This window comes from Bacillus kwashiorkori (assembly GCF_001375515.1).
Lineage (GTDB): Bacteria > Bacillota > Bacilli > Bacillales > Caldibacillaceae > Bacillus_BK > Bacillus_BK kwashiorkori.
Genome location: NZ_CTDX01000009.1, coordinates 57,672 through 115,342, shown reverse-complemented (window position 1 = coordinate 115,342; position 57,671 = coordinate 57,672). Strand labels below are relative to the sequence as shown.

At 35.9% G+C, this 57,671-nt stretch carries 43 protein-coding genes and 1 pseudogene (2 of these 44 cut by a window edge); 11 read left to right on the top strand and 33 right to left on the bottom strand.

Annotation, left to right across the window (positions count from 1 at the left end):
* The 9 genes from BN1242_RS02390 to BN1242_RS02350 form a co-directional block, all read right to left on the bottom strand.
* Nucleotides 1-1,156, bottom strand: the 5' portion of a protein-coding gene (locus tag BN1242_RS02390) for an acyl-CoA synthetase (RefSeq protein WP_238985071.1). The gene continues 341 nt to the left of window position 1, outside the view; 1,156 of the gene's 1,497 nt are visible here — the first part of the coding sequence; its start codon is at nucleotides 1,154-1,156; its stop codon lies beyond the left edge, outside the window.
* A 329-nt stretch (nucleotides 1,157-1,485) separates the two neighbouring features.
* Nucleotides 1,486-2,226 carry a 3-oxoacyl-ACP reductase FabG gene (gene fabG / locus BN1242_RS02385; protein WP_062350793.1) on the bottom strand — a complete coding sequence of 247 codons (741 nt, stop codon included), beginning with the start codon at nucleotides 2,224-2,226 and terminating at the stop codon, nucleotides 1,486-1,488.
* A 60-nt stretch (nucleotides 2,227-2,286) separates the two neighbouring features.
* Nucleotides 2,287-3,192, bottom strand: coding sequence for an intracellular short-chain-length polyhydroxyalkanoate depolymerase (gene phaZ / locus BN1242_RS02380; protein ID WP_062350790.1), 906 nt, complete (start codon nucleotides 3,190-3,192; stop codon nucleotides 2,287-2,289).
* A gap of 84 nt (nucleotides 3,193-3,276) precedes the next feature.
* Nucleotides 3,277-4,287, bottom strand: coding sequence for a 3-oxoacyl-ACP synthase (locus tag BN1242_RS02375; RefSeq protein WP_062350787.1), 1,011 nt, complete (start codon nucleotides 4,285-4,287; stop codon nucleotides 3,277-3,279).
* Between the two features lie 119 nt (nucleotides 4,288-4,406).
* Complete coding sequence (locus BN1242_RS02370) at nucleotides 4,407-5,456, bottom strand: branched-chain amino acid ABC transporter permease (RefSeq protein WP_077216077.1); 1,050 nt, start codon at nucleotides 5,454-5,456, stop codon at nucleotides 4,407-4,409.
* 4 nt (nucleotides 5,457-5,460) lie between these two features.
* Nucleotides 5,461-6,321, bottom strand: a complete 861-nt coding sequence (locus BN1242_RS02365; RefSeq protein WP_062350784.1) for a branched-chain amino acid ABC transporter permease — start codon at nucleotides 6,319-6,321, stop codon at nucleotides 5,461-5,463.
* A 261-nt stretch (nucleotides 6,322-6,582) separates the two neighbouring features.
* Entirely contained in the window at nucleotides 6,583-7,290 is a 708-nt protein-coding gene (locus BN1242_RS02360) for an ABC transporter ATP-binding protein (RefSeq protein WP_062350782.1), read from the bottom strand.
* 188 nt (nucleotides 7,291-7,478) lie between these two features.
* Nucleotides 7,479-8,246: an ABC transporter ATP-binding protein gene (locus tag BN1242_RS02355; RefSeq protein WP_062350779.1), complete on the bottom strand. Its 768-nt coding sequence runs from the start codon at nucleotides 8,244-8,246 to the stop codon at nucleotides 7,479-7,481.
* A gap of 110 nt (nucleotides 8,247-8,356) precedes the next feature.
* Entirely contained in the window at nucleotides 8,357-9,565 is a 1,209-nt protein-coding gene (locus BN1242_RS02350) for a substrate-binding domain-containing protein (RefSeq protein WP_062350777.1), read from the bottom strand.
* A gap of 403 nt (nucleotides 9,566-9,968) precedes the next feature.
* On the opposite strand from BN1242_RS02350, the gene BN1242_RS02345 reads away from it, so the two are divergent.
* From BN1242_RS02345 to BN1242_RS02330, 4 genes are all read left to right on the top strand, one after another.
* A complete protein-coding gene (locus BN1242_RS02345; RefSeq protein ID WP_062350774.1) occupies nucleotides 9,969-13,223 on the top strand; it encodes an AfsR/SARP family transcriptional regulator in 3,255 nt (1,084 codons plus the stop codon).
* 375 nt (nucleotides 13,224-13,598) lie between these two features.
* The gene (locus BN1242_RS02340; protein ID WP_062350771.1) at nucleotides 13,599-15,389 is read left to right on the top strand and encodes a S9 family peptidase; all 1,791 of its coding nucleotides are present in this window, start codon (nucleotides 13,599-13,601) and stop codon (nucleotides 15,387-15,389) included.
* A gap of 814 nt (nucleotides 15,390-16,203) precedes the next feature.
* Nucleotides 16,204-16,734: an RNA polymerase sigma factor gene (locus BN1242_RS02335; protein WP_420805996.1), complete on the top strand. Its 531-nt coding sequence runs from the start codon at nucleotides 16,204-16,206 to the stop codon at nucleotides 16,732-16,734.
* Nucleotides 16,709-17,716 carry a hypothetical protein gene (locus BN1242_RS02330; protein WP_062350765.1) on the top strand — a complete coding sequence of 336 codons (1,008 nt, stop codon included), beginning with the start codon at nucleotides 16,709-16,711 and terminating at the stop codon, nucleotides 17,714-17,716. Before BN1242_RS02335 ends, BN1242_RS02330 begins: the two co-directional genes overlap by 26 nt.
* A gap of 295 nt (nucleotides 17,717-18,011) precedes the next feature.
* On the opposite strand, the gene BN1242_RS02325 is transcribed toward BN1242_RS02330, so the two are convergent.
* From BN1242_RS02325 to BN1242_RS02305, 5 genes are all read right to left on the bottom strand, one after another.
* Nucleotides 18,012-19,202, bottom strand: coding sequence for a toxic anion resistance protein (locus tag BN1242_RS02325; RefSeq protein ID WP_062350762.1), 1,191 nt, complete (start codon nucleotides 19,200-19,202; stop codon nucleotides 18,012-18,014).
* A gap of 154 nt (nucleotides 19,203-19,356) precedes the next feature.
* Complete coding sequence (locus BN1242_RS02320; RefSeq protein WP_062350760.1) at nucleotides 19,357-19,998, bottom strand: 5-bromo-4-chloroindolyl phosphate hydrolysis family protein; 642 nt, start codon at nucleotides 19,996-19,998, stop codon at nucleotides 19,357-19,359.
* A gap of 333 nt (nucleotides 19,999-20,331) precedes the next feature.
* Nucleotides 20,332-21,003 (bottom strand): uracil-DNA glycosylase, encoded by a 672-nt coding sequence (locus tag BN1242_RS02315; protein ID WP_062350757.1) that lies wholly within the window; start codon nucleotides 21,001-21,003, stop codon nucleotides 20,332-20,334.
* A gap of 228 nt (nucleotides 21,004-21,231) precedes the next feature.
* A complete protein-coding gene (locus BN1242_RS02310) occupies nucleotides 21,232-22,182 on the bottom strand; it encodes an ABC transporter ATP-binding protein (protein ID WP_062350754.1) in 951 nt (316 codons plus the stop codon).
* Nucleotides 22,179-22,859, bottom strand: a complete 681-nt coding sequence (locus BN1242_RS02305) for an ABC transporter permease subunit (RefSeq protein WP_062350751.1) — start codon at nucleotides 22,857-22,859, stop codon at nucleotides 22,179-22,181. Before BN1242_RS02305 ends, BN1242_RS02310 begins: the two co-directional genes overlap by 4 nt.
* A 180-nt stretch (nucleotides 22,860-23,039) precedes the next feature.
* On the opposite strand from BN1242_RS02305, the gene BN1242_RS13600 reads away from it, so the two are divergent.
* Together BN1242_RS13600 and lanM are read left to right on the top strand one after the other, a co-directional pair.
* Nucleotides 23,040-23,189 (top strand): hypothetical protein, encoded by a 150-nt coding sequence (locus BN1242_RS13600; protein ID WP_158661039.1) that lies wholly within the window; start codon nucleotides 23,040-23,042, stop codon nucleotides 23,187-23,189.
* A 58-nt stretch (nucleotides 23,190-23,247) separates the two neighbouring features.
* Nucleotides 23,248-26,226: a type 2 lanthipeptide synthetase LanM gene (gene lanM, locus BN1242_RS02300; RefSeq protein ID WP_238985074.1), complete on the top strand. Its 2,979-nt coding sequence runs from the start codon at nucleotides 23,248-23,250 to the stop codon at nucleotides 26,224-26,226.
* A 190-nt stretch (nucleotides 26,227-26,416) separates the two neighbouring features.
* Here lanM and BN1242_RS02295 read toward each other — a convergent pair whose 3' ends face one another.
* Complete coding sequence (locus tag BN1242_RS02295) at nucleotides 26,417-26,623, bottom strand: response regulator transcription factor (RefSeq protein ID WP_062350745.1); 207 nt, start codon at nucleotides 26,621-26,623, stop codon at nucleotides 26,417-26,419.
* Nucleotides 26,624-27,106: 483 nt separating this feature from the next.
* On the opposite strand from BN1242_RS02295, the gene BN1242_RS02290 reads away from it, so the two are divergent.
* From BN1242_RS02290 to BN1242_RS13800, 4 genes are all read left to right on the top strand, one after another.
* Nucleotides 27,107-27,334: an AMEP412 family response elicitor gene (locus tag BN1242_RS02290; protein WP_062350742.1), complete on the top strand. Its 228-nt coding sequence runs from the start codon at nucleotides 27,107-27,109 to the stop codon at nucleotides 27,332-27,334.
* Nucleotides 27,335-27,485: 151 nt separating this feature from the next.
* A complete protein-coding gene (locus BN1242_RS02285; protein ID WP_062350735.1) occupies nucleotides 27,486-28,214 on the top strand; it encodes an ABC transporter ATP-binding protein in 729 nt (242 codons plus the stop codon).
* 1 nt (nucleotide 28,215) lies between these two features.
* Nucleotides 28,216-29,769 (top strand): elicitor-associated permease-like protein, encoded by a 1,554-nt coding sequence (locus BN1242_RS02280; RefSeq protein WP_062350733.1) that lies wholly within the window; start codon nucleotides 28,216-28,218, stop codon nucleotides 29,767-29,769.
* 124 nt (nucleotides 29,770-29,893) lie between these two features.
* Nucleotides 29,894-30,025: a hypothetical protein gene (locus tag BN1242_RS13800; RefSeq protein WP_275259437.1), complete on the top strand. Its 132-nt coding sequence runs from the start codon at nucleotides 29,894-29,896 to the stop codon at nucleotides 30,023-30,025.
* A 369-nt stretch (nucleotides 30,026-30,394) separates the two neighbouring features.
* On the opposite strand, the gene BN1242_RS02275 is transcribed toward BN1242_RS13800, so the two are convergent.
* From BN1242_RS02275 to BN1242_RS02220, 14 genes and pseudogenes are all read right to left on the bottom strand, one after another.
* Nucleotides 30,395-31,168 carry a sulfite exporter TauE/SafE family protein gene (locus tag BN1242_RS02275; RefSeq protein WP_062350729.1) on the bottom strand — a complete coding sequence of 258 codons (774 nt, stop codon included), beginning with the start codon at nucleotides 31,166-31,168 and terminating at the stop codon, nucleotides 30,395-30,397.
* A gap of 158 nt (nucleotides 31,169-31,326) precedes the next feature.
* On the bottom strand, nucleotides 31,327-31,980 hold the full coding sequence (locus BN1242_RS02270) for a response regulator (RefSeq protein WP_062350726.1): 654 nt from the start codon (nucleotides 31,978-31,980) through the stop codon (nucleotides 31,327-31,329).
* A complete protein-coding gene (locus BN1242_RS02265; protein ID WP_062350723.1) occupies nucleotides 31,973-33,007 on the bottom strand; it encodes a PAS domain-containing sensor histidine kinase in 1,035 nt (344 codons plus the stop codon). Before BN1242_RS02265 ends, BN1242_RS02270 begins: the two co-directional genes overlap by 8 nt.
* Nucleotides 33,008-33,292: 285 nt before the next feature.
* Nucleotides 33,293-34,696 (bottom strand): MBL fold metallo-hydrolase, encoded by a 1,404-nt coding sequence (locus BN1242_RS02260; protein WP_062350720.1) that lies wholly within the window; start codon nucleotides 34,694-34,696, stop codon nucleotides 33,293-33,295.
* A 141-nt stretch (nucleotides 34,697-34,837) separates the two neighbouring features.
* Entirely contained in the window at nucleotides 34,838-35,392 is a 555-nt protein-coding gene (locus BN1242_RS02255; RefSeq protein ID WP_062350717.1) for a hypothetical protein, read from the bottom strand.
* Nucleotides 35,393-35,587: 195 nt separating this feature from the next.
* Nucleotides 35,588-36,781 carry an FAD/NAD(P)-binding oxidoreductase gene (locus tag BN1242_RS02250; protein ID WP_062350715.1) on the bottom strand — a complete coding sequence of 398 codons (1,194 nt, stop codon included), beginning with the start codon at nucleotides 36,779-36,781 and terminating at the stop codon, nucleotides 35,588-35,590.
* Between the two features lie 429 nt (nucleotides 36,782-37,210).
* Nucleotides 37,211-37,996 carry an enoyl-CoA hydratase/isomerase family protein gene (locus tag BN1242_RS02245; RefSeq protein WP_062350713.1) on the bottom strand — a complete coding sequence of 262 codons (786 nt, stop codon included), beginning with the start codon at nucleotides 37,994-37,996 and terminating at the stop codon, nucleotides 37,211-37,213.
* Between the two features lie 107 nt (nucleotides 37,997-38,103).
* The gene (locus tag BN1242_RS02240) at nucleotides 38,104-40,911 is read right to left on the bottom strand and encodes a GGDEF domain-containing phosphodiesterase (protein WP_062350710.1); all 2,808 of its coding nucleotides are present in this window, start codon (nucleotides 40,909-40,911) and stop codon (nucleotides 38,104-38,106) included.
* A 1,373-nt stretch (nucleotides 40,912-42,284) separates the two neighbouring features.
* Nucleotides 42,285-43,061, bottom strand: coding sequence for a 3-hydroxybutyrate dehydrogenase (locus BN1242_RS02235; protein ID WP_062350708.1), 777 nt, complete (start codon nucleotides 43,059-43,061; stop codon nucleotides 42,285-42,287).
* Between the two features lie 318 nt (nucleotides 43,062-43,379).
* Nucleotides 43,380-45,107, bottom strand: coding sequence for a methyl-accepting chemotaxis protein (locus tag BN1242_RS02230; RefSeq protein WP_062350705.1), 1,728 nt, complete (start codon nucleotides 45,105-45,107; stop codon nucleotides 43,380-43,382).
* Between the two features lie 294 nt (nucleotides 45,108-45,401).
* A complete protein-coding gene (locus BN1242_RS02225) occupies nucleotides 45,402-46,001 on the bottom strand; it encodes a transposase (RefSeq protein WP_062350703.1) in 600 nt (199 codons plus the stop codon).
* 145 nt (nucleotides 46,002-46,146) lie between these two features.
* A pseudogene (locus BN1242_RS13325) lies at nucleotides 46,147-46,284 on the bottom strand (GrpB family protein); the annotation flags it as partial.
* 917 nt (nucleotides 46,285-47,201) lie between these two features.
* Nucleotides 47,202-47,339, bottom strand: a complete 138-nt coding sequence (locus BN1242_RS13595) for a hypothetical protein (protein ID WP_158661038.1) — start codon at nucleotides 47,337-47,339, stop codon at nucleotides 47,202-47,204.
* 326 nt (nucleotides 47,340-47,665) lie between these two features.
* Nucleotides 47,666-51,367 carry a bifunctional 2',3'-cyclic-nucleotide 2'-phosphodiesterase/3'-nucleotidase gene (locus BN1242_RS02220; protein WP_077216080.1) on the bottom strand — a complete coding sequence of 1,234 codons (3,702 nt, stop codon included), beginning with the start codon at nucleotides 51,365-51,367 and terminating at the stop codon, nucleotides 47,666-47,668.
* 624 nt (nucleotides 51,368-51,991) lie between these two features.
* Between BN1242_RS02220 and BN1242_RS02215 the strand changes: the two genes are divergently transcribed.
* Nucleotides 51,992-52,558, top strand: coding sequence for a glycerol-3-phosphate responsive antiterminator (locus BN1242_RS02215; RefSeq protein WP_062350698.1), 567 nt, complete (start codon nucleotides 51,992-51,994; stop codon nucleotides 52,556-52,558).
* Nucleotides 52,559-53,344: 786 nt separating this feature from the next.
* On the opposite strand, the gene BN1242_RS02210 is transcribed toward BN1242_RS02215, so the two are convergent.
* The 4 genes from BN1242_RS02210 to BN1242_RS02195 all read right to left on the bottom strand — a co-directional run.
* Nucleotides 53,345-54,154 carry an HAD-IIA family hydrolase gene (locus BN1242_RS02210; protein WP_062350696.1) on the bottom strand — a complete coding sequence of 270 codons (810 nt, stop codon included), beginning with the start codon at nucleotides 54,152-54,154 and terminating at the stop codon, nucleotides 53,345-53,347.
* 504 nt (nucleotides 54,155-54,658) lie between these two features.
* Nucleotides 54,659-56,359 carry an ABC transporter permease gene (locus tag BN1242_RS02205; protein WP_062350692.1) on the bottom strand — a complete coding sequence of 567 codons (1,701 nt, stop codon included), beginning with the start codon at nucleotides 56,357-56,359 and terminating at the stop codon, nucleotides 54,659-54,661.
* On the bottom strand, nucleotides 56,356-57,474 hold the full coding sequence (locus BN1242_RS02200) for an ABC transporter ATP-binding protein (RefSeq protein ID WP_062350689.1): 1,119 nt from the start codon (nucleotides 57,472-57,474) through the stop codon (nucleotides 56,356-56,358). The genes BN1242_RS02205 and BN1242_RS02200 overlap by 4 nt, the downstream gene beginning before the upstream one ends.
* Nucleotides 57,475-57,495: 21 nt before the next feature.
* A protein-coding gene (locus BN1242_RS02195; RefSeq protein WP_062350686.1) for an extracellular solute-binding protein crosses the window boundary here: on the bottom strand, nucleotides 57,496-57,671 show its end. Its footprint extends 865 nt past the window's final position; 176 of the gene's 1,041 nt are visible here — the last part of the coding sequence; its start codon lies beyond the right edge, outside the window; it ends in the stop codon at nucleotides 57,496-57,498.

Here is a 57,671-nt window from a genome sequence, read left to right as displayed (position 1 = left end):
CTTCCTCATCTTTCCGAGCTAAATCTCCAGTATGAAGCCAACCGTCTTGCAACGTCTCTTTCGTTGCTTCCGGATTATTCCAATATTCTTTAAAAACATGACCCCCTCTAATTAGCAGTTCCCCTACTTCATTTATCCCCGCTTCTGAGCCATCGAATTTCATTATTTTTACGTCATTTAACATCATTGGCTTGCCAACGGAACCACGTTTAATTAGTGCAGCATCAGGTGTAATAACAAAATTATTAGGTCCAGCTTCGGTTAACCCGTACCCTTCTTTAAATGGAAGTTTTTTTCGAGCGAAATGATCATAAATACTTAGTGGGCAAGGGGCACCACCAGAAAGAAACACTTTCATATTGGAAAAATCTAAGCTCTCAAACTCTTTCGTTTGTTGCATCATATGGTACATCGTCGGAACAAATAAAGCAATGCTACATTTGTATTCTACTAAATAGCGGAGTGCTGCCCCAGGATCGAATTTATTGCCAACAACTACCGTTCCGCCATTAAATAAAATGGGAAAGGAAAGTGCATTAATACCCCCAGTATGAAACAGGGGCATATACGTTAATGTTATTTCTTCATTAGAGAGCCCCCAGCTAATAATCGTATTAATGGCGTTCCAAAAAATCGCTTGATATGTCAATACTACTCCCTTTGGTCTGCCGGTAGTGCCACCTGTATAAATAATGAGCCACGGTTCGTTTTTCATCATCGGGTTATCATCTGTTAGATTCGTTTTACACCTTTTCACCGTCTCATTGTCACAACTCCAGTTGGCATCGGTTAGTTGCACTTTATTTTTTACCGGAAGCCGTTTTGCCATCTGTTGGAATTTTTCATTGTATAACAATACTATTGGTGAACAGTCTTGTAAAATATATGTCAACTCATATTCAGACAATCTATAGTTTAACGGCACAAAAATGGCACCGATACTCCCACAAGCAAACATTATTTCAAAAATATCAATTTGATTTTCGACAAGTACGGCCACTCTTTCCCCTTTTTTTATGGGAATACTTTTTAAATATGTCACCCACAATGCGACACTTTCTTCCAACTGCTTATATGTTAAAGAACGATTATATTCAATATCAACTAATGCTATTTTTTCAGGATAAATACTTGCTCGCTTACCGATCCAATCCACTCTCGTCGCTCCCTTCATTCCTATTAAGCTAATTGTAAAAATAATAGTTACAAAGCAGTTACATAATCTATCCTGAACGTGTTAACTAATGGAGGAGAAGACTATAGAAAAGAAATGTGCGGTACAGGAGGACGTACAGAAAAGAACAAAAGGCAAATAAGAAAACATTACCTCTTCTCATTTGCCTTTTTATCATCAGCTTTTTGGTTAACGCCATTCATACGTAATCGTTAATTCATAAATTACACTTAATTGTTATTTTCTGTCCATTCTTGATTAAACCGTAATGAGGTTCGCACTTTTAACCGCTTTAAAATACGCTCATAATCTTACATCATGATTCCCCCATCAACATGCAATACTGCACCGTTCACATAATCTGCTTCATCTGAAGCGAGGAATAGATAGGCATTCGCGATATCCTCTGGTTTTCCTAGCCTTTGAACGGGTATCATCGATTTGATCGATTCAATTACTTTTTCTGGAACAGTTGTAACCATACTCATTTCAGTAAAGCCTGGTACAACGGCATTGGCTCGAATACCTTTACGTCCTAGTTCCTTTGCCCATGTTTTTGTCATACCAATAATTGCAGCCTTTGCAGCGGCATAGTTCGTTTGTCCAACATTACCATATACACCAGTGACAGACGAGGTGCTAATAATTTTTCCACCGCCAGCCGCTACCATATGCGGTACGACCGCTTGTGTACAATGAAAGACACCAGTTAAATTTACTTGGATGACATCTTGAAAATCTTTCTCAGACATTTTGGTAAGCATGGCATCACGGGTAATCCCAGCGTTATTAACGAGTATATCAATCTTTCCAAACGTTTCAATTACTTTTCCCACTAATCGATCTACTTGTTCACGATTGGATATATCCACTTGGATAAAAGATACTTGGGCACCGGCGTTTTGCAGCTCACTTTCCGCGTTCCTCCCTTGTGCTTCATTAAAATCGGCAATCACGACTATTGCTCCTTCTTCACTAAATCGTTTCGCTGCAGCAAAGCCAATACCTTGTGCACCACCAGTAATAATAGCAACTTTGTCTTTTAATCTCATATAACCTTCCCCCTATTGTATAATAGGCAACCTGCTCGAAAAACCGAGCATTTTCCTAGCTTACCCGCTAACTGTCACTGTTAAAAATTGGTTTACTTCTTGAATTAGCTGTGGCAAGTCATCAATTAATGGTGAATGTCCACAATCTTTCAGTTCCACAAACTTTGCATTATCTCCTAAATCGGTAATAATTTCTTCTGTCATTTGTGCTGTTACAACGTAATCCCGGTCTCCACGTAGTATAAGAACAGGAATAGTAATATCCTTTGCTTGATTTGTTCCGTCTGTCACACCATTATGGTATGGGCTAATATTAAACGTATTGAGCGCTTGATATACGTCCGCTAAATTTCTTTGTGTTAGCATATCATCAATGTACTGTTCATAGTGATTTAGTTCTGGCTGATTTTTTGTATATATAACCATATTCCACATCGTCCGTAAAAAGTCACGATTGCCAGTATCGTAAGCTGTTTGGACAGGAATTGTTTTCCCAGTATCCTGTTCCACTTCTTCGATTGTTTTTAACCGTTTAGTGAAATCGGGACTACCGTCTTCTTTTGCTGCAAAAAATGGGTAACCACGTGTGGAAGCAGAAGCAAGTAAAATAAGCTTTTCACAGTAACCTGGATAATCGGCTACAAATTGCATACCAACCGCCCCACCGGTTGACCACCCCATCATTGCGAAATCCTTCAAACCTAATTCATCCACAAACAACTTAACATCGTCGGAAAAATCTTTTATACCGCGAATTCGTTTATGATAAGTAGAACTACCGAACCCACGTAAATCAACACCGTAAATTTTATAATTCGAATCAAATTGCTCCATGAACACATCCCAATGTTTCGATGAAGTCATATTTCCGTGAACTAGTAGTAAGACTTGGTCACCACCTTCTCTCTCACGGTATGCTAACGTTTCACCATTTGGTAAAGCAATTTTTTTCATTGTTACGTTCATCCCAATCCCCTCCAAATAAAAATTAAAAGAATGGTGATATTATTAAATTGTTTGTTAAACTAACGTTGTTTTCAACCAATTTTCCTACTGACAACCCCAGCGAATCGTTGTGGCACCCCAAGCATATCCAATACCAGCACTTACAAGTACAACGATATCACCGTTTTTCAATTTACCTGCTTGTTCGGCAAGCTGTAATGATAAAATTTGGTCGATTTGACCGATATGACCGTAATCCTCCAAATAAATAGATTTTTCTTCAGAAAGACCTAATTCCTTTAAAACGTAGTCGTGAGCAGACTTCTTCATATGAAGCATCGCAACGTAATCGATATCGGTCTCACTGTAACCGCTTTTATAAAGGGAAGTCCGAATAACCTTTAGGAAGTTTTCCATCGACTTTTGCTCCAGCCTCCGCTTCATTCCTTCCGGGTCTAAAACATCTAGTCGCAACAAGCCTTGCTCAAGCGCTTCAAAGGTAATTGGATTTTTTGTCCCGCCTGCGGTAACTACGACATCTTCGGAAAACGAACCGTCCGTCATTAACTCTGATTCTAGGACAATATTTTTCTTTAATCCTTTTTGTAAAAGGATTGCCCCGCCACCCGCTCCTAAGTTGAACATAAAACGGGTTCGGCTATTTTTATAATCAATGAAATCCCCATTGCGGTATCCACCGGCAAGCAGTACAGTATTAATATTTTCATCTGCAAGCATCATACTTTTTGCTACCTTTAACGCCATAATCGTCGTACCACAACGAAGTGCAACATCAAATGCCCAGGCGTGATACGCACCAATTTCTTCCTGCAACTTAATTGCCGCCGTCCAAAGGGGATATTCTTTATGTTCTTCTCCAATGTAAATAACTAAGTCAATCTCCTTTGGATCTATATCTGCTTTTTCAATGGCTTGTTTTGCCGCATAAATACCCATTTGACACGTATGATCATCTGGACCAGGAAGCGGTTTTTTCCTTATTCCCATTTTTGTTTCGACAATTTCCTCTGGAATCCCTGCTAATCGCGCAATTTCTTTACCACTGATGTAATTTTCCGGTATATATATTCCTGTACTTAAAATTCCAATATCCAATTCATCACTTCCCCTCGTTGTTCTATAGCACATTTCATGCGAATCCCTTAATCCTTCCACTAGGTCAACAATAGTTCGACCTATATAGAGTTCTGGAAATCCATTTTTAAAGTGACATTTTAGCTAGCTGCATCCGTTTTTTCCATTCCCTTTGTTACGTTTGCATTCTTCGTTTGCTTCCTATTTCCAAAAGCATTACGAATTGTTCCAACAATACCTGCTGGGAAAAATAGGACAACTAAAATGTAGAGAATGCCGAATAAAATGATCCAACGTTCAAAAATTGGATGGACGGAAGATAGTCCAGAAAGCCAATGGTGGGCAAATTCAATAATCCCTGAGCCGATAATTGGACCGAGTAATGTACCGACACCACCAATAATCGTCATTAATAACGCATCTAATGTAGTGTCCATCGTAAAAACACTCGTATTGACGAATCTTAACGACAAAACATATAATGATCCAGCAAGTGATGCAGTAACACCTGCTACAATGCTGGCAATTATTTTATAATAAAGCGGAATAAATCCTAAAGACTCCACCCGTTGTTCATTTTCTCGAATGGCCATTAATACACGACCAAGTGGAGAATTAGTAAATCTTTTTAATAGGAAAAAAATGAGTACCATTAACGCAAGACAAACGAAATAAAAAATAAATCGATCTCGTAAAATTTCTGGGATTCGGAAAGTAAACCCATCGTTCCCAAAAGTTAAAGTACGCCATTTTTCAGCTGCCACGAGAAAAAGACTGGCAAACGCCAACGTTAGCATTGCATAAAAATGACTTTTCAATCTTAACGTTAACAGTCCGACAATAAAGCTAACTATCGCGGATATGATAATACCTACAATGATAGATACAATTAGCCAGAGGAAGGTAGGACTAAATTTTTGCATGATGATTCCAGTAGAATAGGCACCTATACCGAAGAACATCGCATGACCGAATGAAACGATCCCGGTGTAGCCTAGTAAAATGTCATAACTCATTGCAAAAATCGCAAAAATGAATATTTGTGTCAGTAAGATTAATAGACTCCGTGTATCATTAACGAACGGAAAAATCACGAGCACTAATGCAAACAGAAGGACAATGTAATTTTCAACGTCTGTTTTTTTCCCTAATACTGTCTGTGTTCTTTGAAATACCCCAAGTTTTGCCATTCTCTCACCCCTTTACTTTAAAAAGTCCTTGTGGTCGGAAAATTAGTACGACGGTCATTAATAACATATTGACAGCAAGGGAAAGTTCTGGAACATAGTAAGCCATAAACGATCCCGACAAGCCGACTAATATAGCCGCAAATAAGGAGCCTGGAAAACTGCCCATCCCGCCGATTACAACGACAATAAATGCTAAAATTGCAAATTCTAATCCCATTTCTGCATAAATGACACCAGAATATGGGGCTAATAATGCACCGCCAAGTGCTGCCATCGCTGACCCTAAAATAAAAACGAATAAAAATACTTTTTGAATATTAATGCCAAGCGCTTGCACCATTTCTTTATTAATAACACCAGCACGAACAATAAGTCCTAGTTTTGTTTTCTTCAATAGTAAATAGACGAGCGTAAAAACGAGTAACCCGATAACGATGATAAATAATCGGTATTTAATAATAATAATGTCACCAAATTCCCAACTGCCGGATAAATAGCTCGGTGCTTTAGCAATTAGTTGGTTCGGTCCCCATACGACTTTTAAAAGCTCAGATAAGACAAGCATTAGTCCGAGAGTGATTAATATTTGTCGGACATGGTTACCATAAACCGGTTTGATTATGAATTTTTCAGTAAAAACTCCTAAAATTGCCCCTGCTAACATAGCACCGAGAATAGCAATTAGGAAATTATTCGTTAATCCAAATAACCAAACACTCGTATACGCACCCCACGCAAAAAATCCCCCGTGAGCAAAATTTAAAACGCTCATAAGTCCGAATATCAATGTTAATCCTGCAGCAAGTAAAAAAATCAGCATCCCCGTTGCAAAACCATTTATGATAAGATTAATGATTGAACCCATCTATTTTCCTCCTTTCATAAAAAATGTGATTGTAAGAATAGTAGCTGGAAAGTGATAATTGTGTTTTTTGATGTTGGACTATATTACAATGTTTTAGATTTTTTCATAAAGAAAAGTTGACTCAGACGTAAGTTCGTCATTTGATCAAACATTATCGCCCATTTTGAATAATAAAAAGGTTGTAATACAAAAGAAGAATTTACTCCCTTTTTCAGGCAGGAAATACCACTCATTCCTTATAAAACTCTTCTAAACTTAGTCTTAGGCAATACCTAAATACTTTTTCTTTAATTGGTCGTTCGTGACTAGTTCTTCCATCGCACCAGCTGCGGCCGTTCGTCCGTCATCTATAATGTAAAATCTGTCACCGATTGCGCTCGCCATTAGAAAATTTTGTTCTACGAGAACAATTGTCGTTTCCTCTTTCATTCTTTGGATTGATTCCATCACCTTTTCTACAACAATTGGTGCGAGACCTTTACTCGGTTCATCAATAAGTAGTAAATCATTTTCATTTACATACGCCCTAGCGATCGATAACATTTGTTTTTGTCCGCCACTCAATAGGCCGCCTTGCTTTTTCCAAAACTTTTTTAAATCAGGAAATAAATTTAATACCCAGTCGAGCCGTTTTAATGTTTTTTCATCTTGTTTTTGCATGGCTACTTTTAAATTTTCTTCAACTGTTAGTTCGTTAAAAATACCTTGATCCTCAGGGACAAACCCGATACCGCGTTTAGCAATTTTGTATGTTGGTAATGCATGGATTGGTTCATTTTTAAATATTACTTTTCCTTTCGCTGGCGGGTTTAAGCCAATAATACTGCGCAATGTCGTTGTTTTTCCAGCACCATTACGTCCAAGTAATACGGTTACTTCGCCTTTTTTTACTTCAAAGGAAATATCTTGCAAAATATGGTACTGGCCAATATATGTTTGCATTCCTTCAACCTTTAATAATAATTCCATCTAACTCCTCCTTTTTGCAAAGATACAAATGGTGATGGGCCTTTTTCGTACGCTCAGTTTGAGATCGTATATCCAGTTTTTGTGTCAGTTATCGTTTGTGTATTCGAGTTTTGTTTCTAATTTACAATGAATGACTTCATTTGACTTTTTTCGGATGGGGTAGCATAATTTGTTTTTTTACACTCTATTCAACTAGTTGATGTATCATACAAGCTTCCTAAGTATGCGGATTGCACCGTATCATTATCCATAATTTCCTGCGGCGATCCATCTGCCAGTAATGTGCCGTTGAACAGGACGATAACCCGATCAGACAGGTCAAGAATTAAATCCATTTTATGTTCAATGAGAACGATTGTTTTGTTGCCATCTTCCTTAATATTGCGGATAACTTCGAGAATTTGTGGCACATCTTCCAATGACATTCCAGCTGTCGGCTCATCTAATAATAAAATATCTGTTTCAAGGGCGAGCAACATGGCAATCTCCAATTTCCGTTGCTCTCCGTGAGTTAAATGTTTTGCAAGGGCAAATGGCTTATGGTCTAGTAAGACAAGTTGTAATAAAGATTGCGCCTTTTTTATCGCATCGGCGTATTTGAAAAAGTGTTGAAACATTTGATAGCGAATCCCAAGCTGTGATTGAACGGCTAGCCGAACATTTTCCAATACCGTTAAATTAGGAAATACATTCGTTAATTGAAAGGAACGGCCGATACCTTTTCGTGTCCGCTTAGCAGGCGATAGTTTCGTAATATTTTCCCCTTTAAAAAACACCTCTCCACTCGTCGCCGGTAATTGCCCGCTTAACAAATTGAAGAAAGTCGTTTTCCCTGCACCATTAGGGCCTATAATAGATGTAAATTGTCGTTCGTATAATTCTAGACTTACATGATCAACTGCCGTATGACCACCAAACTTAATCGTTAACTCCTCAGTCGCTAATATCGGTTCCATCCAATCCCTCCTTCTAAATATGACTAATTTCAATAATCGTGAATCCTATCAAACATTTGTCGCCCCCACCACTTTAGCGCTTTAAAGCGGTGGGGGACTGACACCATCAATTATTTGTTCATGATTGGTGGGGCTGTTTCTTCTGGTGAGAGTTCACGGATTAGTTCTGGAACTGGATATGGGACTCCCTCTTTTTTCACGAGTCGGATTGCGTATAATGTTTGTAATGCTTGGTGATCTTCTTCTCTAAAGGTCATCGTTCCTTTCGGAGTTTCGAAACTCATCCCCTCCATTACTTTAATTAATTTCTCGCTATCCGTGTCACCGTTTGTTTTTTTCAACGCTTCTACAATGGCAATAGCTGCTGACATTCCACCTGGAGTAAATAAATCAGGAACTTCTCCGTTATATTTTTCTTTATGTTTTTCTACTAACCAGTCATTCACTTTATTATTTGGCAGCTCATGGTAATATACACTAAATCCCTCCATACCTACCATTGGCTCCATTATGGAAAGTGCCGGAATATCTGGTGCACCGGTAGAGATTTTAATGCCTTTTTCTTGTACTTTCATTTCTGCTATCTGGTTCCACGGAGAATTTGCTCCAGACCAAACGATGAATAAGTAATCAGGCTTCGCATTAATAATTTTTTGAATGTTCGATGTGAAATCTGTTGCGGCTGGATCGGCATATTCTTCTAAAATAACTTCCGCTCCTAGTTTCTCTGCTGCTTTTTTAAATGCGGCAACACCATCCCAACCGAAAGAATAATCAGGTGCAAAGGTCGCGATTTTCACTCCAGGACCAGCAATTGCTGCCGCACCAGCAACTGCATCTTGTGAGGAGTTTCTTGCCGTCCGGAAAATATACTTATTAAACTCAGAACCTGTAATACTATCAGCAACAGCCGGTTCTACAATCATAATTTTTTTATATTCTTCTGCCAAACCAACAACCGCTAACGTATCACCAGAACTGGAAGAACCGACGAGGAAGTCTACCTCTTCTTCCTCAAATAACTTCGTCGCCTTTTGCGTAGCAACTTCTGGTTTCGTTTCGGTATCCTCATATACTACTTCTATTTTCTTACCATTTACCTCCATTTTTCCATCTGTTGCATATTGTAACCCTAGTTCAAAACCTTGTTTCGTTTGTTTTCCATATGACTCTAGTGGTCCAGTAAAGGAAGCTAATACCCCAATTTTTATTACGTCCTTATTTTTCCCACTCGTTCCTGATGATCCACATGCTGTTGTAAAAAGCATTGCCCCAATGATCATTGCTAAAAACATGTACAACCTTTTTTTCCTTTTCATCCTCTTATCCCCCTTTATTTTTTTGCTGGCCTGTTGCACTAAAACGATGCGAAAAGTTATGTTTAAGCTAGCGACAACTTGCCAAGCTTGCATTGAAAGATTAATTAGATGATAAAAAACGATAGTTACAAATTAGTTACACTTGTAAATAACCTTCATTCATTAGACGAAACGAAACTCTCATCTTTTAAAAAAAACAATCTGTTTAAGAATTCTGTTATTTTTTTTGCATAATAGTTATAATAGAAGTATTAATAAACTAGTACATATTTTCAAAGATTCTTAAAACAAAAAAACACTCCCAATTTTTATATAGGTAAAAGTCACTTCGATATCAGAGGCAATACATTTTCATTTCTAGCATCCAGATATTTTTAACTATAGTTAGGAAGGAGGGAACTAAATGGACGAATCATTTCCTATTATCGAAACAAAATTGACACCGCCGATGATTAAAGAAAACTATATCAGACGGCCATCACTTATGAAAAAATTAAAAGAAACGAAAAATTACCCATTAACCATTATCCATTCCGGTGCAGGATTCGGAAAAAGTACCGCATTAAGTTTATTTTTCCATGATTTAAAGACAAATGTTTGTTGGTACACCATTACAGAAAATGATGATGACCTTATTCCGTTTTTAACTTATGTCGTACATGGGATTCGCAAGCAACTTCCAACCTTTGGTAAGCAGTTGATAGATTACATGCAATCGATGAAAGGCTATATTCGTGATGAAGAGCTTAATATGCTTGCAGCCTTTTTTATTAAAGAAATAGCTTCCTTAAAAACAAATATCACCATCGTTTTAGACGACTTTCATATAATTGATCATTCCTACACAATTAATCATTGGCTAGAGAAAACGTTAGAGCATTTACCAGCAAATTTTCATATTATTGTATCGAGTCGGACGAAGCCTAAATGGAATCTTTTAACGAAATGGAAAGTTACAAAAAGGGTATTAGAGATCAATGAAAACCAACTAACATTAAACAGAGACGAAACGGAACTTCTCCTTTGTGATTTTTACCAATTACCATTATCAGAAAAAGATTTAAAACGCATTTATGATATAACCGAAGGCTGGGTTATTGCCTTAAGTCTTATTGCAGAACAGTTAAAAAATAACACCTCGGTAGCGGAAATAATTGATTACCAACATTCATCAATGGACGAGCTATTTCACTATTTAGTTATGGAAGTGTTTACAAAACAATCACCACTCATCCAAAGTTTTATGGAACAAGTCGTTATTTTAGAAGAAATGACTCCCGATATTTGTAATGAAATAATTGGAGTTCGCGGATCAGAACAAATATTAGAACAATTAGTTGAGCAAAATGCCTTTATTCATAAATTAGATGGTACGAAACAATACAAATTTCACGCCCTTTTTAAAGCTTCCGTCGAAAGAAAAGTAAAAGAAGAACAGCCTCACTTGTATGATTCCATTAATGAACGGGCTGCCCGCTTTTACGAAAGACAAAAGCAATGGGAAATGGCAATGTTGCACTACGAAAAAATGAAACATTACCCAGCACTTGCTTTACTTTTAGAAAGATACGCCCCAACGATGTTGCATGCAGGTAAATTAGAAAGTTTACACGAACGATTAAAACAATTACCTGCGGAGTTAAAGGAGCAACACTATCCATTACTTTTTTACGAAGGAGAAGTATTTCGTTACCGTTCTTACTACGAAAAAGCAAAAAATTGCTATCAACAGTTAATTCCATACGCAGAGAAACGGAGTGACAATACATTAATTGGTAAAGCTTTTGAAGGGTTGGCAAAAATTTATATTGATACTATTCAACCAGGAAAGGCAGAACGGTACTTATTTTTAGCAATTGAATTTTACGAAAAGCAATATGAAAAAAACCACCCAGATGTTCAGAAACTTTATAGTTTAATGGCGGAAAACTTAGTAAATTCCGGGCAAGCACAAAAGGCAAAAGTGTGGATGGACAAAGGGGAATTACAGGATAACGTTTTTGCAGTTAATAACTTAGATGCACGGCTATTATTAAGAACAGGAAAATTAACGAAAGCGAAACAAGTGCTTACAGAACGGTTGCAAAAGAAAAGTACTTTTTTGCCAAAAACCCACCGGGAAACGGAAATTTTATTAGCATTTATCGAAGCATGTCTTGGAAACGGGCAAGAGGCGAAACAGCTAGCGCAAATTGGAATTGACCAAGGGATGAAGTTAAAAAGTCCTTTCGTAGAGGCATGTGGTTGGATGCGGCTTGGGCATACCGCACAAATACTCCAGACGTATGATGAATCGGTCGCAGAAAATTGTTATAACACTTCCTTAAAAATGATGGATGAACTACATGTGTCACGAGGGAAAGCAGAACCGTATATGGGACTTTGCATCTTGTCTAGCCGAAAGGGAGATTATGAACAAGCAAAACGGTTTGGGCAAATGGCCCTTTTTGAGACGGAAAAAGTACAAGACTTATGGCTATCTTCATTTATCCAACTGTCGATGGGAATTGCTAGTTTGAATTGTAAAAAACTAGAGGAAACAAAAAAATATTTAACATATGCAAAAGAAAATTTCCGCATATGTGGCGACCCATTCGGGTTTGCCCTCGCTAATTTATGGGCTGCTTTTTTATTCATGGAATGGAATGACGATGCAAATTTTCAAGAGGCTTTTACTGCATTTTTACAGGAAGTGGAACTAGGAAACTATGAGTTCATTTTTACGAAGCGAACATTATTTAGCCCTTGGGATTTGCAATCTTTACTGCCACTTTTATTAAAAGCACGGAAAATGAATATTTACCCGAGCTATGTACAAGCTTTATTACAAAAATTAGGCTATGAAAATATCGATTCCCACCCCGGCTACAGTTTGAGAGTAAAAACGTTCGGTAAAATGAAAGTTTGGCTTGGGGATGTGGAAGTGACTGATAAAGACTGGCAGCGAATGAAGGCAAAAGATTTATTCCAATTTTTATTAGTAAAGCGCGGAAAATGGTGGAGCAAAGAGGAAATTTACCGTGAACTTTGGCCGGATGTGAATGAAAAAAATATCGAACAAGAGTTTAAAGTTATTATGAACTCCTTGAATAAAGCATTAGAACCAGAACGAAAAGCACGAGTTGCTCCATTTTTTATCATTCGAGAACATAATAGTTACCGGATTAATCCGAAAGCGGTTATCGAATTAGATTATGAATTGTTTAACCATTGGGTACAAAGTGGGTTAAAGGAAAAAGCAAGGGATAAAGCAATTACTTTATTAACCCGCGCCCTAGAGTTATATGATGGCGAGTTTTTCAGTGAAAGACAAGGAGATTTATGGCTTTTATCCGAACGGGAATATTACCGGACGTTATTTTTACGTGGTGCCGAAAAGTTAGCCCAATTGTACGTACGGAAATTGCAATTAGAAGAAACCATTCATTGGTGTGGAAAAATTTTACAAATGGAACCGACTTGGGAAGAAGCTTACCGATTACTTATGTACTGTCATTATCAAAAAAATAACCGTCCATTAGCGTTACGCTATTACCACCAATGTGAGGAGGTGCTTATGGAGGAATTTGGCGTAGAACCGATGGAAACGACGAGAGCAATGTATGAGATGATTTTGGAATCGGACATGATAGAGCCAAGTGTGGATGGTGACTTTTAATCACATTTTAATTGGGAAAGAATGAAGATTGTGCAATGGACCGTTTGAAAGTGATCACCATTTTATGTTCGTGATGTGACTGAAGTGTTATCGGTGCTTGATTTTATGAAAGACTATGGTGGAGATTTTTAGCCAATCAAGGGGGAAAGCTTACCCGCCTTCTATAGGAGCTAAAATCCGACTTCCGATGGATAACACAATTGGCCGTTTCTTATAGTATAGAAAAGTAGAAGTTATTAAACTATTAAATCTTTATAGTAGGATGTAAGAGTTTTTTTTCAGGATAATGTTTTTTAAAAAAGCTACCCTGAAAATACAGCTATTTTCAGAGTGGCCTTAAAAAAATAAAAATATATTAAAGGAAGTGTTAATGAAGTGATTGAATTTCCAAAACCAGATGTTGAACAGTTTTTTCAAACGTTTTTAGTTACAGATTTTGTAGTAAGTCCAGAGGAAAAACAACTTGTCTTTAGCACAAATATTGGCGGGCATTATAATTTATGGGCAATGGATTTACCGAACCATTTTCCGTACCAACTTACTTTTAAAAACCAAACGTCTCAAAGTCTCCATTATGCAAAAAATGGTGAATTTCTAATTGCCGGCTTTGACAATGATGGTGATGAAAATACCCAACTTTATGCGGTAGCACCACATGGCGGCGGTCTCGTTCCGTTAAGGACTAGTGAAAAGGAAAGGCATTTCTTCGCTAGCCTTTCTGATGATGGAAAGCGACTATATTATACGAGCACAAAAGGAAATTCGGTATATTTGAATAGTTATTTGTATCATTTGGAAACTGGTGAAGAAGAGCTTATTTTGGAAGGTAAAGAAGCACCAACTTTTATTGGTGCAGTTAGTCCAGAAGAAAAATCGTACATTTTTATTAAACAATATGGAAATACCCATAATCAATTATTTGCCAAAGTTGGAGAAGAGGAGTTTTCCATTACACCAGAATCGAAGGAACCATTTCTTATTCATGATATCGTTTATACTTCCGAGACAGAGGTTTATCTGTTAACTAATTATGAAACTGATTTAGGCTACTTAGCTAAATTTGATTTAACAACCCGAGAATTCACGAAAGTTTTACAAGTGGAACAGGAAGATTTGGCCACGTTGAAATATAGCAAAAAAGAAAATGCGCTATACTTAATTGGCAGTTATGGAGTGGAAGACCGCCTATATAAATGGAGTTTAATAGATAATAAACTTACTAAATTACCGTTGCCAACAAGTGTTGTGGAGAAATTAGTAATTGCTGAGAGTGGAAATGTATATGCATTAGGTCGAAGTGCGACGAGACCGTATAATATTTATCGTTCGGAAGACGGGGGAACCTCTTGGGAAGCAATGACAAATTATCAAGTACCTGGTGTGCCAGAAAATCATTTAGTGGAACCAGAAGTGCTTAAATATACTTCCTTCGACGGACTAGAAATAGAAGCATTATTTTTCAAAGCAAAACCAGAAAACGATAACGGGCATGTGATTTTATGGCCACACGGTGGTCCGCAATCATTAGAAAGAAAATGGTTTCGGGCAATGTTCCAATTACCGTTAAACGAAGGTTACTCCATTTTCGCACCAAACTTCCGTGGTTCTTCCAATTATGGATTGAAGTTTATGAAAATGGTGGAAGGTGACTGGGGCCACGGTCCGCGTCTAGATAATATCGCAGGATTAGACTATCTTATTGAAAACGGTTATGCCGAACGCGATAAAATTTTATTAATGGGTGGAAGTTACGGCGGATATATGGCACTTTTACTACATGGTCGTCATGCTAATTACTTTAAAGCAGTGGTAGACATTTTCGGCGTAAGTAATTTATTCTCCTTCGTGGAGTCTGTACCTGATTTTTGGAAACCGTATATGGAACAATGGGTTGGTGATCCGGTAAAAGATAAAGAAAAAATGACAGAAGATTCGCCAATCACTTATTTAGATGGAATGACAAAGCCAATGCTCGTCATCCAAGGGGCAAATGATCCGCGTGTCGTAAAAGCAGAATCAGATCAAATTGTGGAAGCGTTACGCTCAAAAGGCCGGGATGTAGAATATTTAGTCTTGGAAGATGAAGGTCACGGTTTTTCAAAAAAAGAAAATGAAATAAAAGTATATCGGAAAATTAGCGAATTCTTCCGGCAGTTTATAAATTAACCTTATTGTCATGATTTGTCAGCAGGAGGTTCGTTGACTTATTTCCATAAGAAAGCAATACGGAGGAAGGTTGTTTTGCAATTTAGAAGAACAACGTGAAGTATAGGCATTTTTAAAAAACTTTAGAAAAGCTATAAGAAGAAGGGTTTTAAATATCCACATGAATTGCTGTAAATGTACGTAATAAACGACAAGTTAGCTACCGCATTTCTTGTTCTTGTGGATGAACGACCCTTCTTTTTTATAATTAAATATTAGATAAAGGGATCATATGCTATTTCAATTATTCGGATTCCAAAAACTTTAGCCAAAGAATTAGCATTCACCTCGATTAATTAATTTGTAATATTGGTAATAATTAAACATTAGCTAAGCTATAACGAATTTCCTTTTTAAAAATTGAAATTCATACTAAAGGACTACTTTTCTGTTAAAATAGGTAAAATCCCCAGTTAATAACCAAGATAAATTCGTGTCGCGTCATCTCTCCCATGCCCTAATTGTTCAGCCACAAATAAACGAGCATCTTTGCAATCATTCCACGTTCAAGATATTTATTATACTGCCAACGTGCATAAGAGCGTCTAAGTACTTCATAAACACATATGTAAATGAGCTGAACACTGCTTGTGCGATCGCTTATCCGATTTACACGAGAAAATGATAAGCCAATACGATAGGGAGTTTCCGTTTTTTTGATAAAATATATGTAACCAACTAATTTAACTGATTCCTTTTTAATAGATAAACGTCTAATTAATAAAGATAGAATACTAGGGATTTTTTTACGGGATGATAAAAGGGGATGGAGCAATTGCTTAGGCAACTTAGCTTTGCAGACATATATGAGCAATATAGCGATAAAGTGTATAGTTATATTTTTTTATTAGTTCGGAACAAAGAAACAGCTGAAGATTTAACACAAGAAACTTTTTATAAAGCATACAAAAAATGGGATGAGTTTCAATGGAACTCAAAACCAGATACTTGGCTTATTCAAATCGGTCGAAATTTAACTTATGACTATTTTCGCCGAAAGAAGCTTTCTCAATTATTTACAAAGGAAAAAATAGAACTAGCAAACTATGAAACACCACAAGAAATATTAGTCAAAGGAGAAGAAGTAAAACAATTATATGAAGCAATCCACTCGTTAAAGATTGAGTATAAAGATGTCTTGATTTTACGAAAAATTAAGGAATTCTCCATAGTGGAAACGGCTGAAATACTAGGGTGGAATGAGGTAAAAGTAAAAAATGCGACAAAGAGGGCAATGGATGCATTGAAAAAAGTTTGGGATAGACGAGGTGGTGAAGTGAATGATGAACGATTCACAAAAGTTTGATTCGCTTTTTCGAGAATTAAATGAAGTGGAACGAGCAAGTACGCAAAAGGAAAAAACGTACAGACAATTAATGTTACGAATTTCTAAGCAAAAAAAGTATTACTATCAACCACAATTTTTCGTTTCTATTGCAACGGTATTGCTACTTTCCATAACGGCAGTATTAGTATTGATTGTTTTAGAGAAAACGAAACATATAGCATCTATACAAGAAAATCCCAACTCTATTACAGCTGCAATGAATAATAAAAATTATTTAGCCATTTTCCCCGATGAAGTGGAATTAAATTTTCAACAGCAGTGGACTTATTACCAACTAAATGATAGGGAATGGAATCCTTTTACTAAAGAAAAAAACAAAGGTGAATTACAACAAACGATTGATTTTGGTGAAATAAATAATGAAAACATAATGGTGGAGTTATATAAAGCAAAAAATATTGATAGTATTGTTGGCTATATTAATTTTAGAGACGATTTGATTCCTTTAGGAACTGTTGAGTCGGTGGAAAATTCCCAACAAATTAAAACATCTATCATTGAAGAAAAATACGAAGCAAGCAACTACTATTTAAATATATTAGGTTCCATTGGTTCTAGAGAATCTGGCTACCATTATTTAATCTATAATAGTTATTTTGATCAATTGATGTGGACCCATAATTATGGGTATCCAACTACAATAGATGTCGATATTGATGGAGCAATGGAAATTGTGATGCAAGAGGAAGATACTAACGGCAATCCGAAAGAATTACATATGTTGAGATGGGATGGAACTCGTTTCGACATAACGGAAAATATTGCCGAACAAATACTAGGTGAAGAAAATCTGCAAGTTCCGAGCAATTTTTATATAAAATTTGTTAATAATACGATTGAAATAATGTATGGTCGATTAGGGGAGCGAGCAAAAGTTGCCACTTACCAATTCGATGATGTAGATAAGTTAGTTAAGATGAAGGAAGTTATTTTAAAATAGTTGATAGGATCTGTACATTCTTTCATTTTGCTAAGAGGAAAATCGTAGTTAGTTTTTTCTATTATTGCTTACTAGTTATATTTTGATAAATAGTTTTACCCTCTCATTAGAAGGGCTGTCACAAGTAAAGGAAGGCGTTTCATCCAAAATTTCACTAATTATTGAGTATGTAATCATACTGACAGAAATAATAGGAAATTATGGATGGAACATCTCTTGGACAGCCCGATTTTTTTGCGCTTTGGGGACTGTCCCCAACAATTCTGAATTGTTGGGGACAGTCCCCCCGTTAGTGCTATTTTTTTAGTTCGAGTAGTTTGTTTTTTAGTTCGGTTTCCATGACGATTAAGTCTTGTTCCGCTTGTTGGCGTTTGGCTCGGCCTTCTGCTTGGATTCGTAAAGTTTCTTCTAGTGTTGAAATTAAGTTTTCTTGCGTTTTCTTTAACGTTTCAATGTCTACGAGTCCCCGCTCATTCTCTCGAGCGACATCAATCGAGTTAGTCTTTAACATTTCTGAGTTTTTCAGCAGCAACTCATTTGTCGTTTTGGACACTTGTTTTTGAGCTTCAACGGCACTACGTTGACGAAGTAATGTTAACGCAATGGCAATTTGATTTTTCCAAAGCGGAATTGCCGTCATGATTGAAGATTGTATTTTTTCTGCTAGTGCTTGGTTCGTATTTTGGATTATCCTAATTTGTGGTGCACTTTGAATCGTAATCTGTCTGCTTAATTTTAAATCGTGTAGTCGTTTTTCTAGCCGCTCTGCAAACTGAATCATGTCATTGACTTCTTGTACATCCATTTGATTGCCACTTAATTCCGCCCTTTTTCTTAAGTCAGGAATTACTTTCGTTTCCAATTCTTCCAGCTTCACTTCACCAGCTGCAATATAAATATTAAGAGCTTGGAAGTATTGTTTATTCGTTTCATATAATTTCTCTAAAAGTGCATTATCAGCCATTAGCGCCTTTTTACTATGTTCCAACTTTACACTAATACGATCTATTTGCGCGCCCGTCTTTTGATACTTAGATAAAATCTCATTAACTGAGTTGGAGATTTTTCCAAACATCCTTGATAAAAATCCGCGTTTATCAGGCTGTAAATCTTCTGGATTGACTTGTTCTAACTTTTTCATTAAATCGGCTAAAATGTCCCCAATTTCACCGACATCTTTTTTCTGAACATGATCAAGCATCGTATGAGAAAAGTTTAATAACTTCGACTGAGCCTGCGTTCCGTATAGCAATAATGCTTGATGGTTAGTCGGGTCAATTTGCTCTGCTAATTGGAAGACCCTTTGTTTTTCTTCTTCTGGTAAAACTTCCACCAGTTTCTTCGGTTTAACTTCTTCCTGCTTCTTCATTTCATATACCGGGTTTTGTTCATCTTCACCTGTAATCAATTCCTGTTCTGCAAATGGATTTGCTAACAAGTCATCTAATTGTATCTCATCAAGCTTACGATTCGTTTGTTCACTCATTTATTCCTTCCTCCTAACTTCCACAAATAGAAGTAAATGATTAATGCAAGGCCACCATTTTTGCATTGAATACTACGACATATTTCGTACGAAAAATTGTAACAATAACACTCCATATAAACAATCTTGTGTCATCACTTGTTTGTTGAACACACTATTTAATTAAGTTACTTTTATCATTTTTCCGCTTAATCGTTTGTTTCGCAACATCCAGTTCAAAATGCAAGTCATCAATATCGCCTTCGATCATATTGTACAAATCTTGTTTTACTGTATCCGCCATTTTATTAATCATAAACCGGGTTTCTCGTAACGACTCATTTAATTCACTCGTTTTCGTCGGTTGTGATGATAGGAAGGCGTGTTTTTCCGAAAGTTCAACTAATGTATCTAAATGACTATAATAAAATTGTTCGACGAGAAAAAAGCGTCGTGGATCTTTTTTTGTTGTCGTATAAATCCGATTCGCTACCCGATATATTTCGAGATTTTGATTCAAATTAATAATACTACGCAAGTTAACAAGCGACTTTTGAAGACGCCGAATTTTCGGCTTTGCCTCTTTTAAGTTTCGTCGAATAAATTTATATTCCCGATGGGTAATGCCGTGTTGGGATAAAAAATAACGGTGGAATCCCCATTTTATTAAGTAGAAAATAGCTGCTCCCGTTCCAATTGCGAAAAACCCAGATGCTAAAAAACTTTGATCAAAGCCAAAGAAACTAATGAGCCAAGCTACTACCGTAGAAAATCCCGCTGCAAATATACGGATGATAAATTGAAAAAAAGATTGCATAAGACCAACTCCTGTGAGTTAGAGTAATTGTTGTGTTATGAATGCTAACTTTCGGTATAACGGATTTCCGCCTCTAAATATGCCTATACCGTTTAACCAAATGTTGCTCCTTCTCTACACTATCCTTATCATATCATTATTTTATTACGTAAATTGGAATAAAAGGTTTCATCTATATTTTAATGGACATCATCCATAATTTCTAGTTCAATTGGCGGAAAATAGCTATATTTCGCAAATATTTTACTTTAATTCCATTCACCTCGCTGTCTTTATGATTTTACCCATTTTTTCACGAAATTTCGTTTACAAACTGATTGAATGAACGTTTGCTTAACAGAGACACCAATTAATTGCCTTTAATTGATGCTTTTCTAAAATAGTATTCGTTGTGGAAAATGGTTTACTCCCGAAAAAACCCCGGTATGCGGACAGTGGACTTGGATGAGGTGATTGGATAATATAATGTTTTGTCGTATCAATATGCTCATTTTTCTTTTGTGCCGCCCCGCCCCATAATATATATACAACGGGTTGTTCTTTTTTATTTAGCAGCTCTATCACTTTATCTGTGAAATTTTCCCACCCTTTTCCTTTATGTGAATGTGCTTGCCCCTGGCGGACGGTCAATACCGTATTGAGTAATAATACTCCTTGTTTTGCCCACTTCATTAAAGATCCTGTATTAGGTACTGGGCAATTTAAATCATTTTGTAGTTCTGCAAAAATATTTTTCAAAGAAGGAGGAAAAGGTACTCCAGGTTGAACAGAAAAACTGTATCCATGCGCTTGGTTCGGTCCATGATACGGGTCTTGTCCAAGAATAACGACTTTCGTTTGTTCAAATGACGTATCATTTAACGCATTAAAAACATCTTCTCGTTGGGGGAAAATGATCTCCTTTTCATATTCATCTTGTAAAAACAGTTCTAGCTGGCGAAAATATGGTTTGGAAAATTCATCAACTAACAGATTAGCCCAATCACTTTGCAAGTATTCCTTCATTCTATTACCTTCTTTACTTCTTCATAAATTGTTATTACCCCTATTTTACCATTGAAAGCATAGAAAAGGACTGTTAAACATTTACGCTAGTTGTTGTAATTTCCAGCAATGATTTTAACAGTCCAGCAAAAAAGGAGCATAACAAAAAAGCTCCTCCCTATTGCTTCTAAAGGAAAAAGCCTCGTTAGTAGTAAAATAGGAGGAGAGCATGATTGTCATTCTTAAAGATTAAGCTTCTTGCCAATTTACCAAGTCACTTGTTTTCGAACCACCTTTACTTAAAAATATGTCTTCTAGCGAAGGCTCAATTGTTTCCATCCGCATAATATCAACATTGGCATGAACGAGGGTTTTTATGATCATAGGAATAAATGAATCATCTTGAATGACAATATTTAAAGACTCTTCATTCCAATGTAGTGATTTCGTAATAGATTGTAAATATTCCTTGATATCTATTACATCCGCTAATTTAATTGGCAAATGTTTGATATGAATAATAATATTAGATTGATATTCTTTCTTTAACTGATCCAATGTGCCGATACTCATTAGTCGAGAATTATTTAATATCGCCACTTTTGTACATAACTTTTCCACCTCATCTAAATTATGGGATGTCATAAAAATTGTCTTTCCTTCTTCATTTAACTCTCTAAGAAGATGCTGAATGGTAATGACTGATTCAGCATCTAGGCCAGAAGTTGGCTCATCTAAAATAATCAAATCTGGATTTGTGATAATGGCTTGGGCAATGCCTAACTTTTTCTTCATACCAAATGAGAAGCTCTTTACTTTTTTTCTAATATCCTTTCCTAAGCCCACTCTTTCAAGCGTTTTGATCATTTGGTGCTTACTAATTTTCTTTTTGTTCAACTTTGAAAAATATACTAAATGGTCAAGTGCGGTTAACGAACTATAAAAAGTATCATAATCAGGCATGACGCCCATCCGTTTTTTTGCTTCCATACTTGAGTTTGATTTGCCATAGATAAACACATTCCCAGAAGTCGGAAATGAGATTCCCGTAATCATATTAATAATCGTTGATTTACCTGCACCATTTTTCCCCAAAAGCCCAAAAATTTCTCCGTGGTTCACATGAAAGGAAACATGGTCTACTACATTTCGTGGTCTATAGTATTTCGTAATGTTTTCTATTTTTATTGCGTGTGTCAAAGTTCTTTCCTCCTAAACAAAATAATGGCGAAACATAAAATGAAACTGGACAACACGAGTATTAAATAACTATAGATACCGCCTTTATAAGAATAATAATAGGGTGTAAGGAATTTCAAATATTTTAATATAATATTTGTAGAGCTGATCGACCACAAACTAATTATTGGAATACTAAAAGACAGAATAAAACCGATAAACATAGAATAACCCGGTCTAGGAAATAGCAGGGAAACTAAAAGACAAAGTGCAATGGGAAATGTCATAAACACTAGTAAATCAATAAAATCTACTATTACAAATTGCTTATTTACTGTTAGTAGTAGTAAGCTTGTAATCAAAATACATATAAACCAATAAAGATAGAGACCGAGAAATTTCCCAAGAACAATTTCTTCTCTTCTAACTTTTGTCACTAAAAATCTAGCTGTCCGATTATGAATTTCCCTACTTAAAATATCATGTGATGTACTAAATACGAAAAAGAAGCCAAATACTAATAATATCAACATTAAACTTGCTAAACTTGTTAACCCAAATTCTTCTGTTAATTCCTTGAAAAGTTCTTCTGCTACAAATGCTAACCCATAACTCATTCCTATCATAATTAAAATTGTTAGCAACGATTTTATACTTTTCATTAGATTAATAAATTCCCGATAACAAATCGTTAGCACGATTATTCCCCCTATGCCTATTAACTATTAGCACAATCATTATAAGAAATATACCCTTCGTTTTAAAAGTAATTTTTATATAATTTCGGCAATACGCAAACTTCTCTATCTTTTATTGCCAGAGCATCGTACTAGATTTAATATATTTCTATAAAAGAACATTTTATTGGAGGTGAAATAATGAACCCAACGGAGGCAATTGGTCAAAGTTTAAAATTTACTTCAAAAAAAGAATTAGAAGAGTTATTTAAAAAAGAAAATGTCTCTCAGTTCCGTGGCTGTACTTTCTTTTCTTTAATACCAATCTCGATTACTAGAATTTGTTCCTAAGAAAAAATAAGTAGTTCACTTCTTAAATCCTTGTCAATAGGATTTCTTTTTTTTGGGGGTGGAAAAAATTTATCCATTTAATAATTTAATAAAAGCTTTAACGATACAGGAGCGTTATCAAATTATAAAAGAACATTTTCCTAATATAGCAATGGATATTCATTCTCTACAAAATTGGAGAGAAGGGATGAGTATTTTATCTGAAGAAGAATTTCAACTTATGTTAAAACAAAACAACTATGAAAAAGAAATATTTACTATAGCTGTAAAAAAACAGCTCCCTAAAAATATTCATATTAAATTATTGGAATTTGTCGAAAAAAGCAGTTGGTATTTATTACTTAAAAATATATTTTCAAAATATAAAGAGTCTGCTCTTATTAAGAAGGATAGTTTTTCCTATATATTGCGGCCGTTTATTTACTATACTTGCGAAGAAATTCAACTTATAGTAAAGCAGTTTCCTAGACTAACACACAAAGATTTTGTTAAAAATATGCAAAAAACTTACGAAGAAATAATCATTCAAAAGGCAGAGAAAACATTAGTTTATGAGCTTAATATACGAAAACATAATCAAATGTTAACTGGTGACGATCCACATGCCAAGTACATTAACTTTTTGTCCTATTTTGATGATATAAATAATATTGCTCGTTTTTTAGATAAGTATATCGTACTAACAAGATTGCTTTTACACGGAACCGAAAATTTTATCCAAAATGTCCAACTTATATTAAAGAGATTAATGGAAAATCAACCATTCTTAAAAGAAGTAACCAATATTGGCAGCGATACAATTTTTGATATTTCCTTTAATCAAGGTGATTTTCATAATAAAGGACAGACTGTTGCTACTATTTATTGGAATAATGGGAGCAAATGTGTTTATAAACCAAAAATTAGTTTCACAGATACATGGATCAACCGAATAATAGATATGTTAAAAAAATGGGATAGTTCCATTCATCTAAAACCAATAAAAACAATTGAACGTGAAAACTATGCATTTCAAGAATACATTGAACATGACAAATGCCCAAATCACGAGCTTCATCATTATTATGAAGCTGCAGGAGAGCTACTTGCTTTATTATATATGGTCAATGCAACTGACATCCATATGGAGAATGTTATTGCTGCTGGGAATCAACCTTGGCTTGTTGATACAGAAACAATTCTACAACAACCTGTGCACTTTTTTGGAAACCATTCGATAAATAATCTGATAAACGAAAATCTGTTTTTAAATGTTACTTCTACTGCTTTCCTTCCAAAAATTATTGGTGCTAGCATGGATGAAATTGATGTATCTGCATTAAAAGGTGGACAAATACATTATCCAGTTAAAGTTAAAACGTTAGTAAATGATAAAACTGATAATATACGATATGAAGAAAAATACATCTTAACAAAGGATGCCAAGAACATTCCAAACAACAAAGTTAATTTATGTCATTACATAAAATCAATTATTCATGGATTTTGCAAAATCTATGATATAATTTTGAATAATAAAAAGTATTTTAGTGAACATTTATTGTCAGATTTTCTCTCCATGTTAAATGTTCGGATTATTTTTAGAAACACCCAATTCTATCACGACTTATTAAACCACCTACTACACCCTGATTTATTAACTGATATGCTTGAACGGGAAAAGGTACTAGAGAATATTTGGTCCTATAATATTTTTTATAAGGAAATTATTTTATCAGAGTATAACCAACTATTATTTCATGATATTCCCATCTTCTATTTACAAGTAGAAAATAATAATGTCATTGATGGAGAAAAAAATATTATCACAAACAGATTACAATATAATTCCCTATTATTATTTCGCAAAAAAATGGGTCGCCTCAGCTTTGGAGATAAAAGAACACAATGCGAGTTAATTCAATTGTCAATCAATCGAACGATGAAGCAAGTTAAAACAGTATCACCACCAGCAAATGATACTTCAAATCAATATACATCTTTTGATTACATAAATGAGGCGATAAAAATTGCAGAAACTATCATACAAACTGCACTGCAAGATGGCACTAGAATTACTTGGATCAATTATACAGATGATATATATAACGTATTAGCACCTATTAATGATAGTTTTTATAATGGAACAGCTGGAATTGCTTTTTTTCTTTTAAAACTATACGAAAAAACAAACGATAAGAACTATTATTCGTTTGCAAGAAGACTTATACAAGGAATCCAAAAACCTGAAAAGCTAACAAACATAGGTATTTCTGGCGAACTTGGGTTATTATACTCCTATAGTTATTTAACAAGTCGCTATGATTTTATGGAAGAGAAATTGAGTGCATTCAATGGTTACCATCCATCATCTCTTTCTTTAGAAAAATACTTGGACACAGATTATATAAACGGAGCTTTAGGTTTGTTATCTTTGTATGTTCGTTTATATAAAAGTGAGCCGAATTCTTCAAATAGAAAAGCTTGTCGTCTAATTGCTAATTGGCTTCAAGAAAAACTACCAAATGAAATTATTCAAAATAATGGTTTTGGACATGGAGTATTAAGTTATGTATTCATTTTTCATCATTTAGGTCGGCTATTAAATAATACAAAATATATTATTTTCTCTAGAAATTTATTTGCAAATTATGAAGAAAAATTTGTGGATAACAATTCTTGGTGCAACGGAAGAGTAGGCACAGAAATTGGAAAAATACTCGTTAATCAATCTTTTGAACGAAGCGAAAAGCCTTCAATAAATGGAAGTTTTCCAGCAATCAATCTGCTCGATGACGATTGCCTATGTCATGGTAATGCTGGTTTATTAGAATTATTTTGTTTATTATATGAATATACTGGAGATGAATCTTATTACAGGGAAGTCATGAAAATCACAAACTTTATGCTTAAAAGAAAAGAAGCAACAGGAAAATACGAACTTCTAGATATACAAGGATATACATCTGTCGGCCTTTTTACTGGAGTTGCTGGAATTGGCTATCAATTATTACGAATTTCCGATCTAAAAAACACACCTTCTCTCTTAATTGGATAAGAGTATTTAGTAAAAATAATAGAATCCAAGGCTGTTCTATGTTAAGTTGTTTAAAAAAGAACAGCCTTATTCATTTTTTCTATCAAAAGAGAATTCATTCCTTTAAGGGTTTAATAAAATACAAATATAACAAGCACTGAAAAGCACCATACGAGAATACATTTTGAACCGTTTTTTGTTGGAACAGTAATCATTTTATAAGTTTTAATTGACAGGCTTTATATACGATACCGGCCCTCGTTTGAGCATCTAACTTTTTTGAAATTTTATTAATATAGTATTCTACCATTCTTTGACTGTAGTTTAGCTCTCTAGCAATAGCTTTGTTCGTTTTTTCAGCTGCAATAAGTTGAATGATTAAAAGTTCTAATTGTTCAAACTCCTCTTTATTGCCCATACCCCTCATATCCACCCCTTAAGTTTGGTTTATGTACTATTCAATATTCTCTTCTCTCCCTACTCCCGTGCAACTAAGCTCCTATACATCAATTCTCTAAGAGTGACTACTGGACAATTCCTATATGTTATTTACGACATACAGTTAACTATCCCTTTTTTAAAATATAAAACGGGAAATTTTTCACATATCATTAATATATGTAGAGATTTTCTCCTCCTCGTCATAGGACTTTCGACCTGTTTATTGCCAAATTTGTTTTCATTTATGAACGAAATGGTCGTTTAATTTGTGAAAAACTATGAAAATTTCACTATAAAAAAAAGGAATTTGAAGGTAATAATGAGGAATCTCCTAATTAAGAGATTAAATATTTCGCTTTTACGAAAACTATAAAAATATTGTTGAAGATTGTAAAAAAAACTTATATTCTAAAATTGCCCAAAGGCCTGAGGGGAATCTTGAATAAAGGGGGGAGAAAGAGTGACAGCACTTTTTAATTTACTGAAAAAGCTTGTATCCAAAATACCATTCCACAAAGTTGGTGAATTTTTAAAGTTTGCATGGGATTTTGCTGCAGCAGCTGCAAAGAAGGGAGCAGCAGCACTGAAAAAAATTACGGACTTTGTTAAGAAGAACCCAGGGAAAATTGTTGACTGGTTCTTAAAAGGGTACTCTCTTTACGAAATGTTTAAAATGATTCTTGGCTAATGGGGTCAGGAGATTATCCAGATTGCCCGAATAATACTGGATAATCTCCCTCAAGTTATATTAGACTAATGGTAGCATTAATCTAATAATATGCCTTACAAAGAAATATTATACCATAATAAGCAATTTTTTTGATAAAAGGGGATAAAAAATGGGAATTTTATCATTGAAAGGCATCCGAAAACAGTATAACGGCCAAGAAGTGCTTAATATCGATTCTTTAACCATTACAAAAGGGGAAATTCACGGCTATTTAGGACGAAATGGTGCTGGCAAATCAACAACCATTAAGATTATCATGGGAATTATTCCTGCTGATGAAGGTACAATCGAATTTCAAGGAAAGGTTATTGACTATCGCGACCCAAGTTATAAACAGTATATTGGCTACTGTCCAGACTACCCTGCTGTCTTTGAAAATCTCACCTTATTAGAACATCTTCATTTCATGGCACATTTATATGGGGTAAAGGATTTTACATTATTGAAGGAAAAAATTAATAAATTACTTGCTGATTTTGAAATGGAAAAATACCGGAACACACCGATCAAACAATTGTCGAGAGGAAATAAACAAAAAGTGGCGATAATTGCTTCCGTTATTCATGATCCATTGTTATTAGTTTATGATGAACCTACATTAGGTTTAGATCCAGTCGCCTTAAAAAAGTTTAAAGTTTTTTTGAAGGAGTTTACAAATACAGGGGGTACCGTTTTTATATCCTCCCATTTGCTTAATGTTTTGGAAGAGGTTGCAGATTCTGTATCGATTATCAAGGATGGAAGAATAATTAAAAAAAATATTCCCGTCCAAGTCATTCATTCCACCTTAACCGGCATGGAAGAATTTTTGCTAGCAGCTGTAGAAGAAGGTGACTAATATGCAATTCATTCAATACGTCTCCCTCAAATATAAAATTAAGAAAAATCACTCGAATATGTCTAAGATGCAAGTTTATGCAGGATGGTTTGCTGGAATTCTTCTGTATAGTCTATTTATTGCAATTATGTATTTTATTATTAAATTATTTCCTTCTTCCGTTCAAGTAAATATGAATAAGTATACCGCTTCGCTTTATGCTTTCTTGTGTATTGTATCGATTTCAACAGCTGTAAAAAACTTTTATCATGAATATTTCTTATCACCTGAACGAGAAATTTTACTATTCGTACCAATTAGGCATTCCCAAGTAATTTTGTCTCGCTTTTTTGTAATTACCGAAGGCATTGTTTTCTTTAATTTTATCGTCTTATTTTCTTTCGTACTCGCAAATGTATTAGCTGGAAATATCCATATATTCTTTTTAGTTATTACTAGCCTACAAATTATCGCACTTTCTATTTTTTCTAGTAGTTTTGCACATGTTCTCTATAGTTTTGCGTTTTTTTTATCGAAAGGGAGGGCATTAAGGTCAATTGCTTTTACGATAATGACTGGAGCAAGTATTTCCGTTATTTTTGTTATTATATACATTCAAAACTATTCTTCTTTCTTTTTAACGAATAATAGTTATATTTCATCTATCTTTTACGTATTATTTTCATATCCGCTTGCTTTAATTTCCAGCAAGCTCGGTTTCTCAGACGTTATAATTTTTTCAATAGGAATCACCTTTAGTGCATTACTGTTTTTCGTTGTTAGCTATTTTTTAACTAAGCTTGCTTACCGTAAAGGATTCATTACTGTTACGATAATGCAAGCAGAAAGAACCATGCATTCAGCAAAAATATCACAAAGAATTAGTGACAGTCGGAATAATTTCTTTATTAAAAAGGATTTATTATATTTAGTTAGAAATCCGAAATTATTTTCTGCTTTCGTTTCACCAATTTTATTCATTAGTTTAATTGAGTATAAAAACCAATTTGCTTCTTGGGGAGTATTTTTAACGATATTACTAAATATCATCGCGATTACATTTACCATTGTTTTATTAAACATTATATTCTCTGATGATTTGAATAATCAGGAGTTACTTTTTGTTATCCCGTTTAACATTCGCATTTTGTACAAAAATAGAAGTAAGTTATTGCATATTCTAGCTTTTTTGTTTTCTAGTATTTTTATTGTCATTATTTGTTTTTTAGAATCTGTACAGTTTGAATTCATCGTCTTTGCAGTTCTACAATTACTCGTAATCACGTACATCCATTCTAAAGTATTGGTTGCACGGGTAATAAAGCGAAATATTGGTAATCGCCCAGCTTATTGGTATAGCGGGAAAATGGTCAAGGACATTTTTATTCATTTTTTGAAATGGAATATCCCTTTAATGATATTGTTTAGTTTTTTGCAAGAGTATTTTCGACGATTTCTAGTCGGGCATCCCTTTTCTTTGCAAGCATATATTGTTTTAAGTTTGTCGATTTTGATGATTTTAATAATGCTTAATAGGAGTATTAGGATAGATGTGAAGGGAAATCGCAATCAATAGGTTTATTGATGAACAGAGTCGGACCAAGCAAGACATGCAAATTTTACTTAATAATCATTATGATTATTCTTTTAAATATTGAGTACTTAATGGGAGAAAACAAAATGGATGGAGGGTTTTTATTATGGAAGAAACAAAGAAAAAGCAAAGTACCATTGGGAAAAAGTTGAGCGCATTTTTTACTGTATTTTGTATTGTCTTTTTATTGTTAAAATTCACCGGCCTTCTGACACCAGTATTAGAGTTCTTTAAATAAATTTCCTATGCTCTTTAAGGGCATAGGTTTTTTCATTCTCATTTCCTCTTTCCCATTATGAGGATAAGTTAAACTACACTTACGGCCGTTACAATAGCTTTTAAATAAAGACATTGTAAATGAGTTGTCATCCAATAGATGTTCCAACACGGATAGAGGAATTTCCCCGCAACTGATCCTCCAAAAAAGGTTCTTTACAACCTATTTCTTTAATCAAAACAGCAATAAAAAACTATAAGGGACCATTCAGTGCAATTTTCACCAAAATGTCCCTTACAGCGTGATAGTTACCGAAAGAGTAAATAATAGTTGAAAGTGTCTCCTTCATACACAAATCGTAGGATAAGCAGAAGGATGAAGTTACACTTCCTAACCTAAAATATCCATCCATATTTTTATAGCTGTTGCTAAAATAAGGACGGCCAATATCCATTGCAAATATTTAGTGTTCATTTTTTTACCAACTTCGGCGCCTAGTGGGGCTGCGATTAAACTGGCGATTATCATAATTAGTGCTGGGCCGTACAAAATTTGACCTGTGAAAATTTTCCCAGCGGTGGAGCCGATTGATGAGATAAATGTAATTGCTAAAGAGGTTGCGATAGTGATTCTCGTTGGAATTTTTAACACGACAATCATGATCGGAATGAGGATAAACGCGCCTGCTGCACCGACAATTCCTGCGGCAATCCCGACGATAAATGCTAACATCGCTGCTAACCATTTGTTAAATTGTACCTTTGCCGTATCACCATTTTTGTCGTTTGATTTTGGCATAAACATCATAATTACTGCAATCGTTGCTAAAATAGCATAGACGATGTTGATGATGGACTCAGACATATATTGTGAGCCAAAACCACCGACTAAGCCACCGATTAAAATACTTCCGCCCATGTAAATAATCAAGTCTTTATTTAAATAACCGCCTTTCCTGTACGCCCAAACTCCCCCTATCGTAGCAAAAAACACTTGTATTGCACTAATGCCAGACACTTCATGGGCAGTGAAAGCAGTAATCCCAACTAATGGTGGAATGTAAAGGAGCATTGGATATTTAATAATGGAGCCGCCAATTCCGACCATCCCCGAAATGAACGAGCCGATAAAGCCGATTAAAAATATCGTGATAAACCAAATCATACGTGATCTTCCTTCCCCGATGTTAATATAAACTAGTTAACCGCAATGAAAAACATAGCTTTTCTTGTTTCCTTTAATATGAAACTAGTAGTCATATTTTGGAAAGTACGTCTATTAGTGAACGATCATATCTCTCCTATAACCGTTATAATGGTCCACTAATTTGTTTGTGAAAATGTTAAATCTAAGTATTTGTTCGTCAGTCCATACTGGATCAACTCTGATTTGTTTTTCAAACCGAGTTTTTTCATTATATTTGTTTTATGGTTTTCTACCGTTTTCGGGCTAATAAACAATTTTTCTGCAATTTCTCTGTTTGTAAAACCGAGAACGCTCAGCCGTACAATCTCTTTTTCCCTTGTCGTTAAAATCGATTGATCCTTTTTCGTGTTTTCTATTAAACTTTCTAGTTGTTCATCAGCAAGTCCAACATTAAAATAGCGATTCCCTTTATAGACTGTTTTAATTGCATCCTCCAGGTCACTACTTTTACTGTTTTTAAAAATATAGCCACACGCATTTGCTTGAATGGCACGTTGAATATAGATTTCCTCATCATGCATCGATAGAAAAACAATTTTTATTTGTTTATTGTTTTTTTGAATCGTTTCCGCTGCCGTAAAACCATCTAACCCATTTGGCATGGAAATATCCATTAAAATGACGTCCACTTCTTCTCGATCTGCGCATAAAACCGCCTCATCACCATTTTCTGCTTCACCGACTACCTCAATATCTGGAATGGCTTCCAGCAACATGACAAGTCCTTTTCTAATTAAGCGATGATCATCAACAACCATAACTTTAATCAAGAAAACCCTCTCCTTTTGGGACATATCCAGTAATCGTTGTTCCAATCCCTGTCTCTGATAGAATTCGAAACGTCCCACCGATTTGATCCATCCGTTCTTCCATATGCTTAAGGCCTAACCCTTTTTGTTGATATACTTGTGGTTGAAAGCCAATTCCATTATCTTTTATTGTTAACGTAATTTTTCGAGGATCATCTAGTAACTGTACTTGAACTTGAGTAGCGTTCGCATATTTTATAATGTTATGGACAGCTTCTTGAAAGACTCGATATAGATTTATCTCTACTGTTGCTGGTAATCTCTCAGATAAATTGGATGTAAAACTAAACCTTAAATTAGCATGAGAATTTTCTAAAGTAGAAATTACACTTTGGATCGTTGCGACAAGCCCTAATCTATCTAAGCTTTGTGGACGGAGCTGATAGGCATATGCTTTCACATCATTCATAACCGACTCTAATTCTTCTCTCACTTCATTGACGTAATCGAGCAGCCGTTTATCTGTGACGAATGTTTCAATTGCTTGGAGAGCAACGGATATCGTATATAACGATTGATTTACCCCGTCATGTAATTCTTGTGCAAGCCGTTTATGCTCCGTTTCTTTTGCTTCGATTAATTTTTGAATCATTTGCTTGGAAAGTTTCGCTTCTTCTTCTTTCTGTTTAATATCTTGATCCCGTAAAACGAGCAAATATTCTTTTAAACTAGAATCTTCACCTGGATACATTAGTGCTGTACTCATTTCCACATTAATTTTGTTCCCGTGGTAAGTCGGCATTTGTGATAAAAAATAGGGAATTTCATCATTTTCAATTAAATAGCATTTATTTTCACAAGGTTTAAGTTCACGTGTTTCACAATAAGAACAATACGGTACATGTTGATCCACATGCCAGCCAGTCAAACGTTTCGCTGCAGGATTCATTAGTAAAATTTTCCGATTTTCATCCATTATAATGATCCCATCTTGAATACTTTCAAAAATCTGTCTTAAATATTTTTCTTCTAAATGAAATGTGCTCATTCGTTTCACTTCCGATAGTTTAATAATAGAGTCATGTTTGTTTGTCCAATTTTTTTTAAAAATGAAATATTAATCGGCGGTTGATGTGGGACAGAATTCAACTTCACCCCGATAAAACTAGCAAGTCAGTTGCTGTAATAGTATTTACTATTAAAACGAGGTATATGTTAGTTTTTTAAAAATTCACTCATCTAACTCTATTATAAACGATTTCGAAGCGGAAAAAGCTGGCTTTTTTTGTAAGACCAGCTTTCCTTGTTTTAAATTGTAAAATCAGTGGAACTTTTAGATTGTCACTGCCCTACTTTCCTCAATCCAGCGAGAGTAGCCCCCTGTTAAGTTGTATAAATTTGTTATTCCTTTTGCTTGTAAAATACTTGTAGCAATTGCCGACCGTCCACCTGCTTGGCACATAACAACTAATGGTTTTTCCGTTGGGACTTTGTCGATGTTACGGAGCAGTTTTCCAAGCATGATGTGGTTGGCATCTTCAATATGGCCTTCCTCCCACTCAGATTGATTGCGGACATCTAACACGTTCACTTGATTATTGGCAATTAGTTCTTCTGCCTTTTCCGGCTCCATATTTTCATAGGATACTAGATTTTCTGCACCATCTAATGCTTTTGCATCGATAAAACCAACGACTTGGTCAATGCCAACAGAACGAAGCGCTACTAACACCTCATCTAACTGTTCTTTTTCGGTAATTAAATATAGTGGTTTGTTGTAATCAACAATCCAGCCAGCCCAATTTGTAAATGATTGAGTGAATGGAATGTTAATCGTTCCTTGGACATGCCCTTTCGCAAATAATTCTGAGTCCCGAGTATCAAGTACTTGTTCCCCGGCAGTAACTAAGTCTGCCACTGCTTTCATGTCTGTCAATGATTTTACTTCAGGTAAATTTTGTAGCAATTCAGGGCCTTCTTTATTCACACGCTTCATAACGGCGAAATAGTAAGGTGCTTCTGGCTGTCCTTCTAATAGTGCCTTCACAAATTCTTCCCGGTTATCGAACTTCATTGCCCAGTTGAACCGCTTTTCATAACCGATTGTTGAGGACGGGATTGCCCCTAAAGCTTTTCCACAAGCACTACCTGCTCCATGCGCCGGCCATACTTGTAAAAAGTCAGGCAAGTTTTTGAACCGCTCAACAGAATCATACATTTGCACTGCGCCCGACATCGCAGTTCCTTTTAATCCAGCAGCTTCTTCTAAAAGGTCAGGTCTTCCAATATCCCCAACGAAGACAAAGTCTCCTGTGAAAATACCCATCGGCTCATCGGCGTTCGCATCTGTTAAAAGGAAGGAAATACTTTCTGGTGTATGTCCTGGTGTGTGTACAACTTCAAATGTTAAGTTGCCTAATTGGATTTTGTCGCCGTCTTTTACTAATTGATGCGGTAAATCTTTTACGTATTTGTATTTCCAGTTTTCGTCCCCTTCATCTGAAACGTATAATGTTGCTCCGAGGCGAACGCCAAGTTCACGAGCTCCAGAAACATAGTCTGCATGAATATGAGTTTCTAGTACCCCTACAATTTTCATTTTTTCTGCTTCTGCAACTTTTAAATAAGGTTCGATGTTTCTCATTGGATCGACGATAACTGCTTCTCCTTTTGCTTGGCAGCCGACCATGTAAGATGCTTGTGCTAATTTTTCATCATAAAAATACTTTAATAACATGAAGATCTCTCCCTTTATGTTGTTTTAAAATGATATTAAAAACAAAGATTTTTCTAACGTAAAGGATAATTACTAGCGGCTGTAGCTAGATAAGCCACGCCCACTGAAAACTTCTGGTATATACGAAATTCAACAACGGTTTTATTTTTTCTCTAACACATCTAAAGCAGTTTTTACATAATGTAAACCGTTTTGTACGGTTGGAGACTTGATCCATTTTAAGACAGTAAATAGGGAAATATGTTGAACTGGTTCTTGTTCCGCTCTTTCTTTTACTTCATGAACAAATTCAGCCACTTCTTTCGCTTTTGTTATCACAGGTAAGGAAGTGATAGATTCATTCAATTGATCTAATGATTGTTTGTCGGCAAGTACCGCTTTTATGAATTCTACACCTTGCTCGAGTTTTTCCACTAACTCTAGTAGCACCGGCAGTTTTCCAAGAAGTCCAACTAAAGCTTCGAGCGTGTCATAGTTGATTGGTGTGTAGCTTAATTTATCTTCCATATTGTCTATCGTTGTTTTATCTTGTAACACTGCTTGTCCGAATTGGATGACAGAATCTAGTTGCGCGACAGATTTTTGAATGTCCGGTAACTTTTGAATGAGGAAAGTTAATGATTCTTGAACGTCCGGCCGGTCTAACTCGTTCAACCATTCATATTGGTTGGTTTGTTCAACTTGTGTTGTCGTCATGCAAGTCACTCCTTTCTAATTTGGAAAACTTAATTTTAAGTGTTCGTTGTTTGCGTTTTAAGTGTTGCTATTGTTCGGTGTAGCAGTATTTTTTCATGATAGTTTAGTAGTTATATGAATCTATTTTTTGTTAAATAATGGATGTTGCTTTATTCTTTTTTTACAAAAGTAGAGCTTATTACCTTCCAAATTACATTACATAATCCCTTTTAGCATGCCGTCCCAATACATAATTGGCAGAAAGTCTTTTTTGAAGTAATACATGGATGTCCGTTCTTTCGCTTGGTTAAATGGCATTGATTCTTGCGGATTTTTGTCGTAGTCAAATTCTGCAAGTACTAAATTACCGTACCCTGTCACGAGTGGACAAGAAGTGTAGCCATTATAATTAGCAGATAACGGTTTTTCCTGCATTAATGCTAGTAAGTTTTTCACGACTACAGGTGCTTGTTTGCGAATTGCCGCACCTGTTTTGGATGTCGGTAAGTTGCTAGAGTCACCGAGACCGAAAACATTTGGATAGCGAACATGTTGCAATGTATATTTATGGACATCGACCCAGCCAGCTTCATCTGCAAGCGGACTTGTTTTTATAAATCTTGGTGCTTGCATTGGCGGGGTAACATGTAACATTTCAAAGGATATTGTTTCCAATTCGCCAGTTTGTAAGTTTTCAAACACTGCCTCTTTTTTATCACCACGAACTTCTACGAGATTCATATGATATTTTGCATCGATATTTCTGTCGTGAATAATTCCTTCTAGTACTGGTTTGTAGGCTGGTACATCAAAAATTTCTGGTTTTGCCGAGCCGAAGATGACGTTTGCTTGATTGCGGACACCCGCCCGTCTGAAAGCTTCTTCTGCTAAATACATGATTTTTTGCGGCGCACCACCACATTTTACCGGTGTGTTTGGGTTCGTAAAGATAGCGTTTCCACCTTTAAAGTTACGAATACTTTCCCATGTGTAGTCCACATAATCATAGGAGTAATTCGTACAGACGTTGTTTTTACCGATTGTTTCTTTTAAGCCTTTTACTCCGTCCCAATTAATTTCAATTCCAGCGGCTACGACTAAGTAATTATAAGTAATTGTATTTCCTGACTCTGTTGTTACAGCATTGTTGTCTGGGTCAAACGTTGCTACTCTTTGTTGGATCCAATCTGCTCCTTCTGGAATGACGCTTTCCATCGTTCGCTCTGTCGCTTGCTTTTTTGCTGCTCCACCGCCGACTAATGTCCATAACGGCTGATAGTAATGTTTTTCTGCTGGATCTATAATTGCTATTTCGTGTTGGAACCGTTTTGATTGTCTAAGTAACTGTGCCGCAACCGTTATTCCTGCTGTTCCCCCACCTACGATAACTACTTGATAATGGGTCTTCATATGAACTCCTCCTTAGATTGTTTTAGTTTCTATCATTTGTAAGTTAATAATACTATTTAATCCATCCCGATACGATAGGGGGTTTCCCCTAATTTTTTAAAGCGCTTTCTTTTTGTGGTATTTTTGTTTTTCGGTGCACAGTGAGAAGATGATAAGAGAGGAGGGAGCGATTTTATTTTCAATGGGAAAGTTGTCTGGCTACCCTTTGTGGTTTGTTAAAATTTTTTTCGAATAGATAGAACCTCTCCGAAAGGCATGAAATAATGGACTAAAGGAAAGGTCAGGTGTTGAAAGTTTTCTATTAAAAAGGTGGGTTGTTACTTCACTGGTTGAATGTACAAGCTGACCCTTTTCCCTTGTCTGCCTTAATAAAGAGTATTCTTTTTATAAATTGATGAGGAAAAGCACTTGAAATTGGAAACTGCTTTTTTATCGATATGTAAAGTTCGGTTTTCGTTTTTGTAAAAATGCTGCAACGCCCTCTTTATAATCGCTCGAGTCAATGGATTCCTTTATTAGCTCCACAACTTCTTCACTATCTTCCGTCGCACCGTGTAAAATGTCCGTTATGATTTTTTTTGATGAACGAACAGTTAGCTGAGCATTGTTCGCAATCTGCGTGGCAAACTCATAAGTTATTCTTTCTAGATTATCATGGCTGACGACTTTGTTAATTAAGCCCATTTCACGTGCTTCTTCTGCGTTAATCATTCTCCCCGTGAAGAGCAGGTCCTTCGCATTGGATGGACCTACTAGATCAACTAAGTTTTTCGTACCAGGAGTATTATAAACGATACCTAGTTTTGCTGGCGTGATCGCAAATTTACTAGTAAAATCGGCAAATCGAAAGTCACAAGCGATGGCAATTTCACAACCACCACCGATGCAAAATCCGGAAATCATCGCAATACTTGGCTTAGAGCAGTTTGCTAATCTTTTTTCCAGTGTCATCGGCAGTTTGTTAAACTCCATCACACTTTCTATGCTGTTGCGTACGGTCGCAAATTCACTGATGTCAGCCCCGGCGGAAAACGCCTCATTTGTCGTACTGCGAATAATGATGACCTTTACATTTTTGTCGTTGTCGCATTGTTCAACGTGACTAATTAGCTGTCGCCACATATCAACGGTTAACGCATTCCGCTTCTTGGGCCTATTAATAAAAATCGTGCCAATCTCATCGTGCACCTGCAAATAAACATAACCCTTTCCCATACCCGCCTCCTGGTTGTTTTTTGAATTTTCGTAATTGTTGGGGACAGTCCCCCACCGCTTTAACGCGTTAGCACTTTAACGTAGCGGGGGACAGTCCCCCACCGCTGTCACCTGAGTTTGTTGAGAAGTTCTTGGTCGGTTAGTGGCTTGCTGAATAGGAAGCCTTGAATTTTTTGGCATTTTAGGTCGTTTAATAGTTTGAGTTGACCTGTCTTTTCGACCCCTTCTGCAATTAATTCTAACCCTAAATTATGGCCGAGCAAAGCAATTGTTCTTACAATGGCAATCGCATCATGGGAATCTTCAATATCCCGAACAAATTGTTGCGCAATTTTTAATGTGTCAATTGGTAGCCGTTTTAAATACGCTAAAGACGAATAGCCTGTACCAAAATCATCGATAGCAATTTTCATTCCTATCTTTTTCAATTCCAACATTTTTTGAATAACTTCTTCTATATTTTCCAACGCTACCGACTCTGTTAACTCAATCGTTAAATAGTGCGGATTCACTTTTGTTTTTTCGACAATTCGCTTTACTGTTTCGGTAAAATTATGTTGTTGAAACTGCTTTGTTGAAATGTTCACACTTAAATGTAATGGTAAATAACCTGCTTGTTCCCATTCTTTTAACTTTCTACATGCTTGCTCTAGAACCCAGTTACCGATCGGAATAATTTGGCCAGTTTCTTCTGTCAATGGAATAAACTCGCCTGGAAAAACGATTCCCCTCGTTGGGTGGTGCCAACGGATTAAAGCTTCCACACCGACAATTTTATTTGTAATACTGTCTACTTGCGGTTGATAATGGAGGACAAACTGTTGAAATTTTAACGCTTCCCGCAATTCATACTCGATTATTCCTTTTGCTGAAATTTCACTAGAAAATTGTTTTTCATAAAATAAACAGTGGTTTTTGCCACGTTTTTTTACTTGGTAAAGTGCCTCATCCGCATGCTTTAACAATGTATCCACATTGTCCCCATCTTCTGGAAAAACTGCTATCCCAATACTAAGGGTAATGTAAAGATTCCAGTTATTTACTTCAAAAGGTTTTTCAGAAATACATAGTAATACTTTCTTCGCTACTTCTTCAATTTCTTCTTTACTTTTCATATCTTCTAAAATAATTGCCCACTCATCACCAGATATTCGTGCAATAAAAATATCTTTTCCAAGTGTGTTTGTTAATTTTTTGGCAACAAGTTGTAAAAGCTTATCACCGACCTCCCGACTAAATGTATCATTCACCCACTTAAATCGGTCAATATCCATCGTTAGGACTGCAACATTTTCGGATTTTTTTGACGCTAAATAAATCGTCCCTTCTAATTGCTGTAACATCATCCTTCTATTCGGTAACATCGTTAAATCATCATGAAAGGCAAGAAAATGAATTTGTTCTTCAATTTGCCGCCGATCTGTTACATCATGGATAACTACAAATAATGCATCTTCTCCACGGTACGGAATATAAGTAGAAGTTGTTTCTACAATACGTTTTTCACCGGACAATGTCTTCACATTTATATCTGTTAAATAACTATTCGTCAATTCCGCAATTTTAACATTTTTTAATCGTTCGATTGATTTTTCATCCAAAAAACTGCAAATCTCTTTGTTGAGTATTTCCTCTTTTAATCTTGCTCCGAGTAACTCGACCCCTGCTTCGTTTGTAAAAATAATCCGGTTTTCTTTTATTATAAAAAATGGACTTGGTAAAAACTGAATTAAGCGTTTATAACGTTCCTCGCTTTCTTGCAACTCCATCGTCTTTTCTACTAACTCCGTGTTATCTATTAAAATTCCGTTTAATACTGTGGAACCATTTTCATTTTTCGTTAAAAATATTTGCTCATTAATAAAGCGTACTTCCCCATTTTTACTAATCATTCGATATTGCTCAGTAAAATGATTTATTTTTCCTTTTCCTAATTTTTTCCTGTTTTTAAATACACGTTCACTATCATCTGGATGAATTAAATTAAAATAAAGATCATAATCAGCAAAAAATTCTTCGTTCGTATAACCGGTAATTTTTCCAATTCCATTAGAACAAAACAATAGTTTTTGCTCATCAAGGTTGTAGGACCATATACCAACTTCTAATATATTGTATAAAATTCGTAACTGGCTTTCACTTTCCTTCAGCGCCTTTTCCGTGTTATGACGGGTCGTAATATCATTGCAAATTCCGTAAATCCCTATAACCCCGTCATCAATGACAATCGGTACGTGGGTTACCGAAATATAGCGGACATTGCCATCAATATGTTTCACTTTCAGTTCAAATGTATGTGATTTCCCTGTTAATGTTTGTTGAAAATATTGAAGTGACTTTTCTTGATCATCTTCATGAACAATTTTTATGGCGTATTGCCCTAATAGATCAGTCGGTGCAATACCTAGCCATTTGGCAAAGGCATCATTAAGGTGAATGAAGCGTCCTTCTTTATCCAGTTCATACACGCCATTTTGCGTTTGGTAAAATAAAGAACGATACCTCTCTTCATTTTCTTGTGAAATTTTGTTTTGGCAGTAGGAGGAATAGTAAACTTTCATAATGAATAAAAGTAATGGCATAAATAATATATTCACAGCCGTCAAATTTAGTGATAAGCTCCATTCCTTTAGTGTGATGCTTTTATATAGAAGTTCTACTACCCCGATTGCGAGTGCGACGAGTAAAACTTCAGCGATAAACTTTTTCGGACGGAAAGTATCGTTATGTATTTTTTTAAAATAGTATATTGCTAAAGCTAAATTTGTAATAGTTGCAATAACAAGTACAGACCAGTGTATCACCCAATAGGAAAGAGTAATAATAAAAGTTAATAGTAGAGCGAAAACAAGTAACAGGATCATTAATAATGTTATATTGACGAACTTACACTTTGCGTGAAATAGTTTTTCCACTGCCTACCCTCCTAGTTCCTTATGGTGTCGCTTTCTATTTTTCTTTTTCTATAAATGCAAGATTAAAGGTGGAAATGATGGTGAAACGGGATTCTGGATGAATATTCAAAATCAAGGTGAACCGTTCAATTTACAAGGAGTAGTGTGCATTTTCTTCTTTCTTCTTGTAATGAGGGTGCCCGAATGTTTCCTAACAGTTCTGCCACCAATTTGTTTTATTCATGCGAGTTCAGGTGCAGTTTAGTGCTAAGGTGCTTGGATTTCGTAAAATTCCTAATGCGATTATTAAAATGGTTGTTGAGTGGAGCTTTTATGTAACAGAGTTTTTTGAAATAACTTTTATTATACTAATCTAATTATACTACTTTCATAAATTGGATAAACTTTTTTCCACATGGTTTACTGTTTTATTTGTTGAGAATTTGTGAATATTTAACCTTTTTATTTAAAAGCTTGATTGGGGGGAACGAATGGGAGAGTTGGATTGGTTGGCGGGGTGGAAAGAAATGGTAGCGGAGAATGAGAAAGTGAAACGTAAGGGGATCTTTGGAACCATTTAGTGCGGGAAAGTAATAGTGGCAAAGGGTAAGATTAGTGTAGTGTAACTAATAGAGAAGATGCTTTGTTTGGTCCTGGATTGAATTGGGGACATACGATGGTGAAGTGGAGACAAATAAGGAGTTTGAGGCAGTCTCGAGCTAAAATTAAGAGTGCCAAACGCTGAAATATATGGACGTGATAAAAAGGGGGAATATGTAACCATGATGTGCTAGAGTTTTTTCGTATTGCAGAATTTTTTGGGCATGTGATTAATGGATAATGACCATTTTGGGCTTCAATATATGTATAAGTATTCCTATTAGAATAACCGTCTCGGAATTTATTTTTCTAAGATACTATTGTTTAATAAGATTCGTCACCTATGGGGTAAAAGAACTTTTTTGCGGGTTGAGAACGTTTAAATATCGGGTTTTTTTACTAATATCGTTATCGGGTGGGAATTTTTTTCTAAAGATAAAGGGAATCCTTTTCGGCAAAGTTTCCCTCACTTTCATAAAAAATATTTTTTAATAGAGACTGTGGTTATTCAAATTACTGCTAGTGCTATCTCCATTGTTTTTTTGTGAGATTAGCAATTTCAGCACACATTCAAAGTTTTTAGCAGAAGCATCTAGGCGATTAATCAATTAGTTGAACAAGAACAACGAATGACAGCACTAGCGAATGATATTAAAGAAACTAAAAAAGAAGTAGCGAATATATCGACGATTGTATCAATCAATCCAAAAAATTGGAGGTCTGATGTCAACAAAATTGTTAACCAAATTGCCATCAAACAAGGTAACAAATTCCAATATCTCGGCACCTTGACCCTATTGAGCAGTATAGCCTCCGTCAATAACAGCTGCTTGTCCAGTTATGCCACGGGCTTTTTCACTTGCAAGAAATATTGCATAGTCGGCAATTTCTTCAACGGATAGCAGTCTTTGTTGCGGGACTAACGGATAAATAACTTCTTTAAGAACTTTTTCTAAAGGTACATTACGAGTTTTTGCTAAATCGGTTAACTGATTGCGAACGAGTGCGGTGTCGACATAACCAGGACAAATGGCGTTGGCAGTAATCCCATGTTCGGCAGTTTCTAAGGCGGTTACTTTCGTGAGACCAATAAGACCGTGTTTAGCAGAATTATAGGCAGATTTTCCGGCAAAACCAATCAAACCGTTAATGGAGGAGATATTGATAATTCGCCCGCTTTTTTGCTGTTTCATTATTGGAAGAACATGTTTTGTAGTAATAAACGGACCGACTAACATTACTTTAAGCATGAACTCAAATTTTTCAGTAGGGAATTCTTCAATTGGTGCAACATGCTGCAGCCCGGCATTATTAATTAAGATGTCAAGTCGTTGGTAAGTATTGATTGTTTCGTCGATTGCCTGCTTAATACTTGTTTCATTAGTGACATCACAAGTAACACCATGGCAATCAAAACCCGCCTCCTGCAATTCATTCACTCCACTTATTAACTTTTCTTCATTAATATCTGTAAAAACAACTTTAGCACCTGCCTTCAGGAACGAACGCCCAATCTCAAAACCGATTCCGCTCGCCGCCCCTGTAACAAATACCACCTTCCCACTAACCATAAAAAATCCTCTCCTCTAATTGAGGGGACTGCCCCCATTGACTATATGTATTAAACTACGCACTTTAGCGCTTTAAAGCGGCGGGGGACTGTCCCCGTTTAGTAGCGGGGGACTGTCCCCGTTTAGTAATTATTATAAGCTGCGGGATGTTGAATAACAATACGTTTTTATCGCATTTTCATAATAGTTGTCGGACGATGGAAGGAGCTGGAAAGCAAAAGAAGCAAGAGTTTGAAAACTCTTACTTCTTTATTATAGAGAGCATATTTTTGGAAGTGATTGTGAAAAGCTTATAAACTCAAACATCACTCAAACACTTTAGCGCTTTAAAGCGGTGGGGGACTGTCCCCCTGAAAGTTTGAATTTGGTGATTTCGTTGTTTAGATTTTCGGCTAGTTCTGCCAGTTTGGCAGAGCTTGTGGCGATATCTTCCATGGAGCTAGTTGTTTCTTCTGTGGCAGCGGTTGTCTGTTCTATACCCGCTGCTGATTCTTGAGCAATTGCAGCAATTTCCTGGATAGAGGAAATGATTTCTTCAGTTTTTGTGCTCATTTCTGTTTGGTTTTCAGATACTTTATGGATATTTTCCACCATCTGTGATATCGAATAGCTAATTTTATTAAATGTTTCACTCGTTATGTTAATTTTTTCTGTACCTTGTTCGACCTCTTTATAGCCGGTTTCTAGTGAATCGGTTACGGAGTGATATCCTTGTTGAATATTTTTCACAATGTTTGATATTTCTGTAACAGATGCTCCTACTTGTTCCGCAAGTTTTCTAACTTCATCTGCAACGACCGCAAACCCTTTCCCATGTTCACCTGCTCTTGCTGCTTCGATAGCCGCATTCAATGCAAGTAAATTGGTTTGGTCGGCAATTTCTTTTATTACTACAATGAGCTTGGAAATTTCTTGAGATTCATTACTTAATTTTTGCACTTTTTCCACTGACTCAAGGACTATTTTATCAATTTTAACCATTTGTTCTTTCGAAGTATCCATTAACTCACTTCCACCGTTAGTTAGCTCCATAATTTCTGTTGATACGTGCTCAATTTTTTCACTTTGGGCACTAGTAGCTTGCATTTTTTCTGCAAAATCGACCATTACTTCCGAAATTTCTGTCGTACTACTTGCTTGCCTTTCAGATCCAGTAGCTAATTCCTGCATAGTTAACGCAATTTGTTCTGCACCAGCTTGCACTTCATTGGCTGATTGCGCTAATTCTTCACTATGGCCAGTAACTGTTTGTGATACTTCGTAAATGTTCTTTAATAGTTTTTGCATGTTACTGTTCATAACATTGGTCGATAAAATTAGTTGACCGATTTCATCTCGTAAGTTTGTTTCTAATGGTTTATGTGAAAGGTTTCCGTCAGCTATTTTGTTCATCCTACTTGCTACTATTCTAATAGGGCGGGCAATTTTTCGAGAGGTAACCAAAGAAATGATAACTCCTAAAATTACGGCAAATAATGCTACACCAATTCCGACTCGGGCAGAATTATTATTATAGCGAATAATATCCTCAGCCTTTTGATTTATCGCCACTTCCCGTTCTTTCGCTGATTCGGTAAACCCAATGATTAGTTCATTAGCAAGTGGTTCCGCTTGTTTTGTAAGAATATCTAGAGCCTTATCCTTATTTCCTTTATCATACTCGGTAAAAATTTGGTCTGTTAACGTACCCCACTCTACTTTTTTTGCAATTAATGCTTTTGTCGTTTCACTATCACTAAGCTGTATAATCTTGTTTTCTAACTCAATACTGCTTTCTAACATACTTTCAAAAGTTTCACGGTACTTTTCATCCTCATTTAAGAAAAATGCCCGAACTAAACCAGCACGGTCAGCCATGTTTAGAGCTATTTGTTCATCAGCAATTAACAAAGATAAATCTTTTTTCACAATATCTGTAGTTAGTTCATTTGATTTATCCACTGCTAAAAAGTTATATGTAGCGATTAATAGCGATAGTACGATAATTAGCGAAAAACCAAATAGTAGTCTTTTTCTAATAGTGTTGAACTGGAAAAACTTTTTCATTTCATCATTACCCCACTTTGCTGTTGTTCTCTGTAGTTTTTTTTTGCTAAATTTTGGTTTTTCATGCTTTATAGAGTGAAAAAAAGCGGTGCACCTTTACCGGAATATTTTATCACATATAAAAAGGGGACGGTGGTAGTTTTTTGAAGTTTGGGGGTGGTAATTATTGCTAACAACTAACACTCCACAACCCGAACAATCACAAAAAACAAACTACCACTCCTCCCTCCGCACGCACTTTAGCGCTTTAAAGCAGTGGGGGACTGTCCCCAACAATTGTGTAGGTTTATTCATTTATTCATTTATGGTTGCGCTAGTTACGTTTAGTAGGTGTTGCCATGTTTCGTTGGATTTGAGATTGATGTCGGTTTCTACGAAAATTTGGTAGTTTTTTTGAGGTGGGGCTGCAAAGTAGTTAAGTGTTTTTTCAGGATTGACGTGAGGGTTTTTTACATTACTTATGAAAGAAAGATAGCTGCTCCACCGATAATCTGCTAAATCTTTTACAATATTTGCTTCAAGAGGGTTGCGGTGGATATAGCGGCTAGTTTCTAGGAAGTATGAAATATTTTCTATTATACTCGCACCATAGCGCCCTTGAAAAACGTGACCAACAAAATCATATTTTTTATTAAAATAAGTTGCATAACGGAAGTGCAAGTCTTTCATGATATATTTTATATGATCATCAATTGTTTCTATTTGTAAGTGAATATGGTTAGTCATCAAACAATAGGAATGGAGTATAAATGGGTATGCAGTCTGAACATTTTTAAGAATTTCCAAGTATTTTAGATAATCGTCCGTCTCTTGAAAAATTGCAGCCTTCCTATTTCCACGAGCGGTAATATGATAAGTTGCTCCTGGGTACCATACTCTTGGTTTTCTAGACATAATAAATAACCTCCTCATTATTTTGAAATTTTTTAATAATTTTTACCAGTTTTTTAAAAAATAGATGCATGTCATGACGATGGAATGTTGGTGGAATGACGGTGGAATGACGGTGGAATGACGGTGGAATTTTACACAAAAAGTCTTATTTTAGTTTTGGAAAAGAATCCCCCCTTTCAAGTTCAGTGATTCGTCGTTCATGTGGATGATGTAGTAAATAATCACGAAAGGCTAAGTGTCGTACGATATGGGAACTGCCAACGGGGAAAATATGAACATGATATGTGCGATGATCACCACCTTTTCGTTAAAAAAAGAAATCAGGAGCTGCCACGTCTTAGCTGGGACCCTTTGCTACTAGTGATTTACCATCTGTTTAAAAGCGGAAATCGGGTTATAGCATCGAATATTACTGTTGAAGTAAAATGAGTTGTTTTTAGGTAAAAAAACATTTTTTAGAAAACTTGTATAGTGGTAGTTTTTGCCATTAATGGAGTGCCTGAAAAAAGAGGATCAGGGTGGCAAAATACCAGCCTATGTAGCCCGCTAGCATCAACGCCACACTTTAGCGCTTTAAAGCGGTGGGGGACAAAGCGGTGGGGGACTGTCCCCAAGCGGTGCTATGTAACTCGCTAGCATCAACGCCACACTTTAGCGCTTTAAAGCGGTGGGGGACTGTCCCCTTATGTCAAAGGGTCAAAACCCGTTACTAGAATTTTCAAAAAATCAACTCCTTAATTATCCCTTATTTCTCTTTTACTTAAGGGCTATGTCGCTATATCGACTTTTACAAGTAATTCTTTCTTATAGTTGGAATGAAGGAAGGGTACACTTCTTTTTTCCATTTTGATAAAATCATAGCAAATAAGTGTGTGGCTCATAGTTTCTAGGCTCTTCTTTGTTAAGCTCACTTAAATGTTGGATGAAAAAACTAACATTCCATCAGGCTTGCTTCCGAAAAATAAGGTTGTGATTTTAAAAAAATAAGTATTTCCTGCTTTAATACTAGTTTTTCCTATAAATGTTAGGTAAAATACTCAGATTTAGCGTCGCCATAACAGCTCTTGCTTTATACAAGTTTTATGTAGTTCTCCTGTTCCTTGTAAAATAATATATCTTTTCTGTGAAAAAGTATTTTCATTTCATGGTTGTGAGCGGACGATCATGAGCGCTTTTATAGCGAATACTAATCTCTTTATTCTACTTAATTATCTTCTTCAATTGATCTGTAATTTGCTTTAATAGATCATCTAAAGTTAGGCTTTTATTCGTTTGTGCATTTACATAGGTTGATACTAAAATTTCTTTAAAAGCCTCTTGTTTTTGCTTATTATCCATCTCCATCCTCCCTAGCTTTATCTATTACTTAAAAATCACCTGACAACATTTATAAGAACTAGCTATTCTCTTTAACATAATAATTTTGTAGCAGGAGAACTAACCACCCAATCTAGTATTCTAGACAAATGTTGTGTGACGCGGAGATAGTAGTTCAAAATAACTAAATAGAATTACCTGACTTTTATACTATATTATAACAATCCACTAAAAAAAATCTAGTCAAAAATTGTCAAATAATATGACAAAACAACTGCACTGGGGGACTGTCCCCAACAATTGTGAATATTTGCAAAAGGTGCCCATGCTGCGGGCACCTTTTGTTTTTATGCTGCTCGTTTTCTTCTGTAGTAGAGGACGGATCCTGTTGTAATTAGGATTATTCCGGCAGCTAAGCTGTTGTAAAGGTTTGTTGCCGTTTCTGGTAATTTTTCGCCATCTTCAGGTGTATTACCAGTTCCGTCTCCTTCACCCGGTTGATTTCCTTCCCCTGGATCAGGTGTTTCCCCTGGATCAGGTGTTTCGCCCGGATCTGGATTTTCCCCAACATCGCTTAACAATTGAATTCTACCTTCAATTTCCGCTTTAATTGGACCTTCTTTTGCCAACTGTCTTACATAATCAGCAAATATATCAATGTCTACACCAACTACTTCTCGGTTTGTTCCTTTTGTAAATGCGTAGTAGAAGTCACCGCCGCCAGCCATGAAGTTGTTGATTGTCACACTATATACTGCACTCGGATCAATTTTTGAACCATCAGGTAAGAAAATGTCTACCACATTTTCACCAACAGTTTTTGTCTCATCCCAAGTGTATGAAAGACCTGAAATTTGCATGATTCGGAATCGGTCTTCTCTAAATTGTTGGTTCAATACTTCTCTTATTTGCTCACCAGTCATATCAATTGTGACAACATCATTACCGAATGGTTGGATTGCAAATAACTCGCCAAATGTAATCGTACCTGCATCTAATTCATCCCGAATTCCGCCTGAGTTCATAAATGCAAAGTCTGTTTTTCCAGCAGCGCGCATTGAATCAGCAATTAAATTACCTAGTGCGCTTTCTCCCGCTTCATTTGCCTCTCTTGTTATTGGTTTTTCAGTATAGCCAACTTCTGCTTCTAAAATTGGAGCAATTGCTTCTTTATATCCTTCCAATTCCTTTTTTACTTCTCCATCTAAATATTTTTCATCATGGAAAGTTGTGACAATTTCAGCTGTTTTTTCTACAATATCCCCAGTTAATGGATCAATGACTAAATCCACATTCGAGAAAGCCGTACCGTAAGAATAGGATTGTACTAGTAAAATATCATTTACCGTTGCATTCATATACCGATGGTCATGGGCGCCAAAAATTACATCCACTTCTGGATCTACTTTTTTCGCAAACTCAACAATTTCACCTTGTGGATTTGTTCCATCTGAATTAGAAGTACCTGAACTATGTGCAAGAACAATAATAGATTTTACACCTTGCTCTTTTAAAACTTTCGCATATTTATTAATTGCTTCTACTTCATCCGTTATTTCTACATCTTCTAGAGCCGATTTTACAACAATATCTGCTGTTTCAGTTGTCACAACACCAATGAAGCCAACAGGAACTCCGTTAATTTCCTTTATAATATATGGATCTAATAATAATTCATCCTTGTAAAGCACATTGGCCGCAATATAAGGGAAAGATGCCCCTTCAAATGGACCGAACTCTTGGACTGTAGCAGGATGCTCCCCACCATTGATTAAGCGCATCATTTCTTCTACGCCTTCATCGAATTCATGGTTACCCGGAATACCTAAGTCAAAACCAATTTTATTTAAAAATCTAATGGTCGGTTCGTCTTGTAAAAACGCAGAAACAGGACGGCTTGCACCAACTATGTCACCTACGTGTACCATCATCGTATTTGCTGGATTTTTAGATTCATAGGCTTTCAAATAACCAGCCAGATACTCAATTCCTCCTGCAACTTTATCACCAATTTTTGTCGTATAATCAAGTTGCCCATGGAAGTCATTAATTCCTAAAATTTTAGCGTGAATATTTTGGTCAAACTCATAAGTGAGCCAACCTTCTCTCTCACTAGCTCCATGAATTTTTACATTTGGTGTTACGTCTAAGTATTGTTCTCCATCTGCGGAAGATTGGAATGTTAACGTAACATCCCCTTGAATTGGGGCAATTCTCCAGTTATTGTCAGCAACAGCTTCAATAACTTGTTTTTCTTTAATATAATCCATAACAATTTCACGGTTTTCATTTGGAGCATCGATAACTACTTCCGAACCTTTGATGCCTGGGAAGTTTCCGCCACCATCCGCCCGATAGTTATTTGTAATAACAATAAATTCGTCATCCGCTTTTATTGGTGTACCATCCATGTACGTTAGTTTAGTGATACGATTGGAGTTTTCATTAATTAATTGACCATTACCTACGTTGTAACGTGCTGGTTTTGTTACATCAATTTCATATTTAATTCCGTCAAACACATCAAAATTATACGGACGGAAATCTAAATTCAATAAATCTTGTGGTTCCGTTTTTGCCGGATCAATTTGGTTAAATGAAGATGCGACAAATTCTAGCCATTCCTGAATTTTTGCACCAGTTAAGAGTAGCCCTTTTACAGTATTATCAAAAAGGTATAAATCGTTGGCACTCTTAATTGATAGTTCACCTGCTGGGATATTTGTAAAGTCACCCGCACCATTTCTACCACCCTTATATGGAGCTGCTGTAGAAATAACTGGATATTTTTCTAAGTCTGATGCGTTTTCTTTTATCCATTTTTTAGCAAACGAAATTTGTGCTTCATTCACTAATTGTACCGATGGATCATCCATTACTCTCGTAAAATATGTATGCATCGGCTGTTTCGAAATACCAATTTTACTACGTACATAGTCAAGTGTCGCTTGATGGTATTCTTGAACATCTTTTACAATTTTTTCATCTAATTTTGTGTCTACTTCAACTGGACGTGGTTTGTTTTCGATAGTTTTTTCAATTGTCCATTTACCATTAGCATCTTTTACAAGTTGTAAATCAATAACACCTAAATGGCTTCCGAAAGACCCTGCTTCCGTTGCTGGTACCCCATGAATATGGCCTGTTTCATTGTCGATACCTTCTATACCATTAAAGCTTTTATCACCTGGGAACACTAGATGAGCATGTCCGAATAACATGACGTCAATTCCCGGTACTTTTGTTAAGTCATATACCGCATCTTCGGCCATTTCTTGTCCAGCTTGTGAGATATCACAACCAGAGTGGGCAATGGCAACAATAATATCTGCGCCTTCTTCACGCATTTTTGGAACAAATTTTTCTGCAGTTTTAACAATGTCCGCAGCAATAACTTTTCCTTCTAAATGTGATTTATCCCAAGTCATTACTCTAGGAGGGACAAAACCAATTACACCAACTTTTAATGTAGACTCGTCGCCACTATCGTCTATAATCGTTTTTTCTAAAATTTGATATGGCGTAAAATAGTTTTCTGTTGCATTACCGTTTTCATCTACATGATAAACGTTGGCATTAATGATCGGAAATTCAACTTCTTCTAATACATTGTCTAAATATTCTAGTCCATAGTTAAATTCATGGTTTCCGATTATTCCAGCATCATATTTTAAATAATTCATAGCTTGGAATAATGGGTGAACTTCATCTTTTCCAATAGTATTTTTTACATAGCTTGCTAGTGGTGTACCTTGAATCATGTCTCCAGCATCAAAAAGCATGCTGTTTGTTACTTCTGATCTTGCCTGTTCGATTAACGTGGCAGTTTTTGCCAAACCGAACTTAATGTTTTCATCCGTGTCTCTGTAATAATCATAAGGCATAATGTTGGAATGTAGATCGGTTGTTTCCATGATTCGGAGCGTTGCAGTAGTGCCCGATGTTTCAGCTGCTTTCGCTATTGGTGCGTTCATTTGCGCTAACATTGGAATGAGAACAATCAGCACCGCTAGGAAAGTGTTAAGAAAGCGTTTACTATTCTTACTCATTACTTCACCTTCTCCTTCAAAATTGTAGGTACAATCACATTTTACAAGATTTGTTGCTAGAATAATAGTATTTTCTGAAAAAATCGCGCCTTTTGACAAAAACCGACAACACCGAATCTGCACAACGGGTGACTGTCCCCAACAATTATGTATTTTCTGACAACCAAGTGGGTTGTTCGGTTATGTTTTGTTTCGCGCTGTTTGTGATGGTTCACCCCTTTTCACATTTAGGAAAATACGAACATTTTCATTTTAACAAAGATAAATGTACGTCTTTTCCAAAATTGATTATACAATAGTTTTTGTGCTCAAGCAAGAGGGATTTTTGGCCTATTTACAGGAAAGTGCAGAATCGCTCATGTTTGTTTAGAATTTTCGCAATTGTCGGGGACAGTCCCCCACCACTGTACAGCGGTGAAGTGTGAAAGCAGTTGAATAGGCGATTTAATAGTTTTTGTGTTAAAATAGTTTGCAATATTATTGCTTTGCTAAACGAATAGTTTGTTTTTCTTCCTCCAGTGACTGCCTGCAAATGCTATATGCCGTTAGCAACAATAGAGAAGCAATAGATTATATTAGTCTGTTAAGGTAAGTTTGTTTTTAAACAACATAAAGGGTGATAATATGACAGAAATTATTGACATGGTGGAATCGCAAATAATCGCTTCTATTAAACGACCGGAGGATTTTGAGCAGGCACTTACTAGTGAAGTGAATATCGTTTTTCTTATGACAGGGGACTTGCTCACGATCAAAGAATATGTGGACATCCTAAAGGATAAGGGAAAATATGTATTCTTGCATTTAGATTTCATTGAAGGTTTAGCAAACAATAAGAGTGCGATTAAATTTGTAGCACAGCATTGGAAACCAACTGGAATTATTACTACGAAAAGCAATTTAATCAAATACGCAAAAGACGAAGGACTAGTCACCATTCAACGGATGTTTTTAATTGATAATGGCGCACTTGCGAAAGGTGTTGAAGTGATAAATTCATGTCGGCCGGATGCCGTGGAAGTATTGCCCGGTTTAATGCCAAAGATCATTGACCGGTTAACCCGTGAAATTCCGATGCCATTGATTGTTGGCGGTTTGATTTCCTCTAAAGAAGAAATTTTAGCTGCCCTTGAAGCAGGAGCATTAGCAGTTTCATCAGGTAATCCGACATTGTGGAAAGTGAACATTTAATTCTACTAGAGTACAACTTGATACATTTTTTCGTAGAGTGGAAAAGGTGAGGTGGCCATTAATCTCGTAGTATTGTTAAAAATCACATTCTATCAAGTTACTTATTAGGAAAAATTAACCTTTTTTCTATTTAAGGAAATGCTAAAGTTACGTTTTTATCATAACTTGAAAAATTTACTTCAGTGATGACAAAGGGCGAACATAAAAACTTAAAATTAGTTTTTTGTCCGCCTTTTCATATTTGTGGTGGGAAAAAATATCATTATTTCCAGTAAATTACTACCAAAATCCATAAATGACGATCAAAAACTTCATTTTTGGCGCGAATTTTTTATAAAAAAGCATTTCAAGCAACACAACTCAGAAACCCACTCTCACATTGATTGCTTCATCTGGCCACTGCAGGATGGGATTCAAATCTTCTAGAAATTTCACCATCTCTCACATTGATTGCTTCATCTGCAAGTGCACGACAAATCAGGATTCAATTCTTCTAGAAAGTACAACATCTCTCCCGTCAATCCGTTCATCTGGCCACTGCAGGATGGGATTCAAATCTTCTAGAAATTTCACCATCTCTCACATTGATCGCTTCATCTGCAAGTGCACGACAAATCAGGATTCAATTCTTCTAGAAAGTACAACATCTCTCCGTCAATCCGTTCATCTGGCCACTTCACGTTGGGAACTCGTTTTTTCGAGTAGTTAACCAATTCCCACAACAGTCCCTTCATCTACAAATATCACGACAATCCCATTCCCACTTTCAACCATCCATTTTTCTCATTACTTACTCCATATCTTCTCCGTTTTAAATTGCTCCAAGTTCTTCAAATCAAAAACACTTTCCAATATATATTTAGGTTGATCACTCGCTTTGGCAACATCATCTAGCGACGTGATTCCCGTCAAAACTAAAACCGAGTTCATCCCATTTTCATTTCCCATTCGAATATCTGTTTCCAACCTGTCTCCAACCATATAACATTGCTCCGATTTTAACTTCAACACTTCATGGACGACATATTCAGCCATCAGTTTCGAAGGTTTCCCTGCAATATTTTGTACAGGAACACCGGTTGTACCTTCAAATGCACCAATCATCGCACCACAATCTGGAATTTCACCGTCTAAAACAGGACACGTCCGGTCAGGATTAGTGGCAATTACTTCTGCACCATGCAAATAAGCTTGGTAGGCATTATTTAATTTCTCATACGTAAAATAACGATCCCACCCGAGCACAACAAACTTAGCATCGTAAGGATTATCCGTAACTTTCACATCTTGCTCATCTAACTCATCTAGCAACGCCTGTTCCCCGATAACAAAAACCTTTTCCCCGTTCCGGAGCTGTTTTTTCAAATAAAGTGCGGTGATAAAATTGGAGTTAATTACCTCATTCAAACTTACTTGAATTCCCATTTGGCATAGTTTTTCCACATAATCAATCCGTCTGGAAATTGACTTATTCGTTAGAAAAACTACTTTGTCTCCACGATCTTTTAAATAGGCAATCACTTCGTCCGCACCTGGAATCATTTTTTCGCCTAAATAAATCGTCCCATCTAAGTCAAAAATAAAACCCTTCTGCATAAGTCTCCCCCAAGTAGTAAAAATTTTATGGTAAAACTCTTTTCCTTCATGGTTGTGAAAACTGTTTTCCCTCATGGTTGTGAAAGTTGTTTTCCTTCATGGTTGTGAAAACTCTTTTCCTTCATGGTTGTGAAAGTTGTTTTCCTTCATGGTTGGTAAAACTCTTTTCCCTCATGGTTGTGAAAACTCTTTTCCCTCATGGTTGTGAAAGTTGTTTTCCTTCATGGTTGTGAAAACTCTTTTCCCTCATGGTTGTGAAAACTCTTTTCCTTCATGGTTGTGAAAGTTGTTTTCCCTCATGATTGTGAAAGTTGTTTTCCTTCATGGTTGTGAAAGTTGTTTTCCTTCATGGTTGTGAAAACTCTTTTCCTTCATGGTTGTGAACGATATTATCTTTGTTTTTAAAAAGTAGCAAGGGGATTTACTCAAACAAAGGTTGGCGGTAAAACTCCCCTTGATACCGATATTTTAACATTTTTTAGTAATGATGAACTTCAAACTGTACTACAATTGATTTTTCGATAATCGGTTGGCGACTGCTTGCAATATTAATACGATAAGCACGAGCAATACTGACATCGCAGCAGCAGTGTAATATTCTCCACGTAAAATATTTTGGAAAACTGCTAAACTCATCGGTGCCCATTCCGCTGGGGCTAATAAAATACTAATACTTGCTTCTTTAATAACTGTAACAAATACTAGTATTGACCCTGCAGCGATACCTGGTGCAAGTAGTGGTCCTATCACTGTTAAAGCTGCGGTAAATTGACTTGCACCGAGATTGATTGCCGCTTCTTCAATATCCTGTTTGATCATCCGCATTGTTGACATCGTTGACCGTAACATATAAGGTAGCCGCCTAATCGTATAGGCAATTATTAACAATAATGCAGTTCCTGTTAACTGTAGTGGCGCTGTATTAAACGTCTGAATTAAAGCAATACCAAATGCAATGCCAGGGACAATCAATGGTATCGATGCGACAAAGTCCAGTTTCGTAGCATTTTGTCTAACGACGAAATAGGAAACGAACACAGCAATAACCACACTCAACAATAATGCACCTAAAGCTAATACGATACTGTTTTGAATATTTCCAAATGAGTTTGTAAAAATCATTTTATAATGATCAAGTGTATATCCAGATGGCAATGCATCTTTCCCCCATGTTGTTGCAAACGACTGTAAAACAACTGTAAATAACGATAAAAGTGGCAGCAACACGATTAAGAAGGAATATACAGATAAAGAACCATTTAACCATTTGTTATCATTCAGTTTCTGCATTTTCGGTTTACCAGATACGGAACCGTAATTTTTCCCCTTCACAAATAGATTTTGTAACCAGAAGAAAAAGGCCGCAACAATGACCATAACAATCGTTAAAATGGCAGCACCTGCCCAATTAAAAAATCCTGCCATTTCCCGGTATGCTTCTACAACTATTAAATTTAAATCTTTCGGTGCTAAAATTATTGGTGTTCCAAAATCAGAGAAGCTAACTGAAAAAATTAATAGCATACTAGAAATTATTCCCGGCAGTGCTAACGGTAAAGTGATTGCGAAAAATGTTAACCAACTTTTTCCACCTAAATTACGGGAAGCTTCTTCTAAACTAATATCACTTATTTTAAATGCTGCAACCATCGGCCACAGTGCGTACGGAAAAAAGAAAAAGATTTGCACAACAATAATTCCTGTCATTGAGTATGGATCAATTAACAACCCTTCTCCACCAAGTTTATGAAAAATGTTTGTTACCCAACCTGACCGTCCAAACATAATCATAAATGCGTAGGCTGATATAAAGGTTGGAATAATTAATGGAACAGTACATAAGGCTGAAATTGTTTTTTTGAAAGGCATTTTCGTTCTTGCAATTCCATATGCCATCGGAATACATATTAATATAACGAGAATGGAGACAATTAAAGATAACTTTAAACTATTAATTAGTGCAGACACATAACCTTTATTAGATAAAATAGCTATATAGTTTTCCAGAGAGCTTCCTTTCAGTTTTTCTATAGTACTAGATAAAATTTTTCCATCGATAAAAGATCCAAGTACATTCATCGGTTGTCCCGTGAATGTCACAAGTAGGATGGAAAATAAAGGAAGGATTAAAAATACCCCGAAAAACAGATAAATAAAAATTCTAGCGATTGTTAAGCCACTAAAAAATTTGCGTTTTGTTTTCATATTAATAACACCCTTTCATGTTCAATTGCTATTTTTACCACTGAACCTGGCTCTAAAATCCGATCCCCTGAAAGATAGGTCGTGTCAACTATAAAATTGTGGGAACCAACTTCTAGTTCATAACGTACAGTAGAACCGAAGTAAGTCGGAATTATTACTTTTCCTTCTAACGAATTGTCCGTTTCTGTGTTATTTTGAATGATTTTTATATTTTCCGGTCTAATAATTATATCCACTTCTTTTTTACTTGTTTTAGTAGCAGATTTAATTTTATATCCATTTAGTTGGACGACTGAATAACCATTTTCTTCACCTACGACAGTCCCTTTAAAAATATTGGATGAACCAACGAAATCAGCAATAAATGGAGACTGTGGATTACTGTATAGATCGGTAGGTGTTCCAACTTGAATGACCTTTCCCTCACTCATGACAGCCACCCGGTCTGCCATACTCATCGCTTCTTCTTGATCGTGTGTTACAAAAATGGTTGTGATTCCTAAATCTTGTTGGATTTTTCTAATTGTATTCCGCATCGTATGCCGCAGTTTTAAATCTAGGTTAGATAGTGGTTCATCCATTAATAGTACAGCTGGTTCCATTATTAGTGCTCTTGCTAATGCAACACGCTGTTGTTGACCACCAGAAAGTTCACTTGTTAGTCGGTTCGCATATTGATCTAGTTCCACGTATTCTAGAATTTTCCTTACCTTTTCTTCTATATGTTTCGGGTATTTAAACAGTTTTTTATTGAGAATTCTTCCGTATATTAATGGTTTTTTGAAAAAATTAGATGAATTCAGTTCGCGAATATTTAAGCTATATGCGACATTTTCAAATACATTTAAATGTGGGAACAGCGCATAACTTTGAAAAACCATCCCACAGTTTCGTTGGTTCGGTGGTAATTTATTGACTACTTTATCACCTATCTTTACTTCACCAGATGTAGGTGATTCGAAACCTGCTATACATCTCATTGTTGTTGTTTTTCCACACCCAGATGGGCCAAGGAGAGCGAAAAATTCGCCCTCCTTAATATCAAGATTGACATGGTCTAACGCTAATGTATCTCCAAATTTTTTCGTAAGTTGTTCTATTTTAACTGAACCCATTTTTTTATCACCTTCTAGTTATTACTGAAATTTGTTTTTCCACTCGTTCCGAATCCGGTCATAGTTGTCTACTACCCAATCAATATCTAAATCTATCGCATGATTCTTAACTGTATCTAAGCTTAATGGAGTTTTGGATTCCACTTCTGGGTGGATTGGAATATGATACCAGTTTGCTAAAATTTGCTGACCGTCTT

What these genes read in the sequence shown, in the direction of transcription:
- fabG (WP_062350793.1), bottom strand. Translation starts at nt 2,226, where the DNA reads ATGAGATTAAAAGACAAAGTTGCTATTATTACTGGTGGTGCACAAGGT.
- phaZ (WP_062350790.1), bottom strand. Translation starts at nt 3,192, where the DNA reads ATGAACGTAACAATGAAAAAAATTGCTTTACCAAATGGTGAAACGTTA.
- BN1242_RS02370 (WP_077216077.1), bottom strand. Translation starts at nt 5,456, where the DNA reads ATGGCAAAACTTGGGGTATTTCAAAGAACACAGACAGTATTAGGGAAA.
- BN1242_RS02365 (WP_062350784.1), bottom strand. Translation starts at nt 6,321, where the DNA reads ATGGGTTCAATCATTAATCTTATCATAAATGGTTTTGCAACGGGGATG.
- BN1242_RS02360 (WP_062350782.1), bottom strand. Translation starts at nt 7,290, where the DNA reads ATGGAATTATTATTAAAGGTTGAAGGAATGCAAACATATATTGGCCAG.
- BN1242_RS02355 (WP_062350779.1), bottom strand. Translation starts at nt 8,246, where the DNA reads ATGGAACCGATATTAGCGACTGAGGAGTTAACGATTAAGTTTGGTGGT.
- BN1242_RS02350 (WP_062350777.1), bottom strand. Translation starts at nt 9,565, where the DNA reads ATGAAAAGGAAAAAAAGGTTGTACATGTTTTTAGCAATGATCATTGGG.
- BN1242_RS02345 (WP_062350774.1), top strand. Translation starts at nt 9,969, where the DNA reads ATGGACGAATCATTTCCTATTATCGAAACAAAATTGACACCGCCGATG.
- BN1242_RS02330 (WP_062350765.1), top strand. Translation starts at nt 16,709, where the DNA reads ATGATGAACGATTCACAAAAGTTTGATTCGCTTTTTCGAGAATTAAAT.
- BN1242_RS02325 (WP_062350762.1), bottom strand. Translation starts at nt 19,202, where the DNA reads ATGAGTGAACAAACGAATCGTAAGCTTGATGAGATACAATTAGATGAC.
- BN1242_RS02320 (WP_062350760.1), bottom strand. Translation starts at nt 19,998, where the DNA reads ATGCAATCTTTTTTTCAATTTATCATCCGTATATTTGCAGCGGGATTT.
- BN1242_RS02315 (WP_062350757.1), bottom strand. Translation starts at nt 21,003, where the DNA reads ATGAAGGAATACTTGCAAAGTGATTGGGCTAATCTGTTAGTTGATGAA.
- BN1242_RS13600 (WP_158661039.1), top strand. Translation starts at nt 23,040, where the DNA reads ATGAACCCAACGGAGGCAATTGGTCAAAGTTTAAAATTTACTTCAAAA.
- BN1242_RS02295 (WP_062350745.1), bottom strand. Translation starts at nt 26,623, where the DNA reads ATGGGCAATAAAGAGGAGTTTGAACAATTAGAACTTTTAATCATTCAA.
- BN1242_RS02285 (WP_062350735.1), top strand. Translation starts at nt 27,486, where the DNA reads ATGGGAATTTTATCATTGAAAGGCATCCGAAAACAGTATAACGGCCAA.
- BN1242_RS02280 (WP_062350733.1), top strand. Translation starts at nt 28,216, where the DNA reads ATGCAATTCATTCAATACGTCTCCCTCAAATATAAAATTAAGAAAAAT.
- BN1242_RS13800 (WP_275259437.1), top strand. Translation starts at nt 29,894, where the DNA reads ATGGAAGAAACAAAGAAAAAGCAAAGTACCATTGGGAAAAAGTTGAGC.
- BN1242_RS02275 (WP_062350729.1), bottom strand. Translation starts at nt 31,168, where the DNA reads ATGATTTGGTTTATCACGATATTTTTAATCGGCTTTATCGGCTCGTTC.
- BN1242_RS02265 (WP_062350723.1), bottom strand. Translation starts at nt 33,007, where the DNA reads ATGAGCACATTTCATTTAGAAGAAAAATATTTAAGACAGATTTTTGAA.
- BN1242_RS02260 (WP_062350720.1), bottom strand. Translation starts at nt 34,696, where the DNA reads ATGTTATTAAAGTATTTTTATGATGAAAAATTAGCACAAGCATCTTAC.
- BN1242_RS02255 (WP_062350717.1), bottom strand. Translation starts at nt 35,392, where the DNA reads ATGACGACAACACAAGTTGAACAAACCAACCAATATGAATGGTTGAAC.
- BN1242_RS02250 (WP_062350715.1), bottom strand. Translation starts at nt 36,781, where the DNA reads ATGAAGACCCATTATCAAGTAGTTATCGTAGGTGGGGGAACAGCAGGA.
- BN1242_RS02245 (WP_062350713.1), bottom strand. Translation starts at nt 37,996, where the DNA reads ATGGGAAAGGGTTATGTTTATTTGCAGGTGCACGATGAGATTGGCACG.
- BN1242_RS02235 (WP_062350708.1), bottom strand. Translation starts at nt 43,061, where the DNA reads ATGGTTAGTGGGAAGGTGGTATTTGTTACAGGGGCGGCGAGCGGAATC.
- BN1242_RS02230 (WP_062350705.1), bottom strand. Translation starts at nt 45,107, where the DNA reads ATGAAAAAGTTTTTCCAGTTCAACACTATTAGAAAAAGACTACTATTT.
- BN1242_RS02225 (WP_062350703.1), bottom strand. Translation starts at nt 46,001, where the DNA reads ATGTCTAGAAAACCAAGAGTATGGTACCCAGGAGCAACTTATCATATT.
- BN1242_RS13595 (WP_158661038.1), bottom strand. Translation starts at nt 47,339, where the DNA reads ATGGATAATAAGCAAAAACAAGAGGCTTTTAAAGAAATTTTAGTATCA.
- BN1242_RS02220 (WP_077216080.1), bottom strand. Translation starts at nt 51,367, where the DNA reads ATGAGTAAGAATAGTAAACGCTTTCTTAACACTTTCCTAGCGGTGCTG.
- BN1242_RS02215 (WP_062350698.1), top strand. Translation starts at nt 51,992, where the DNA reads ATGACAGAAATTATTGACATGGTGGAATCGCAAATAATCGCTTCTATT.
- BN1242_RS02210 (WP_062350696.1), bottom strand. Translation starts at nt 54,154, where the DNA reads ATGCAGAAGGGTTTTATTTTTGACTTAGATGGGACGATTTATTTAGGC.
- BN1242_RS02205 (WP_062350692.1), bottom strand. Translation starts at nt 56,359, where the DNA reads ATGAAAACAAAACGCAAATTTTTTAGTGGCTTAACAATCGCTAGAATT.
- BN1242_RS02200 (WP_062350689.1), bottom strand. Translation starts at nt 57,474, where the DNA reads ATGGGTTCAGTTAAAATAGAACAACTTACGAAAAAATTTGGAGATACA.